The sequence below is a fragment of the Flavobacterium ginsengiterrae genome (assembly GCF_039539785.1).
Taxonomy (GTDB): Bacteria; Bacteroidota; Bacteroidia; order Flavobacteriales; family Flavobacteriaceae; genus Flavobacterium; species Flavobacterium ginsengiterrae.
The window spans coordinates 367208-424255 of sequence record NZ_BAABDU010000007.1; the positions used below are offsets into that span (position 1 = coordinate 367208).

At 33.8% G+C, this 57048-nt stretch carries 58 protein-coding genes and 1 riboswitch (1 of these 59 running past the window's edge); of the genes, 18 read left to right on the top strand and 40 right to left on the bottom strand.

The window, feature by feature from the left end:
* Both ABD859_RS21030 and ABD859_RS21035 read left to right on the top strand, forming a co-directional pair.
* Positions 1-400: the end of a porin gene (locus ABD859_RS21030; protein ID WP_345146664.1), read on the top strand. The gene continues 758 nt to the left of window position 1, outside the view; only the last 400 of its 1158 coding nucleotides appear in the window; the start codon falls outside the window, past its left edge; it ends in the stop codon at positions 398-400.
* Positions 401-421: 21 nt separating this feature from the next.
* Entirely contained in the window at positions 422-1852 is a 1431-nt protein-coding gene (locus ABD859_RS21035; protein WP_345146665.1) for an anion permease, read from the top strand.
* On the opposite strand, the gene ABD859_RS21040 is transcribed toward ABD859_RS21035, so the two are convergent.
* The gene (locus tag ABD859_RS21040; protein ID WP_345146666.1) at positions 1849-2160 is read right to left on the bottom strand and encodes a GNAT family N-acetyltransferase; all 312 of its coding nucleotides are present in this window, start codon (positions 2158-2160) and stop codon (positions 1849-1851) included. The genes ABD859_RS21035 and ABD859_RS21040 overlap by 4 nt on opposite strands.
* A 292-nt stretch (positions 2161-2452) precedes the next feature.
* Between ABD859_RS21040 and ABD859_RS21045 the strand changes: the two genes are divergently transcribed.
* Positions 2453-3109, top strand: a complete 657-nt coding sequence (locus ABD859_RS21045) for an alpha/beta hydrolase (RefSeq protein WP_345146667.1) — start codon at positions 2453-2455, stop codon at positions 3107-3109.
* A 281-nt stretch (positions 3110-3390) separates the two neighbouring features.
* Here the strand turns inward: ABD859_RS21045 and ABD859_RS21050 are convergent, their stop codons facing one another.
* Positions 3391-3906, bottom strand: a complete 516-nt coding sequence (locus tag ABD859_RS21050) for a hypothetical protein (protein ID WP_057117767.1) — start codon at positions 3904-3906, stop codon at positions 3391-3393.
* A 167-nt stretch (positions 3907-4073) separates the two neighbouring features.
* Here ABD859_RS21050 and rpmH point away from each other — a divergent pair, with 167 nt between their 5' ends.
* The gene (rpmH, locus tag ABD859_RS21055) at positions 4074-4235 is read left to right on the top strand and encodes a 50S ribosomal protein L34 (RefSeq protein WP_008464848.1); all 162 of its coding nucleotides are present in this window, start codon (positions 4074-4076) and stop codon (positions 4233-4235) included.
* Between the two features lie 145 nt (positions 4236-4380).
* Positions 4381-7236, top strand: a complete 2856-nt coding sequence (carB, locus tag ABD859_RS21060; RefSeq protein WP_345146668.1) for a carbamoyl-phosphate synthase large subunit — start codon at positions 4381-4383, stop codon at positions 7234-7236.
* 71 nt (positions 7237-7307) lie between these two features.
* Here the strand turns inward: carB and yiaA are convergent, their stop codons facing one another.
* From yiaA to ABD859_RS21085, 5 genes are all read right to left on the bottom strand, one after another.
* Complete coding sequence (gene yiaA, locus ABD859_RS21065) at positions 7308-7706, bottom strand: inner membrane protein YiaA (RefSeq protein WP_294960663.1); 399 nt, start codon at positions 7704-7706, stop codon at positions 7308-7310.
* 411 nt (positions 7707-8117) lie between these two features.
* Positions 8118-8654, bottom strand: coding sequence for a DUF4252 domain-containing protein (locus ABD859_RS21070; RefSeq protein WP_345146670.1), 537 nt, complete (start codon positions 8652-8654; stop codon positions 8118-8120).
* A gap of 2 nt (positions 8655-8656) precedes the next feature.
* Positions 8657-9184 carry a DUF4252 domain-containing protein gene (locus tag ABD859_RS21075; RefSeq protein WP_345146671.1) on the bottom strand — a complete coding sequence of 176 codons (528 nt, stop codon included), beginning with the start codon at positions 9182-9184 and terminating at the stop codon, positions 8657-8659.
* Positions 9185-9199: 15 nt separating this feature from the next.
* On the bottom strand, positions 9200-9658 hold the full coding sequence (locus tag ABD859_RS21080; RefSeq protein ID WP_345146672.1) for a hypothetical protein: 459 nt from the start codon (positions 9656-9658) through the stop codon (positions 9200-9202).
* On the bottom strand, positions 9645-10154 hold the full coding sequence (locus ABD859_RS21085; protein ID WP_011921612.1) for an RNA polymerase sigma factor: 510 nt from the start codon (positions 10152-10154) through the stop codon (positions 9645-9647). The genes ABD859_RS21080 and ABD859_RS21085 overlap by 14 nt, the downstream gene beginning before the upstream one ends.
* Positions 10155-10304: 150 nt before the next feature.
* On the opposite strand from ABD859_RS21085, the gene ABD859_RS21090 reads away from it, so the two are divergent.
* Positions 10305-11762 (top strand): S41 family peptidase, encoded by a 1458-nt coding sequence (locus ABD859_RS21090; RefSeq protein WP_345146674.1) that lies wholly within the window; start codon positions 10305-10307, stop codon positions 11760-11762.
* Positions 11763-11837: 75 nt separating this feature from the next.
* Here ABD859_RS21090 and ABD859_RS21095 read toward each other — a convergent pair whose 3' ends face one another.
* The 7 genes from ABD859_RS21095 to ABD859_RS21125 form a co-directional block, all read right to left on the bottom strand.
* Entirely contained in the window at positions 11838-12905 is a 1068-nt protein-coding gene (locus tag ABD859_RS21095; RefSeq protein WP_345146675.1) for a DUF5074 domain-containing protein, read from the bottom strand.
* 5 nt (positions 12906-12910) lie between these two features.
* Entirely contained in the window at positions 12911-14770 is a 1860-nt protein-coding gene (locus ABD859_RS21100) for a TonB-dependent receptor plug domain-containing protein (RefSeq protein WP_345146676.1), read from the bottom strand.
* Positions 14771-14797: 27 nt separating this feature from the next.
* Positions 14798-14998, bottom strand: a riboswitch (cobalamin riboswitch).
* A gap of 69 nt (positions 14999-15067) precedes the next feature.
* Positions 15068-15601 carry an alpha-ribazole phosphatase gene (gene cobC, locus ABD859_RS21105; RefSeq protein WP_345146677.1) on the bottom strand — a complete coding sequence of 178 codons (534 nt, stop codon included), beginning with the start codon at positions 15599-15601 and terminating at the stop codon, positions 15068-15070.
* Entirely contained in the window at positions 15586-16374 is a 789-nt protein-coding gene (locus tag ABD859_RS21110; RefSeq protein ID WP_345146678.1) for an adenosylcobinamide-GDP ribazoletransferase, read from the bottom strand. The genes cobC and ABD859_RS21110 overlap by 16 nt, the downstream gene beginning before the upstream one ends.
* 62 nt (positions 16375-16436) lie before the next feature.
* The gene (gene cobT, locus ABD859_RS21115; RefSeq protein WP_345146679.1) at positions 16437-18113 is read right to left on the bottom strand and encodes a nicotinate-nucleotide--dimethylbenzimidazole phosphoribosyltransferase; all 1677 of its coding nucleotides are present in this window, start codon (positions 18111-18113) and stop codon (positions 16437-16439) included.
* Between the two features lie 111 nt (positions 18114-18224).
* On the bottom strand, positions 18225-18749 hold the full coding sequence (gene cobU, locus ABD859_RS21120) for a bifunctional adenosylcobinamide kinase/adenosylcobinamide-phosphate guanylyltransferase (RefSeq protein WP_345146681.1): 525 nt from the start codon (positions 18747-18749) through the stop codon (positions 18225-18227).
* Positions 18750-18910: 161 nt separating this feature from the next.
* Positions 18911-19276 (bottom strand): C1orf53 family protein, encoded by a 366-nt coding sequence (locus tag ABD859_RS21125; RefSeq protein ID WP_345146682.1) that lies wholly within the window; start codon positions 19274-19276, stop codon positions 18911-18913.
* 96 nt (positions 19277-19372) lie between these two features.
* Between ABD859_RS21125 and ABD859_RS21130 the strand changes: the two genes are divergently transcribed.
* From ABD859_RS21130 to ABD859_RS21140, 3 genes are all read left to right on the top strand, one after another.
* Entirely contained in the window at positions 19373-20515 is a 1143-nt protein-coding gene (locus ABD859_RS21130; protein WP_345146683.1) for an ABC transporter substrate-binding protein, read from the top strand.
* Between the two features lies 1 nt (position 20516).
* Entirely contained in the window at positions 20517-21545 is a 1029-nt protein-coding gene (locus ABD859_RS21135) for a FecCD family ABC transporter permease (RefSeq protein ID WP_425554262.1), read from the top strand.
* A gap of 100 nt (positions 21546-21645) precedes the next feature.
* Positions 21646-22422, top strand: a complete 777-nt coding sequence (locus ABD859_RS21140) for an ABC transporter ATP-binding protein (protein ID WP_345146684.1) — start codon at positions 21646-21648, stop codon at positions 22420-22422.
* 46 nt (positions 22423-22468) lie between these two features.
* Here ABD859_RS21140 and ABD859_RS21145 read toward each other — a convergent pair whose 3' ends face one another.
* The 3 genes from ABD859_RS21145 to ABD859_RS21155 are packed head-to-tail and all read right to left on the bottom strand — an operon-like array spanning position 22469 to position 23795.
* Complete coding sequence (locus tag ABD859_RS21145) at positions 22469-22927, bottom strand: tRNA (cytidine(34)-2'-O)-methyltransferase (RefSeq protein WP_345146685.1); 459 nt, start codon at positions 22925-22927, stop codon at positions 22469-22471.
* Positions 22928-22968: 41 nt separating this feature from the next.
* On the bottom strand, positions 22969-23541 hold the full coding sequence (locus ABD859_RS21150) for a pseudouridine synthase (protein WP_345146687.1): 573 nt from the start codon (positions 23539-23541) through the stop codon (positions 22969-22971).
* Positions 23542-23588: 47 nt separating this feature from the next.
* Complete coding sequence (locus tag ABD859_RS21155; protein WP_345146689.1) at positions 23589-23795, bottom strand: hypothetical protein; 207 nt, start codon at positions 23793-23795, stop codon at positions 23589-23591.
* 153 nt (positions 23796-23948) lie between these two features.
* Here ABD859_RS21155 and ABD859_RS21160 point away from each other — a divergent pair, with 153 nt between their 5' ends.
* From ABD859_RS21160 to ABD859_RS21170, 3 genes are all read left to right on the top strand, one after another.
* Positions 23949-24323 (top strand): hypothetical protein, encoded by a 375-nt coding sequence (locus tag ABD859_RS21160; RefSeq protein WP_345146691.1) that lies wholly within the window; start codon positions 23949-23951, stop codon positions 24321-24323.
* Positions 24324-24474: 151 nt separating this feature from the next.
* Entirely contained in the window at positions 24475-25227 is a 753-nt protein-coding gene (locus ABD859_RS21165) for an SDR family NAD(P)-dependent oxidoreductase (RefSeq protein ID WP_345146692.1), read from the top strand.
* Between the two features lie 297 nt (positions 25228-25524).
* On the top strand, positions 25525-28929 hold the full coding sequence (locus tag ABD859_RS21170; RefSeq protein ID WP_345146693.1) for a T9SS-dependent choice-of-anchor J family protein: 3405 nt from the start codon (positions 25525-25527) through the stop codon (positions 28927-28929).
* 46 nt (positions 28930-28975) lie between these two features.
* Here the strand turns inward: ABD859_RS21170 and ABD859_RS21175 are convergent, their stop codons facing one another.
* Genes ABD859_RS21175 through ABD859_RS21195 form a run of 5 tightly spaced genes read right to left on the bottom strand, consistent with a single transcriptional unit; the run spans position 28976 to position 33384 of the window.
* Positions 28976-29503 carry a MepB family protein gene (locus tag ABD859_RS21175; protein WP_345146694.1) on the bottom strand — a complete coding sequence of 176 codons (528 nt, stop codon included), beginning with the start codon at positions 29501-29503 and terminating at the stop codon, positions 28976-28978.
* 43 nt (positions 29504-29546) lie between these two features.
* Positions 29547-31523 carry a hypothetical protein gene (locus tag ABD859_RS21180; protein ID WP_345146695.1) on the bottom strand — a complete coding sequence of 659 codons (1977 nt, stop codon included), beginning with the start codon at positions 31521-31523 and terminating at the stop codon, positions 29547-29549.
* Positions 31520-32071: an RNA polymerase sigma factor gene (locus ABD859_RS21185; protein WP_345146696.1), complete on the bottom strand. Its 552-nt coding sequence runs from the start codon at positions 32069-32071 to the stop codon at positions 31520-31522. Before ABD859_RS21185 ends, ABD859_RS21180 begins: the two co-directional genes overlap by 4 nt.
* 51 nt (positions 32072-32122) lie before the next feature.
* Entirely contained in the window at positions 32123-32527 is a 405-nt protein-coding gene (locus ABD859_RS21190; protein WP_345146697.1) for a hypothetical protein, read from the bottom strand.
* Between the two features lie 8 nt (positions 32528-32535).
* On the bottom strand, positions 32536-33384 hold the full coding sequence (locus tag ABD859_RS21195; RefSeq protein WP_345146698.1) for a protease complex subunit PrcB family protein: 849 nt from the start codon (positions 33382-33384) through the stop codon (positions 32536-32538).
* Positions 33385-33583: 199 nt separating this feature from the next.
* On the opposite strand from ABD859_RS21195, the gene ABD859_RS21200 reads away from it, so the two are divergent.
* From ABD859_RS21200 to ABD859_RS21215, 4 genes are all read left to right on the top strand, one after another.
* Positions 33584-34957, top strand: a complete 1374-nt coding sequence (locus tag ABD859_RS21200) for a DNA recombination protein RmuC (RefSeq protein WP_345146699.1) — start codon at positions 33584-33586, stop codon at positions 34955-34957.
* A gap of 36 nt (positions 34958-34993) precedes the next feature.
* Entirely contained in the window at positions 34994-35542 is a 549-nt protein-coding gene (locus tag ABD859_RS21205; protein WP_345146700.1) for an acyl-CoA thioesterase, read from the top strand.
* 42 nt (positions 35543-35584) lie between these two features.
* Positions 35585-35980 carry a VOC family protein gene (locus ABD859_RS21210; RefSeq protein WP_345146701.1) on the top strand — a complete coding sequence of 132 codons (396 nt, stop codon included), beginning with the start codon at positions 35585-35587 and terminating at the stop codon, positions 35978-35980.
* Positions 35981-36242: 262 nt separating this feature from the next.
* On the top strand, positions 36243-36812 hold the full coding sequence (locus ABD859_RS21215) for a YceI family protein (protein ID WP_345146702.1): 570 nt from the start codon (positions 36243-36245) through the stop codon (positions 36810-36812).
* 2 nt (positions 36813-36814) lie between these two features.
* Here ABD859_RS21215 and ABD859_RS21220 read toward each other — a convergent pair whose 3' ends face one another.
* Positions 36815-37726 carry a TIGR01777 family oxidoreductase gene (locus ABD859_RS21220; protein ID WP_345146703.1) on the bottom strand — a complete coding sequence of 304 codons (912 nt, stop codon included), beginning with the start codon at positions 37724-37726 and terminating at the stop codon, positions 36815-36817.
* 98 nt (positions 37727-37824) lie between these two features.
* Between ABD859_RS21220 and ABD859_RS21225 the strand changes: the two genes are divergently transcribed.
* Positions 37825-38487 carry a TetR family transcriptional regulator C-terminal domain-containing protein gene (locus ABD859_RS21225; RefSeq protein ID WP_345146704.1) on the top strand — a complete coding sequence of 221 codons (663 nt, stop codon included), beginning with the start codon at positions 37825-37827 and terminating at the stop codon, positions 38485-38487.
* The gene (locus tag ABD859_RS21230) at positions 38484-39788 is read left to right on the top strand and encodes an ABC1 kinase family protein (protein ID WP_345146705.1); all 1305 of its coding nucleotides are present in this window, start codon (positions 38484-38486) and stop codon (positions 39786-39788) included. The genes ABD859_RS21225 and ABD859_RS21230 overlap by 4 nt, the downstream gene beginning before the upstream one ends.
* A gap of 78 nt (positions 39789-39866) precedes the next feature.
* Here the strand turns inward: ABD859_RS21230 and ABD859_RS21235 are convergent, their stop codons facing one another.
* From ABD859_RS21235 to ureE, 17 genes are all read right to left on the bottom strand, one after another.
* Positions 39867-41162 (bottom strand): cryptochrome/photolyase family protein, encoded by a 1296-nt coding sequence (locus ABD859_RS21235; RefSeq protein ID WP_345146706.1) that lies wholly within the window; start codon positions 41160-41162, stop codon positions 39867-39869.
* 44 nt (positions 41163-41206) lie between these two features.
* Positions 41207-41716, bottom strand: a complete 510-nt coding sequence (locus tag ABD859_RS21240; protein WP_345146708.1) for an SRPBCC family protein — start codon at positions 41714-41716, stop codon at positions 41207-41209.
* A 51-nt stretch (positions 41717-41767) separates the two neighbouring features.
* Entirely contained in the window at positions 41768-42208 is a 441-nt protein-coding gene (locus ABD859_RS21245; protein WP_345146709.1) for a sterol desaturase family protein, read from the bottom strand.
* 98 nt (positions 42209-42306) lie between these two features.
* Positions 42307-43146: a phytoene/squalene synthase family protein gene (locus ABD859_RS21250; protein WP_345146710.1), complete on the bottom strand. Its 840-nt coding sequence runs from the start codon at positions 43144-43146 to the stop codon at positions 42307-42309.
* Positions 43147-43149: 3 nt separating this feature from the next.
* Positions 43150-44616 (bottom strand): phytoene desaturase family protein, encoded by a 1467-nt coding sequence (locus tag ABD859_RS21255; protein WP_345146712.1) that lies wholly within the window; start codon positions 44614-44616, stop codon positions 43150-43152.
* Between the two features lie 37 nt (positions 44617-44653).
* Positions 44654-45553 carry a MerR family transcriptional regulator gene (locus tag ABD859_RS21260; protein ID WP_345146713.1) on the bottom strand — a complete coding sequence of 300 codons (900 nt, stop codon included), beginning with the start codon at positions 45551-45553 and terminating at the stop codon, positions 44654-44656.
* A gap of 215 nt (positions 45554-45768) precedes the next feature.
* Positions 45769-46269, bottom strand: coding sequence for a tetratricopeptide repeat protein (locus tag ABD859_RS21265; protein WP_345146715.1), 501 nt, complete (start codon positions 46267-46269; stop codon positions 45769-45771).
* Positions 46270-46373: 104 nt separating this feature from the next.
* A complete protein-coding gene (locus tag ABD859_RS21270; protein ID WP_345146717.1) occupies positions 46374-47255 on the bottom strand; it encodes a helix-turn-helix domain-containing protein in 882 nt (293 codons plus the stop codon).
* A gap of 320 nt (positions 47256-47575) precedes the next feature.
* Positions 47576-48853, bottom strand: coding sequence for a RidA family protein (locus ABD859_RS21275; RefSeq protein ID WP_345146719.1), 1278 nt, complete (start codon positions 48851-48853; stop codon positions 47576-47578).
* 42 nt (positions 48854-48895) lie between these two features.
* Entirely contained in the window at positions 48896-51049 is a 2154-nt protein-coding gene (locus ABD859_RS21280; RefSeq protein ID WP_345146721.1) for a TonB-dependent receptor, read from the bottom strand.
* Positions 51050-51136: 87 nt separating this feature from the next.
* Positions 51137-52402, bottom strand: a complete 1266-nt coding sequence (locus tag ABD859_RS21285; RefSeq protein WP_345146722.1) for a hypothetical protein — start codon at positions 52400-52402, stop codon at positions 51137-51139.
* A gap of 58 nt (positions 52403-52460) precedes the next feature.
* On the bottom strand, positions 52461-53330 hold the full coding sequence (locus ABD859_RS21290) for an urea transporter (RefSeq protein ID WP_345146723.1): 870 nt from the start codon (positions 53328-53330) through the stop codon (positions 52461-52463).
* Positions 53331-53464: 134 nt separating this feature from the next.
* The gene (locus ABD859_RS21295) at positions 53465-54166 is read right to left on the bottom strand and encodes a hypothetical protein (RefSeq protein ID WP_345146724.1); all 702 of its coding nucleotides are present in this window, start codon (positions 54164-54166) and stop codon (positions 53465-53467) included.
* A 15-nt stretch (positions 54167-54181) separates the two neighbouring features.
* Entirely contained in the window at positions 54182-55012 is an 831-nt protein-coding gene (locus ABD859_RS21300; RefSeq protein ID WP_345146725.1) for an urease accessory protein UreD, read from the bottom strand.
* Between the two features lie 45 nt (positions 55013-55057).
* Complete coding sequence (gene ureG, locus ABD859_RS21305) at positions 55058-55696, bottom strand: urease accessory protein UreG (protein WP_345146726.1); 639 nt, start codon at positions 55694-55696, stop codon at positions 55058-55060.
* Positions 55697-55769: 73 nt separating this feature from the next.
* Complete coding sequence (locus ABD859_RS21310) at positions 55770-56456, bottom strand: urease accessory protein UreF (protein WP_345146727.1); 687 nt, start codon at positions 56454-56456, stop codon at positions 55770-55772.
* 38 nt (positions 56457-56494) lie between these two features.
* Positions 56495-56995 (bottom strand): urease accessory protein UreE, encoded by a 501-nt coding sequence (gene ureE, locus ABD859_RS21315; protein ID WP_345146728.1) that lies wholly within the window; start codon positions 56993-56995, stop codon positions 56495-56497.
* Between the last annotated feature and the right edge of the window lie 53 nt (positions 56996-57048).

Sequence of the window (57048 nt, forward strand, 5' to 3'; positions counted from 1 at the left end):
TAAACTGACCGATAAATTTACTTTTGATTTACAGATTGAGTATAAGCAGGGAACTAATCACAATTTATACTTCTCGCTTCCGGCAGATCAAAGAGTTGGGGAGGTTTCAAATTATCAAATGCGCGGGATTTATTTTCTTCCAAATCTGCGTTACGTAGTAAATTATAAAAAACTAACAGCATTGGAACTTTCCTGTCGTTATGAAACTTTTAATCCGAGTTATAAAGTTAATTCAAACGTAAGACAGACTTATACGCCAATGATTAGTCTTGAATTTGGGAAAAACTATACAGGAAGAATCGAAATGGGATTTGAAATTGATCGTTTCGATAGAAATATTCCCGACACATCAACTTATAATGATGAATTGTTTCTTATTCAGTTACAGCTCCGACTTTAGTTTAATATAAATCCATTTATTATGAAAGAAGTACAAATTCCTCAAACCATTATTACGCTTGTTGTTGGAATTGCTATTTGGCTTATTCCTGCACCAAACGGTGTTGTTGTTGAAGCCTGGCATTTGTTTGCCATTTTTGTTGCTACTATTTTAGGAATTATTCTAAAAGCGGCGCCAATGGGTACAATGTGTATGATTGCAATTGCATTAACAGCTTTTACGCAGGTTTTGGCGCCGGGCGATCCTGGAAAATCAATTACACTTGCCTTAAAAGGTTTTGGAGATAAAGTAATCTGGCTTATCGGGATTTCATTTTTTATAGCGCGAGGATTTATAAAAACAGGTTTAGGAAATAGAATTGCTTTTTTGTTTATAAGGATATTTGGAAAAAGTTCACTTGGATTAGCTTATGGTTTAGGATTGGCAGATTTGGTTCTCGCTCCGGCAGTGCCAAGCAATACTGCTAGAGGAGGAGGGATTATTTATCCTATAATGAAATCAATGTCAATGAGTTTTGGTTCTGTGCCGGATCAGCCGGAAACACATCGAAAATTAGGTTCTTATTTAACGCTGAATTGTTATAATATGAATTTAATAGCTTCATCAATGTTTCTTACCGGAACAGCTAGTAATCCAATGTGTCAAAAATTTGCATTAAATCTTGGGATAAAAATAACCTGGATGTCATGGGCTGCTGCTGCAATTGTTCCGGGATTGTGTGCTTTTTTTGTAATTCCGTTTGTGTTGTACAAAATATATCCGCCGGAACTTAAAAAGACAGGTGATGCGCCGCAAATTGCTATTCAGAAACTAAAAGAAATGGGGGCAATTACCCGTAACGAATGGATGATGCTTTTAACTTTCTTTATTCTTTTATTTCTTTGGATGACGGGTGATTTGTTTTCTATTGATGCTACAACAACTGCATTTATTGGTTTGGTTATTTTGCTGCTGACTTCAGTTTTAACCTGGGATGATGTAAAAGCCGAAAAAGGAGCGTGGGATACTATTGTGTGGTTTTCTGTTTTGGTAATGATGGCCAGTTCGCTTAACGAATTGGGATTTATTGGCTGGTTTAGTAATGTAGTAAAAGCTGAAATTGGCGGATTAAGCTGGCAGATGGCTTTTCCTATTATTATACTAGTTTACTTTTTTAGCCATTATCTTTTTGCGAGTGCTACGGCACACGTGGCAGCTATGTATGCTGCACTTTTGGGGGTTGGAATATCACTTGGAATTCCGGGATTGCTGTTGGCTTTTATGCTCGGTTTTATGGGATCAATTTACGGAACATTAACGCATTACGGACATGGTCCGGCTCCCGTTTTTTTCGGAAGCGGATATGTCGATTTAAAAAGCTGGTGGGTCAAAGGTTTAATAACCGGACTTGTAATGCTTTTTATTTATATGGTAATTGGCGGATTGTGGCTTTGGGTAATAGGAGATTTTTAAATCCTGATTCCCGGCGGCAATAATTCTTTGTACTTTGGATTTTTTTTGAAAAACGTTGCAATCTTAGGGTGAATTGGTACAACTCTAAATTTTTTCTCAGTGCTTAATTCCATAATGTTTTTAAGCAGAGTGTCAATTACAGGCTGGTTTTCAAAGTTTTCCGGCGTATTAATTTTGGTTAAAAAGATTTTCTTTTCCTGAAAAGAGTATTCTACGCTTAATAATCCCTCAGGGACTACGGTTTCAAATTGTCTTGCAAAAGTGTTGTCTTTGATTTCCATAGTTTCGGCAGGTTCCATATTTGTCATGTTTTTGGGGGTGGATAAAAAATATTAGAAAAAAGAACGATAAAAAATAAACAAATAAAATCTTTTGGAAAAGATATTTAAATGCAGTAATTTGGAATGCAAAGTTAATTAATTGATTTTCAATATTAAATTATTTTAGGTAAGAATTGGATTAGTTTTTATTCTTACGCTTTTTTGTAGTTTAATTTGTTTTAATATGTAATTATTCTGTAAGATTTACTGTGCATATTATTGAAAAAAAATACATTTATCTTGAAATTAAAATTCGCAATTATAATATCTTTTCCAGCAAATGAGTAAAATTCCTGTATATTTTATGCCTGGTTTGGCGGCAAGCCCGACGATTTTTGAAAGAATCAAATTAGATGAATCTGTTTTTGAAATGTGCTTATTAGAATGGGAAATTCCGCATCCTAAAGAAGTATTGTCTGATTATGCGCTTCGAATTGCAAAAAACATCAAACATGAAAATCCTGTTTTGATTGGAGTTTCGTTTGGAGGGATTTTGGTTCAGGAAATTGCAAAACATATTCAGGCACGAAAAGTTATTATTATTTCCAGCGTGAGAAGTAATCTTGAGTTTCCAAAAAGAATGAAAATTGGTAAAAGAACAAAAGCTTACAAGCTGATTCCGATGAAACTGATTTTAAATATCGAAAGTCTGGCAAAATATTCTTTTGGAGAAAAAGTAAATAAACGCATTAAATTATATGAGAAGTTTTTAGCCGTTCGCGATCTTAATTATTTGCAATGGGCTGTAGAATCGGTTATTTTGTGGGATCGAAATATAGTTGACCAAAACGTAATTCATATTCACGGCGACAAAGACGAAGTTTTTCCTATAAAATATATTAACAGTTGTATTGTGGTAAAAGGAGGAACACATATTATGATCCTCAATAAATACAAATGGCTGAATGAGAATCTGCCATCGATAATTTTGGAGTAAAATTTCAAGTTTTTTTTAATTCCAAATTCCAAAATTACCACAATGTTGTCATTTCGACGAAGGAGACCCGAGCGATAGCGAATAGGCGAAGCAAATCTCCGCAAGCAGCTCTGTAAAGTAAATCGTCAATCTTTGTCGAGTTTCTCGCGGAGATTTGCTTCGCCTATTCGCTATCGTTCCTCGAAATGACAAGCTACTGATGATACTCTGAGACGATATAAAAAAATCCCAAATTTCAAAATTGGAATTTGGGATTTTAAAAATTGAAAATTTAAAAATCGTTAGATTTTCTTCATTTGTTCTTTCATCATTGAGATTTGCTCTTTCAGCATTCCTTGTTTGTCTAATTTTTTAGCTTCGTTAAGCAAATTTGTTGCTTCAAGCTTTCTTCTGCGTGACATTGCAACTCCTGCAAGGTTTAATTTAGCTACAGCCAAATCCATATCCATAGATAATCCAAGTTCGATTGCTTTTTTGAAATGTTTCTCAGCCTGATTAATATTTGTTTGAGATAACATGATGCCTTGTAAGTAATTTAAATATCCTTGTTGTTTTCTTACTAATGCACCTTCTGGATTTTTAATATATGATAACCATTTTTTTGCACCTTCAAAATCTTGTTTTCTTAATTTAAGGAAGGCTAAAAGGATAAATTCGTTTTTGAAATAAAGAAAAATTGGAATAGCAGTCAATAATATAAGGAATATACCATTTCCGATATTGCTTTCTGTAAATTGCCAGATGCCAGCAACTACAAGAAGTCCGGCCAAAATAAGCTTAATATTTTTATGAAACATAATTATTGTAAATTTGTGATTGCAAATATAGTAAAATGAATTAAAAATATTTTTATTAAAGTGCTTGCCAGAAAAAAAAGTCTTTGTATATTTGCACTCGGTTTTTGAACAACGATATCCAAAACCAAAAAAGAGTTAATAGATACCATTTTTAAAGATACAAAGCAATGAGCAAAAGAACGTTTCAACCATCGAAAAGAAAAAGAAGAAATAAGCACGGATTTATGGACAGAATGGCTTCTGCGAATGGAAGAAAAGTTCTAGCGCGTAGAAGAGCAAAAGGAAGACATAAATTAACTGTTTCTAGCGAGCCTAGACACAAAAAATAATGTTTGTATAAACATACATAAGGCGATTACTTTTTTAGTATCGCCTTTTTTTATACCTTGTCGGTAAAAAATCCCTCAACTTTCTAGTTTATAACGCACTAGAAATGTTTTTTTAAATCGTAAACAACTACACAATACATACAAAATGCCTAAAGACACATCAATAAAATCCGTTTTAATTATAGGTTCAGGACCTATCGTTATTGGCCAAGCTTGCGAATTCGACTATGCAGGATCTCAATCTGCACGTTCTATTCGTGAAGAAGGAATTGAAGTTATCTTGATTAACTCGAATCCAGCGACTATTATGACCGACCCATCTATGGCGGATCATATTTATTTGAAACCTTTAACTACAAAATCGATTATTGAAATTCTTAAGGAACATCCGCAAATTGACGCTGTTTTACCAACAATGGGAGGACAAACAGCACTAAACTTGTGTTTGGAAGCTGAAGAAAAAGGAATCTGGCAGGATTTCGGAGTAAGATTGATTGGGGTTGACGTTAATGCAATCAATATTACAGAAGACAGAGAGCAGTTTAAACAGCTTTTAGAAAAAATTAAAGTACCAACTGCACCTGCAAAAACAGCTACTTCTTACTTAGAAGGAAAAGAAATCGCTCAGGAATTTGGTTTCCCGCTTGTAATTCGTCCTTCGTTTACCCTTGGAGGAACCGGAGCAGCGGTAGTTTACAAAAAAGAAGATTTTGATGAGCTTTTAACTCGTGGTTTAGAAGCTTCTCCAATTCATGAAGTTTTGATTGACAAAGCTTTGATGGGATGGAAAGAATACGAATTAGAGCTTTTAAGAGATAAAAATGACAACGTTGTCATTATCTGTTCGATCGAAAATATGGACCCAATGGGAATCCATACTGGAGATTCGATAACAGTTGCACCGGCGATGACATTATCAGATACGACTTTCCAAAAATTACGTGACTACGCAATTTTAATGATGAGAAGTATTGGAAACTTTGCGGGAGGTTGTAACGTACAATTCGCAGTTTCGCCAGACGAAAAAGAAGATATAGTTGCAATCGAGATTAACCCTCGTGTATCTCGTTCTTCTGCTTTGGCATCAAAAGCTACAGGTTACCCAATTGCTAAAATCGCTTCGAAATTAGCTTTAGGATATAACTTAGATGAATTACAAAACCAAATTACAAAATCTACTTCGGCTCTTTTCGAACCAACTTTGGATTATGTAATCGTAAAAATACCACGTTGGAACTTCGATAAATTTGAAGGTTCAGACAGAACTTTAGGTCTTCAGATGAAATCTGTAGGTGAGGTTATGGGAATTGGACGTTCTTTCCAGGAAGCACTTCACAAAGCAACTCAATCTTTAGAAATTAAGAGAAATGGTTTAGGAGCTGACGGAAAAGGATATAAAGATTACGAGCAGATTATCGAGAAATTGACTTATGCAAGCTGGGATCGTGTTTTCGTAATCTACGACGCAATCGCAATGGGAATTCCGTTGAGCACAATTCATGAAATTACAAGAATCGATATGTGGTTCTTGAAACAGTACGAAGAGCTTTATACTTTAGAAAAAGAAATTTCAAACTATAAAGTGGGAGATCTTCCAAAGGAATTATTGTTAGAAGCGAAACAAAAAGGTTTTGCTGACAGACAATTGGCGCACATGATGAATTGCTTAGAAAGTGAGGTTCACACTTTACGTATGGAGCAAAAAATCAACCGTGTATTTAAATTGGTAGATACTTGTGCGGCTGAGTTTAAAGCACAGACTCCTTATTACTACTCAACTTTTGAAGCAGAAATCGAAAAAGAAAACGGAGAACGTTTTGTTGATAACGAAAGTATTGTAACAGATAAAAAGAAAGTAATCGTATTAGGTTCTGGACCAAACAGAATCGGACAGGGAATCGAGTTTGATTACTCTTGTGTACACGGAGTTTTGGCGGCAAAAGAATGTGGTTACGAAACAATCATGATTAACTGTAACCCTGAAACGGTTTCTACAGATTTTGATACAGCTGATAAATTATACTTCGAACCAGTTTTCTGGGAACATATTTATGACATTATCCAACACGAAAAACCAGAAGGTGTAATCGTTCAGTTGGGAGGTCAAACTGCTTTGAAATTGGCTGATAAACTTTCTAAATACGGAATTAAAATTATCGGAACTAGTTTTGACGCACTAGATTTAGCAGAAGACAGAGGACGTTTCTCTGACTTGTTGACTGAATTGCATATTCCTTTCCCAAGATTCGGAATCGCTGAAACGGCTGACGAAGCTTCTAAATTAGCAGATACATTAGATTTTCCACTTTTAATTCGTCCTTCTTATGTATTAGGAGGTCAGGGAATGAAGATTGTAATCAACAAAAAAGAATTAGAAGAGCACGTAATCGATTTGTTGAAAACAATTCCAGGAAACAAATTACTTTTAGATCACTATTTAGCTGGAGCAATCGAAGCAGAAGCTGATGCAATTTGTGACGCTGATGGAAATGTTTACATCATCGGAATTATGGAGCACATTGAGCCTTGCGGAGTTCACTCTGGAGATAGTAACGCAACATTGCCTCCTTTCAACTTAGGGGAATTTGTAATGCAGCAAATTAAAGATCACACGCATAAAATTGCAAGAGCTTTAAAAACGGTAGGTTTGATCAATATTCAGTTTGCGATTAAAGACGATACAGTTTATATTATCGAGGCAAACCCAAGAGCTTCAAGAACGGTTCCGTTTATTGCAAAAGCTTACGGAGAACCTTATGTAAACTACGCTACAAAAGTAATGTTGGGTCACAATAAAGTAACTGACTTTGATTTCAATCCACAATTAAAAGGATATGCAATTAAACAACCAGTTTTCTCTTTCAGCAAATTCCCGAACGTAAACAAAGCGTTAGGACCAGAAATGAAATCGACAGGAGAAAGTATCTTGTTTATTGATGACTTAAAAGACGATCAATTCTACGAATTGTACTCTAGAAGAAAAATGTATTTGAGTAAATAATCTCAGATTCTATTATAAAAGAAAAGCTCCAATGAAAATTGGAGCTTTCTTATTTTTAAATCAATTTTGAATTATTCGCCTTGATTAAAATTCATATTATCTCTGGTGTTTTTCTGAACGGAAATAGCACCAAATAAAGCCAATAAAAATGCAAACGCATAAAAGCCTTTTTCACTTGGTAAAATAGTAGCATTCCAAAGTCCAACAACTAAAAGTACGATTGATAATAAAGTTCCAAACCAGCAGATTCCGTAGTAAATATCGGTTACTGGAAGTTTTTCTAGTCTATCTCGAACACTTTTTTGTAATGAAACTACAGCAAAAAGTCCAAACATTAGAACTGTAAAATAATATCCTTTTTCGTTTAATAGCATTTCGGCTCTGGCAAGTCCAACTATAAATCCAACTGTTCCTGCTCCAAGGGCAACCCACGATGCGGCAATAAAGGCATTTGATGTTTTTTGTATCATGTTTAATAAGGTTTATTAGTTTTTGATATTTAAAATTTTGGCAGTTTTAAATCTCATTTTGTAAATGTAATTAAATTCAATTAACATCAAAATAAAAATTACAAAGTATAATCTTCTTAATTGTTAGATTATTCAATTGAAAAATAGTCGAATTTAATTTATACGTTTCAATTTTCCATAGAGAGGCACCACAGTGCGTCTACGCTTAGTATTTACGATTCCTAATCTGAAATAATTCGTTGCACATAAGACGCACTGCAGTGCGTCTCTACGATATGTTTTGTGGTGAAAATGATATGATTAATTCCAATTTTCCGTAGAGAACTGCAGTGCGTTCAGGTTCGGTATCAACAATAGTAAATAAAAAAAGCCCCAATAAAGGAGCTTTTTTGTTTAAAAGTAAAATTCTAATTATTTAACCAGTTGCTGCAATGGCTTCAATTGTTCCATATCAATTTTTGACTCTTTTAAAACTGACATTAGTGCAATTATGTTATTAGGATTCATATCGTTTCCTAAAACGCGGACAACTGCAAAACCATTTTCTTTTCTATTGGCAAAAACAACAAATTCTTTAATGTTTTCATCAGAACCTACATAGCTTATTGAAGCACCATCTTTACCGGAACCAATTTTCATAAGTTCCTGGTATTTTGGATTTTTTAATATCGCAGTAACTTTTTTACGTTCTGTTTCAAACTCAGTCTGGTTTTTGTCAGTTGCTTTAAAAGCCAGTATGTTCATTTTATCGAATGAGTTTACAGCTTCTTTTTGCTCTGCCGAAAGTTTTGTTTTTTCTAAGTTTAAAATATCAGAAGAAACATCAAGGGAAATAAAATCCTTTTTATCTGTATTTTCAACAAAATACTTTTGCAGTGAAGGTTCAGAATTACAGCTCACAAGAGTCAGTAATACTATAACAGCGGTGGTGAAAACATTAACTTTCATGATTATTTTTTGCTTTTAGAAGCTTTTTTTAAGTCAGAACCACCAGGAAGCTGCATCTTGTCTGTTAATACAGAGATTTCGTTTAAATCAAAATTACCAGTAAGAGACAATAAAACAGTTTCGTCATTTTTTGCACCATCAACAAACATTAGCAACTCTTTGATTTGTGTGTCGCTGGCTCCTGATTTTACCATTATTTTTACATTTTTACCGCTGTCGTTTACTCGCATTAATTCTTCTAAACCGGCAGTTTTTATGTATTTATCTGCAGAAGCTTTCATGTCGGCTTCAATTTTTGGGTTTTTAGTTGTAAAGACTTTTAAGTAATCTAATTTTTTGATCAGGTTGATATACTGTTGTGTTTCCTTGTCAGAAGCATCAACTTTAACCTTGCTCATTAAGTCGAACATTTTTTTGTTTACAATTACTGATGTTACGTCGTCCTGACCATCAAATTTGTCAAAAGCGCCTTGTGCATAAAATGCTTGTGTAACGAATGCGAAAACTAGTGTTATGATGAAATTTTTCATTTGATTGGATTTTAATTACTGTTTAAAAATTCTGTTTTTTGATTGTTCATATTCGTTAATGTATCGTACACTTTCAATACCTACATTAACATTGTTTGACAATAAGGCCAAAGCTTTCTGCGTCGCTTTTAAAGCTTCTTCCGGATCGTCGTAGGTTCCTAATTCTGTCTGTGCCACAGCCGGTGCTGTATTGTTTTTGCTTACCAGAAAATAAGATCCCGCTCCTAGTAAAACAACAACCGAAGCTGCAATCGATAACCACGCAACATTTCGTTTTTTAGTTTTTAGTGGAATTTCCTGCGTTGATTTTTGTTGTTTTACCTGAGAGAAATAACCAAAAATTGGTTTGTACTGCTCTAAATGCTGCGCAACATTTGATGAAGAAAAATATTCTTTTAATTGATTTTCTTCTGCAATAGTCGTTTCTCCCTGAAAGTATTTTTCTAATATATTTTCTATTTTATCTAATTCCATAACTGTGTGCATTTACCATTGATTCTCTTATTTTTTTTCTCGCTCTCGAAAGCGCTACCCTGATTGCTGTTTCGTTCATGTTTACAATTTTAGCAATCTCTTCAAATTCATATTGTTCTACATCTCGAAGCTGAATTAATATTTGAAGCTGTTCCGGCAGCTGGCTTATAATTTTTCCAACCCATTCTAAACTGTCAGCATCTTCAAGTTTCCGGTCTAATTGCGGCTCACGATCTGTAAAGTTATTGTGTACAATCTGCAGATTTCCGGCTCTTTTAGATTTTAACTGATCTAAACAATAGTTTTTTGTCATTGTCATCGCCAGTGCTTCAACATTATTATAGGCGTCCAGATTCTCTTTTTTATTCCATAATTTTACCATTACTTCCTGAGTTGCATCTTCAGCTTCTTCGGTACTGGTAAGCAATCGTTTTGCCAGACGAAACACTTTGTCTTTGAAAGGATTAACTAATTCTATAAACACATTCTGGTTCATAAATTAAAAGGTTATTCGTTAGCTTATATAGTCAAGACGAGGCACAATTATTTTTGTTACAACACTATTGTAATTTTTTTTTCAAAAAAGCACATTACTTAAAACTAAAGGTAGTATTTTTACGTTAATACAATACCGAAACCTACTCTTATGAAACCAATTTTAAAATCGATACTGTTTTTGTGTCTGTTAACATTCTTCCTGCAGTCTTGTGAAGATGAGGATGATGTGAGAACTCCTGCGCAATTGCAAGTGAATGATTTTGTCTGGAAAGGTCTAAATGAGCTTTATTTGTGGCAGGGTGATGTAGCAAATCTGGCAGATGATCGTTTTAGTTCTCAGGCAGAATTAAACTCTTATTTAGAAGGATATTCAGATCCTGAAGATTTATTTCAGGATTTATTAAATAAACCTGTGAGTAAATATCCTAGCAATGCTATAGATCGTTTCAGCTGGATTGTAAAAGATTATACAGTTTTAGAGCAGGAACTAGGTGGAATTACAAAAAATAACGGTGTTGATTTTAGGCTGACGAGAGTTGCAGAAGGTTCAAACGATCTTGTGGGATATGTTCGTTATATTATTCCTAATTCAGATGCATCTACAAAAGCTGTAAAAAGAGGCGATTTGTTTACCAGCGTAAACGGAACAAAACTTACAGTTTCAAATTATCAGTCTTTATTATTAGGAAATGATAGTTATACGTTGAATTTTGCCGATTATGACGGATCTAATTTTATTTTAAATGGAAAATCTGTCGCTTTGACTAAAACAGTTTTAGAAGAAAATCCAATTTTAATAAACAAAGTAATTAATAGTGGAGGTCATAAAATTGCTTATTTAATGTACAATGGATTTTATTCTGAATATGATTCCAAGTTAAATGAAGCTTTTCAGGGATTTAAAAATGAAGGAGCAACAGATTTGGTTTTAGATTTAAGATATAATGGAGGAGGATCTGTGCGTACTTCAACACGTTTAGCAAGTATGATTACAGGTCAGTTTGAAGGTAAAATATTTTCGAAAAGACAATATAATTTCAAGCAGATGGGAGGCATGACTACTGAAGATCTTGAAGTTTTAAATGAACGATTTGTAAAAGATATTGACGGAACTCCGGTAAACAGTTTAAATTTATCTACCGTATATATATTAACAACTTCCGGCACAGCATCTGCAAGTGAATTAATTATAAACGGATTAAAACCATATATTAATGTGGTTCAGATAGGAGAAACGACAACGGGTAAAAATGTGGGTTCGGTTACACTTTATGATTCACCTACGTTTACAAAAAGAAATGTGAATCCAAATCATAAATATGCAATGCAGCCTTTGGTATTTAAGATCTCTAACGCTTCAGATTTTGGAGATTATACACAAGGACTAGTTCCTACTTTTGTTCAGTTAGAATATATTAGCAGTTATGGTGTTTTAGGTGATCCATCGGAGCCTTTATTAAATATGGCAATTTCTAAAATTACAGGAACTACAGCTAAGAAAGTTCAAAATGACCATGGTTTGGTTTTACCTTATATAAGCGATTCTAAAAAAATCAACGGATTACGAAACGAAATGTATTTCGAGGAAACTCCAAAAGGGTTTTAATAACAATAAAAAAGGCTTTCAGAAATGAAAGCCTTTTTTGTTTAAAAACAATTAAATAACTAATTCGAAAATGAATTAATCGTTAAAGTAAAATCCGTTTGGAGATATTCCTGCTGTAAATGTTTTAGTAACTGCACCAGCTAAAGAATAGATGTATATTTCACCAGAATCTTGATTATTTATGGCATCAGCAATATAAATTTTGTTGTTTTCTACAGCAAAACCATAAAGAATTTTTACATCAGATGCTTTAAACAACGGAGCTGTTGGTAATGCTGTAGCATTCGCTGCAAATGAGTAAATACTGTTTCCAACAGTATAGTAAATTTTGTTGTCTTCTGTATCTATAAATCCAGGATGTGTTAAACCTGTAAAACTCATTGTAGCTGAAATAGTATTAGTACTTAAATTTACTTTAACTATTTTTCCTGCAGTTTCAACATCTGCATAAAATGGTTTTCCGTCACATAATACATATAAAGTACCATTTTCTTCTGCTAAACCACTAGGAACATCTCCAACTACAAAATTTGTAACAACTGCATTAGTTGCAGAGTTTATAACAGTCAGCGAATTTCCCTGGCTCCAGCCGCCTTTGTGTGCAACATAAAGTTTACCGTCATTTTCGATAATTTTTTCGGGACCTTCAACTACAGAAATTGAAGAAGTTATAGTATTTGTAGTAAGGTCTAAAACCGCTACATAATCGTCATCTGGATTACCGCCTTCTCCCCAGTTAGTAACATATCCTTTTCCGTTTGCAAATGCAATATATCGTGGATTGTTTAAATTAGCCGTAATGGTAGTAATGCTTTTAAAAGTGTATCTGTTAACTACTTCAATTTTATTTGAACCATTTACAACAATGTAAGCAGCATCGCCTTTAAAACCAATGCACATAGGAGTGTCTCCGGTAGTTTTGCCAGGATTAACTAAAGAAAAAACATTGTTTTCAATGCTTGCATCACCTGATAAATAAGAAATAGCTCCATTACTTTTTTCAAAATTACCTTCGTTAGCAACGAATATTCCATTTTCATAATCTCCGCGCGGTTCTTCATTATTGTCGTCATCGTTGCTGCAGGACACAAAAAATGCCGAACTTACAATGACTGCTAAAAATAGTCTATTAAATCTTTTCATGATATTTAAAAATTAAGGTTTATGTATATAGTATAATTTCTTCCGGGCATTTGTCTGCTAATCACGGGCTGATAATTTTCATTAAACAGATTCAAAACCTGAAATCCAATCTTGTAACTGTTTTTTGTTCCAAAATCATAATCAGCCCCCATATTTGCAACATTATAATCTTTAACTCTTGCAGAAGGTGTGTTAAAAGGAGTACTGTAAACTTCTCCAGTATATAAGTATTGAAAATAAGAAGACAATTTTTTCCAGTTGTAAGCAGCAGAACCTGTTAATTTATGATACGGAACATAAATTAATTGTTTGTAGATTAATTGGTTTTTAATCAACTGTTTGCTTTCTGAAATCGTGTAAGCGTAAGTTCCGTTAAAGGTTAAATGGTTTTCGCCGATTTTTGGTTTCCATTCTACAAGAACTTCAGCGCCGTAAGCTCTAACGTTGTCTGTGTTTTCAGGAAGCCATAAATCTCCGCCGCCTTCTTGCGGTACCCAGCGTAATAAATCTTTAATAGAATTATAATAACCAGTAACAGATAAAGAGAAGTTTTTTCTAAAAAATTCATTGCCAATTTCAGCCTGATAAGATGTTTCTGGTTTTAGATTTGGATTACCGCTTCCTTCCCAGAACAAATCATTATAAGTTGGCATCCTGAAATTCTTCGATGCATTTAACTTTATGCGATAAAAGTCTGTAAATTGATATCTTGTTCCAAATGAGAAAAGAAAAGGATTACCATAATTGTCTGTTATTTCCTGACGAATGCTGGCGTTATAATCCCATTTTTCACTTAATAAATGGCGTAATAGTAAACTGGCAGAACCAACTTCTCTTTTAACGTTATCAATACTAGAGCCATATCCTTTGTTTCGGCTGTAATCTACAATCGAGTTTAGCTTTATTTTGTCATTTACATCAAAAGCCAGATCATATTTGATGATCGAAGTTTCGACTTTTCCGTAAGTAAAGTTTTTTGAATTAATATTAGAGAAATATTTATAAGATTCGCCAATATGAGCTGCTCGAAGTTTAGAAGTAAAACGTCCTAAAAAGCTTTCCCATTCTAATAAATTTCGGGTGTTAAAATCCTGATATTTAGTTTTTGATGCATTGGGTGAAGTTAGAGAAAAGTGACGTTCTGAATCGTAAAACTGACTATAAGCTTTTATCGTGTTATTAGAATTTATTTTATAACCAAAAGTAGTATTCATACTCGTGTTATAATATTCTCCATTACTATTTCTTTCGTTTGAATTGCCCGGATATTTAAAATCATTATCAGAACTATTTCTTGAAATACTAACCTGTAAACTGTATTTGTCTGATGAAACTACAGTACGATAGTTTGCACTGTACGTATTGTAACTCCCTGCGCTAAAAAAGACATGATTTGAGAATTCATTTTTAAAACTTAAATCATTATTAAGGTGAATACTGCCGCCTATGGCACTGCTTCCGTATAAAACACTTCCTCCTCCGGCTTTTACAGTTATTGAATTAAAGTCACGGGTGCCAATGGTATTAAAATCTGCCTGACCTAAAAATTGCGAATTTATATTTATTCCATTCCAAATAACAGCAGTTTGTGCGCCGGTTGTTCCTCTAAACGATGGAGCAGAAGTCATTCCAAGTCCATTTTCTTTGAAATAAATAACAGTATTAAAATTTAAAAGAGAAGTTAAAGAAGGCTGGTTTTTTTCAAGAATTGAATCATTTAAAACCTGAACCGATTGTGAAGACGAATATTTCTTAAGATTGGAATCAGAAACTACAACTTCTTTGAGCTTAATAGAATCACTCTGCGCCGAAATAAATTGGCACAACATCAAAAGAAAAAAAACAAAACGCAATCTTAAAGTCATAATTTCTAAACTCTTTTTCCCGAGAGCTCGATATTTGTTACAAAGGCAGGTCTCCTGGCTTGCGTTTTGTTGTTTACCTTCCCATTCGCCGCGGCGAGCAGTGGTTTTGCAGTTACAACAAACATTCTTTTCTAGAACAAAGCTTACAGTTGCGGGTACAGCTCAAGATTTTTACTTGATTCTCTTTTAATGTGTTACAATAACACAACCTTAATTTGCTGCAAATATAAAGTTAAATATGTTGATAATTCAAATATGTTTCGTTTTTAGAATCAATTACTTAACTAAAGTTACAAATTATAGTTCAATTCTTATGATTTCTCCAAAATCGATTTTGTTTTTAAATGCCTCTTTTAAAGGCAGTGAAGTTTGATGACATATAATACTTCTAATGATGCCGGCATGAGCAACAATAATGACAGGCTGCTGTATTTTTGAAATTTCATCAGATAAAAATTGTCTTGTTCTTTCATGTAATTCTGTAAAAGATTCTCCGTTTGAAGCTCTAATATTTACAAAATCTTCCATCCATGGATTTAATTCTTCCGGCGAAATATCATCCCAGTTTTTTAATTCCCAATCGCCAAAATTCATTTCTTTTAAACGATCGTCTTCCTGGTAAGAAATGGCATTATTATTTTTTTGAATGTGTTTTGCTAAAATTGCACAGCGTTTTAACGGACTCGTAAAAATAACAGCGTTGCGTGGCAGTTCTGAAATAATTCTTTTGAAAATTTCCTCAAAAGGCTCAGCAATGTCTACGTCAGATTGTCCGTAACAAACGCCTTTTTCGCAAATTGTTTCAGTATGGCGGACTAGATAAATTTCCATATAAAAAGTATACTTAAATAATAAATCACCTCACAAATCTGTTGTGTCGCTCCCAGACAATCGCCTGTGTAACCATCAATCCATTTTTGAAAGTAACGTGCTAAAAAATATCGGGTAATAAAAACCGGAATCAAAACAAGAAGAGCTTTTAGATAAAAAAAAGAAAATATACCCAAAGGAATTATTCCGAAGAAAAAAGAACCAAGAACTTCTTTCCAACTATGATTTTTAGCAATCGGTTTGCTTTTACTCGAAGCATCATCACGCGAATATTCATGTGTAAAAATAATGCTGATCGCAGCTAAACGACTTACAGAATGAGCGGAAATAAATAAGAGATAAATTAAAATATAATTATCGGTTGTAAAAAGCGATATAGATTCTGAAAGCAGTTTGAATTTTACCAGAAAAAGTAAAACTAAACCAATTGCGCCATAAGCACCAATGGCGCTGTCTTTCATAATTATGAGAATTTTTTCCTTAGTCCATCCGCCGCCAAATCCGTCGCAGACATCTGCAAATCCATCTTCATGAAAAGCTCCGGTTGTTAAAACAGATGTTATAATAGCAAAAATTACAGCCGTTTCTATAGAAAGAAAAAGTGAAAAAATATAGAAAGATAAAAATGAAATGGTTCCCACAATCCAGCCAATAAATGGAAAATATCTTGTTGCTTTGTTTAAATATTCAGGATCATGATTAATATTTTCCGGACAGGGAATCCGAGTGTAAAACATTAAACAGGTAAAGAAAATATGAAGTTCTTTTTTCATTTAAAGAGACCGATTTGAAAAAATATATTGATTACTAGAAATACTGAGACTGAATACTAAATCTATTTCCTGCTGACTCCGGCACTTTCAAAACTCGCCATTTCATTTAAAAATGCCTCTGCTGATTTTAAAACCGGAAAAGCAACGGCACAGCCTGTACCTTCTCCAAGACGCAAATCTAAATTTAAAACAGGTTTTGCTTTTAAATAATCCAATAATTTAAAATGTGCTTTTTCGGCAGAACAATGACAGAAAACAGCATTTTTTTGAATATCAGGATTTATTTTAAAAGCGATTAAATAAGCCACAGTACAAATAAAACCATCAACAAGAATCAGCATTTTGTTTTCAAAGGCAGCGAGCATTCCGCTGGCCATTTGTATAATTTCGAAACCTCCAAAATAGGAGAGATGATTTTCTAATTTGTTCTGACCAGAATAATTTTCAATTGCTTTTTTTAGAATGTTTTGTTTTTCCAGAAGTTTCTGCTCATTAATTCCTGTGCCTTTTCCAACACAGTCTTCAAGAGAAAAACCAGTAATAAGACTCATTAAAACCGATGCTGTAGAGGTATTTCCAATTCCCATTTCACCAAAACCAATGCAGTTAGAACCTGTCTTAGCAATATCTTTAACAATTGATTTTCCTTTTTCAAAACACAATTTCAATTCTGTTTCGCTCATTGCGGCCGTATGCAGAAAAGACTGCGTTCCTTTTGCAATTTTAGCATTAATTAATTTCGCATTTGTTGGAAAATCATAATTTACTCCAGAATCGACAATTGATAATTGAATATCATTTTGTCTGCAAAAAACATTTATTGCCGCGCCGCCTTCCAGAAAATTATTCACCATTTGACGTGTTACATCTTGTGGATAATCACTTACGCCATGATTAGCAATTCCGTGATCTGCAGCAAAAACCACAATATTTGGATTTATTATTTTAGGATTCAGAGTTTCAAAAACCGTTGCCATTTGAAAAGCAAGCGATTCCAGAGTTCCCAATGAACCAACAGGTTTTGTTTTAGAATCTATTTTTTCTTGTAAAGCCTGACTGAAATCATTTTGAATTTCAGTTTTGTTTTGAGATTTTAAATCAAAATCAGAAACATTTATTTTATGAATCGAATTGATTTCGGTGCAATGCGCTTTTTCAGATTTTTGCTTCCAGTGCAATTGCTGCAGCATAGGCTGATTACCGTAATTTGTAGCAGGTTTTCCAATGCAGAAATAGCCCAGCGGTTCTATATTTTCTGGTAAATCAAGTAATTTTTTAAATTGAAAATAATTAAGAATTGAAACCCAGCCCATTCCGTAACCCTGTTCAGTCAGTGAAAGCCAGATATTCTGAGCGGCACAAACGGTACTGAATTTAACAGCTTCATTACTGCCAATTGTGCCAATAGTAAATTGATTGAGAACAGAGCGGTCGTAAGCAATTATAAGTCCAACAGGCGCTTCCTCAATTGCTTCGAGTTTCAGCGATTTATAAAGTTCTTTCTGTTCCGGATTATCGGTAAGTTCTTCAGCCTTTTTATTATAATCTAAAAATAGATTTTTAACAGCACTTTTAATCTCATCCGATTTTATGATATAATATCGTGTTGCATCAGTTAGGCCCACAGACGGCGCCCAATGTCCGGCCTGCAAAGCTTTCTGAATTACTTCATCAGGAACCTCATCGGCAGTAAAATGACGAGTGTCACGACGTGATTTTAATATATCATCTAAATTCATTTAAATTCCAATTTTTTTAAATTCCAAATTCCAAAATCAATTTCAATAGCAAAATTCAAAATCAATTTTAGAGTTTACGTAAAGATACTCCACGATATTGGAATTTGGAATTTAAATTTTGGAATTTTCTCCTTTTATTTTAACCGGAATTCCAGAAACCATCAAAATAACTTCATCTGCTTTTGATGCCAGAAACTGATTCATCCAGCCTTGCAGTTCTGTAAATTTTCTGCCAATTTCTGTTGCGGCATGTACGCCCATACCAATTTCATTGGTCACTATAATCAGCGTTGCACTTTCCTGATTTGCGATTAAAAGAAATTCTTTTTTGGCTTCTTCCAGACTTAAGTTTACATCATTATTATTGTCAACAAAAAAGTTAGTAAGCCAAAGAGTAACACAGTCAATGAGAGCAATTTTTCCGGAGAAATCAATTTCACTTAAAAATTTTTCTTTTTCAGTATTCGTCCAGCGTTCATCCCTTTCCTGTTGATGACGGTCAATTCGGTTTTGAAAATCTGAATCCCATTTTCTGGCCGTTGCCACATATATTGGAGAATCAGAAAGCTGTAATGCCAAATGCTGTGCATAACTGCTTTTTCCAGATCTTTCGCCTCCCGTAATTAGGTAAATCATTTTGTAATGGTTAGTCGTATTTGGTAAATAATAATGGCGTTCCCTTCGGTCGGGCCATCCGCTGTATCTTTTATTTTTTAAAGAAAAAAATAAAAGGATGCCGCTTCTGTCCCTAACGCACACAGCAGACTAAAAATAGTAAGAAAATACCAGAGCAAATATTATTTATAAGGACAATGTCGGCAGCTGTTTTCACAGCAAGTGCCTCGTTTTAAATGAAACCACGTTTTAAAAACCATATTGCCATTTTCAATATAATAGTCAATTCCTTCTATTAAAGTTTCTGTTTTGGGTAAAGATATGGCTTTATTTTTATAAGCATTTTTAGGAGTAACAGTTTCTACATAAGCATCTATTTTGTCTTCGCAGGCTTCTTTAAAACAAACAGGACACAGACAGTCGCCTCCATCAGAAAGATTGAAAATTGGAGGGTAATTATTACACCAGCATTTATTTTCAACCGAAATATCTCCGCAGCTGAATTCAGATTCGCAGCCAGAGCAAATTTTTGTTTTTTGGCTATTCATAAATGTTATGATACAGTTTTCTTGTTTTTGTAAGAATAAAGGTAAGTAAAAAAAATATAAAATGCTTTACCTTTGTTCCTATTGAAAACGTAAAATATGAGACATTTATTCCCTAAACTGATTTTTATTTCTTCTTTTTTTATTCTCTTCGGATGTAAGAAGAACGAAACGAGCGAAGTAACAAAATCAGAAGCAGTAAAAAACAGCATCGAATATGCATCTGGACTTTCTATTGTTAAGTACGACGATTATTCAATAGTAACGGTTTCAAATCCGTGGCCAAACTCTAATAAAGATTTCAAATACGTTTTAAAAGAAAAAGAGGCCAAAGTTCCGGATAGTCTTTCATCATATACCACAATTCAGGTTCCTTTAGAATCAGTTGTTGTTACCTCAACAACCAATATTCCGTTTTTAGAAATGCTGGAAGTTGAAAACAAACTGACAGGTTTTCCGCATACGGATTATATTTCATCAGAAAAAACAAGAGCGTTAATCGATAAAGGTGCAGTAAAAAACGTTGGGCAAAACGAAAAATTAAACATAGAACAATTAATAGAATTATCGCCGGACTTGATTGTAACTTTTGGAGTTGACAATAACAATCCAATGCTGGACAATTTAAAGAAAAGCGGTTTAAATGTTTTAATTCAGGGAGACTGGATGGAACAATCTCCGCTTGGAAAAGCAGAATGGATAAAACTTTACGGCGCTTTATTTGGTAAAGAAGAAAAAGCAAAAGAACTGTTTGATAAAATTGCCGACAGTTACAAACAAGCGCAGAAATTAGTTCTTGATAAACCTTCTGCATCAAAAGTTTTATACGGTTCTATGTACGAAGATGTTTGGTATGTAGCAAAAGGAAACAGCTGGGTTGCTGAGTTTATGAAAGATGCTCATGCCAGCTATTTATGGGCAGATTTAAAAGGAACAGGGAGCGAAGGTTTGTCTTTTGAAAAAGTGCTGGATAAAGCAAAAACGGCAGATGTATGGATTGCTTCGGGATCGTTTAAAAATCTGGAAGAACTTCAAAAAGCAAATCCGCATTATGGAGAATTTGATGCTTTTAAAAATAAAAATGTATATAGTTTTGAAGGTAAATTAGGAGCAACAGGAGGAACGGTTTATTACGAATTGGCGCCAAGCCGTCCGGATTTAGTTTTAAAAGATTATATCAAAATTTTTCATCCGGATCTGCTTACAGGTTATGAGTTTACTTTTGCATCAAAACTGAATTAAATTGGCAGACAAAAAACGAAATACCATTTTATTTGCTGTTTTGACTTTGGGTCTTTTACTGATGTTTTTTGCAAGCATTAGTTTAGGATCAGTTACAATTCCGCTTAAAGATGTTTTTTCCAGTTTAACGGGAGGACACGCAGCAAAATCAACCTGGGAATATATTATTATAAATTATCGTCTGCCAAAAGCTATTACGGCAGTTTTGGTGGGAACAGGACTTTCAATAAGCGGCCTTTTAATGCAGACATTATTTAGAAATCCACTTGCTGGTCCGTATGTTTTAGGATTAAGTTCCGGTGCCAGTCTTGGAGTTGCTTTTGTAATTTTAGGAGCTGGATTTCTTCCTTCTTTTTTAAGTGTAATTGCACTTTCATCATACGGAATTGTAATTGCATCTACTTTAGGAAGCACATTAGTTTTATTGCTTGTTTTGGTGGTTTCTCAAAGATTGCGAGATACAATGGCCATTTTAATTGTAGGGTTAATGTTTGGAAGTTTTACAACGGCAATTGTCAGCGTGCTGACTTATTTTAGTACAGCAGAACAGCTTCAGAAATTTACCTTTTGGTCTATGGGAAGTCTTGGGAATCTTTCCTGGCCTACCATCATAATTTTGGCTTTTTGTGTTATAATTGGATTGCTTTTAAGTGCTAAAAGTATTAAGCCTTTAAACGCATTGCTGTTAGGAGAAAACTACGCCAAAAGCATGGGTTTGAATTTTAACAGAGCCAGACTGATTATCATATTTGCAACCAGCATTTTGTCTGGAGCTATTACAGCATTTGCCGGTCCAATCGCTTTTATAGGTTTAGCCGTGCCGCATATTGCAAAGCTTACTTTTCAAACCAGCAATCATACGATTTTGTTTTGGAGTACTTTGTTTTTTGGATCTATTATAATGTTGTTTTGTGATATTGTTTCTCAAATGCCGGGATTAGATGTTACACTTCCTATAAATGCTATAACTTCTATAATTGGTGCTCCGGTTGTAATTTGGCTTTTAGTAAGGAAACGAAATTTTCAATAATTTTTCTGTCACAGATTAAAGGATGAAAATGATTAAAAAATCTGTGGAAGAAAATAAAACTTAGCAGCTTAGAATCTCAGTAACTTAGAACCTTTAAAAAATGACAACCATTTTAAAAACCTCAAATTTAAATATTGGATATAAATCCAAGAAAGGCGTTGTGACTATTGCTGAGAATTTGAATTTAGATTTAAAATCAGGAAAACTTATTTCTTTAATTGGAGCAAACGGAATTGGAAAATCGACTTTACTGAGAACTATTACCGGAATTCAGCATCCAATATCAGGCAGTGTTTATTTAAATGATAAAAATATTTCGGCTTACAAACCTTTAGATTTAGCACAGAATCTGAGTTTGGTTTTAACAGAGAAATTACCTCCAAGTAATCTTTCGGTTTTCGAATTAGTGGCGCTAGGGCGTCAGCCGTATACAAACTGGGTGGGTACTTTAACAAATACTGATATAGAAAAAGTGCAGGAAGCGATGCAGTTAACACAAATCGAACATCTTTCTCAAAAAAAACACTTTGAAATAAGCGACGGACAATTGCAAAAAGTTTTAATTGCCCGAGCTTTGGCACAAGACACACCGCTGATTATTTTAGACGAACCTACCACACATTTAGATTTACTGCACAAAGTTTCACTTTTCAAATTGCTAAAAAAGCTGACTCAGGAAACGCAGAAATGTATTTTGTTTTCAACACACGATATTGACTTAGCGATTCAGCTTAGCGATGAAATGATTGTTATGACTCCGGAAAATATAGTTCAGGATGAACCTTGTAATTTAATTTCAAACGGGAGTTTCTCTGCATTATTTAAAGACGAACATATTATTTTTGACGCCGAAAAAGGAAAATTTATTGTAACTTAATTTTTGTAACAAACAATAAACAATAAACAATAAACAATAAACCAGATTAACCTCTTTTAAGCGCTATTTGTCTTTTAGCTTCACCAACAACAAAAGCAACAGAATTGGCAATATTAAATGAGCGAATAAGCGGTGACATAGGAATCGTTAAATGATTTTCGAACCTTGCCATAAATTCTTTGCTTAAACCAACGCTTTCTTTTCCAAAAACCAGCCAGTCGCCATCCTGAAATTCATTTTCTAAATACGACTTTTCAGAATGAGAACTCATTAAAAATACTCTTGAGTGATCAGGAATCTGTGCAACCCATTCATCAACATTTTGATATTCTGTTACATCAAGATGCACCCAGTAATCCAGTCCTGAGCGTTTTAGGTTTTTGTCGTTAATTACAAATCCAAACGGATGAATTAAATGAAGTCTGCTTTCTGTACCTACGCACAATCTGCCTATGTTTCCGGTATTATTTGGTATTTCTGGTTCTACAAGAACTACGTTTAGCATTTTTTTAGAATTATGAATTATAAGTTAAAAGTTTCTTTAAATTAATTATCTAATTCAAAGTCATTCACTTCGCGGACTTCTCCGGCTTTTAAGTTTTGCAAATATACATTTCCTATTCGAACCCGAACTAAACGCAGTGTAGGAAAACCAACTGCAGCAGTCATTTTTCGAACCTGACGAAACTTTCCTTCATTTACAGTAATAGATGCCCATGAAGTAGGGCCATGGCGTTCATCTCTTATTTTTTTGGCTCTTAAACCAAAATCAGGAATCTGGGCAACAAGAGATGCTTTACAGCGTTTGGTTTTATATTTACCTCCGTCAAGACCAATTTCAACTCCATTTTGAAGTTTTTCAATAGCTTCAGGAGTAATAACACCATCAACCTGAACATAATATTCTTTCTCTACTTTTTTGCTGCGAACCAATTCGCTCATATTTCCGTCAGTAGTTAGTAAAAGTAAACCTTCAGAATCTTCATCAAGTCTTCCAATAGCCATTGTGCCTTCGGGAAAATCATATAGTTCGCCCAGAAGCTTTTTCTTTCTCTTCAATTCATAAATAAATTGGCTTAAATAGCCGTATGGTTTAAAGAGAATGAAGTGTCTGTGCATTTTTAATTTTTTGCAAAGATAGTTTCTTTCTTAAAAACTAAAACGAATTAGTGCTTTTGAGCTTTCATTTTTTTCAGCCATTGGTAAACAAACCAAATTGCAGTAACAGCAAATATGACAATTAAAACAGCATAATAGTTTTCGAAAAATTCATGAAAATAACTTCCTGCTAAAATATAAACAGAAGCCATGCAAAGTTTAATCAAAATAAATTCGGCATTCGACCAGCTGGTTTTCATTTTAAAGAAATTCATAATATCAGATTTAAGTTAAAATCGTAAAATATTGTAAATAAAGATAATAAATTATGAAAGATTGATGGCTTTTAACCAAAAGCAATGTTAAACCATTTCTTTCTAAAATTTAAAATTTGTAATATTAAGATAGAAACTCAAAATAATAAAATTATGGAAACTAATAATTTAGGCTCTAAAAAGATAAATGGAGTACAAAAGGATATTGATGAAACGAAAGGAAAAAATATTTCTCACGATGGAAAAGCAGATGATGCTAACTTAAAAAAAGAGGTTGTAACAGACGAAGAAGGAAACAAAAAAGTTGTTGAAAGAGCTCGAAATGAAAACGAGGATATTAAAAAAACTAAAGATGATGTAAATCCGAATAATCCAAATGCAAACCGAGGGGTTTCATCTGAAGAAGAAGCCAAAAAAACGGTAGAGAACAAAGACCGAAATTCTGATATTACGTCCAATCGTTATCCAAATTCGCATCCGGATAACCATAAAGACCGTGGGAATATGAAACTAGATGAAGATAATTAAATAAGAAAAAATAAACGGATTTGCGTGATTTTAATGTAAAATAACATTTGATTGTGATAAAATCTTAATCTTATTTTAAACTCGGTTTTTCTCATGGCTGGCGCCCGATATCTTCGTAAATTTAAAGTACAAATTTTAAATACTTAATAAAATGGCACTTTTAGAAAACAAAGTAGCTTTTGTATCTGGCGGCGGATCAGGAATTGGACGCGCAGTGGCAGAAGCTTACGCTCGAGAAGGAGCAAAAGTTGTAATTTCGGATATTAATGTGGAACACGGTGAAGAAACTGTAAAAGTTATAAAGGATAGTGGCGGAGAAGCCTTTTTTGTAAAAGGAGATTCGTCGAGCGCAAGCGATAATAAGCACATGGTTGAGGTTGTAGTTTCAAAATACGGCCGACTTGATATTGCCTGCAATAACGCTGGAATGGGCGGACCAGCGAAACCAACCGGAGAATATGAGCCGGAAGCGTGGGATCGTGTTATTGCACTTAATTTAAGCGGTGTGTTTTATGCCTGCCGTTATCAATTAGAACAAATGGAAAAAAATGGCGGGGGAAGTATCGTAAACATTGCTTCTATTCACGGTCAGGTTGCTGCACCGTTAAGTCCTGCTTATACGGCTTCTAAACATGGAGTTGTAGGTTTAACCAAAAATATTGCTGCCGAATATGCTTTAAAAAATATTCGTTGTAATGCTGTTGGTCCGGGTTATATCGAAACGGCACTTCTAAAGGATAATATGAATAATGATGCCATGAATGCTGTTGCAGCAAAAGCACCCATGAACCGTTTAGGAACCGCAGAAGAAATTGCCGAACTGGTAACTTTTTTAAGTTCTGAAAAATCTTCTTTCACAACAGGAAGTTATATTATTGCCGATGGAGGTTACACGGCAATTTAATTTCTGTACTAAATAATTTACGAAAAGCTGTCTCATTGAAGACGGCTTTTTTTATTTTCACAAAACTTATTTTAATAAAATTCTTACTAAATATAATGAATCAAATAGAAAAATTTATTTAATAGAAAAATCGTTGAAAACGCATTATACTTAAGAATAATGAAAATTAAACGCTAAAATTCTGATTTTTTCTGACGTATGTTTATAAAATACCTTACAATAAATTTATGTTTTTACAATATTCTCTTAACTTTAAACAAGATAAATTTGAATTCTAAAAACTCTATTTCAAAACGTATGAAAAACAATTACTCTTTTCGTCATTTAATGACTTTTTTAGTTTTTTTTTATTACTCGGCGCTAAGTGCACAGACAATGCCTGCAGCTCAATCTTTACCTTATTCTCAGAATTTTGATGGATTAGCGGCAAATGCAACTGCTTATCCGGCTGGTTTTCAGGGCTGGCTAGTAAGTTCAAGTCAGAACACAGCAACTTACAGCACGGCTTTAGCTGGCGACAGAGCTTTAATAGCTAACAGTACTGCAAATACTAATAGTGGAAATATTCATAACTATAATGGTAAAATAGGTTTTTTAAATACCACTAGTGCAGATTTTTCAATTGGTTTTGCATTTTCAAGTATCAATACTACTACTATTAGGGTTCAATACGATATTATGGTAATACGTAATGTTTTTGATGGATCAACAAATAATCGTTTGCAAGAAGTTGCCTTACAATATCGTGTTGGGACAACTGGACCTTTCATAACTTTGCCTTCTACTGCATATTCTAATAACAGTACAACACAGCAGACTACAACAGTTACTACGCCATTAGATAATATTACTACAAAAAAAAGTGTTACACTACCATCTGACTGCGATAATCAACCTGTAGTTCAAATAAGATGGATTGCAAGGCTAGTCTCTGGTAGTTCAGGTTCTCGTCAATCTTTCGCAATTGATAATATAGATGTTAGAAGTGACAATACACCACCTGTTACAGATGCCGATTATCCAAAAACGGCTCATGTTTTAACTACAGGTTTTGATTTTATCAATAAAATAAATGAAGCAGGTAAAACCTATTTCGTATTGCTTCCAGGCGGAAGTGCACAACCAACAGTTGCCCAAATAAAATTAGGTCAGGATGCTTCTGGAAATGCGGCTTTACAATCAGGTTTCTTAAATGTAACTGATCCATCTTTGGAATATTCAAAAAGTTTCACATCATTAACTTTAAATACAGCCTATTCAGTTTTTTCTGTTTCAGAAGATCTTTTTGATAATACACAAGCAACAGTAAATAAAGTAGATGTTACTACATTAAGTGTTAATCCTCCTGCTATTACTACTACGACGACTTCGTTAGATTTGGGTAATTCTCAGGCAAATTATGAGGATGCTCCAAATAAAAGCTACCAAATTGGCGCTGAAAATCTTACAAACGATGTAGTTTTAACTGCTTCTGCAAATTTTACAATTTCTAAAGACAACATTACATTTACATCGTCATTAACATTTGTTCCTGCTGATTTTGCCTCAAACGCAATACAAACAGTTTATGTGAAATTTTCGCCAAATGCGGCTACTAGTTTCTCAGGTCAAATAACACATGAATCGACGAATACAGTAACAAAAACGGTTACACTTACAGGAATAGGAACCAATCCTTATGTACAAGGTTTTAACGATGCTAATGTTTTAACAAACAGTGGATGGACACAATATAATGTTGCGGGAGCGACAAACCAATGGATATATACATCTACAGCTAGAAACGTAAATTCTGGAACCGGTGCAGTTTTAATGAATGGATATTCAGAAAGTGGCGCAAGTCAAGACTGGTTGATTTCACCAAAATTGCGTTTAAATAATTTTGGAGAATTTCCATTATTATCTTTTTACTCTCGTAAGTTTTATGCAGGACCTTCTTTAAAATTGATGGTTTCTACTGACTATGATGGTGTAAGTAATCCAAATACTGCTACATGGACAGAGATCGATGGTAAATTTCCAACAACTACAGGAGCTTATTTCCAATCACAATATATTAAGTTAAACGCTTATAAAACTGATCATACTTATTTGGCTTGGGTTTATGAAACCACACAAGGAGGAACAAACTTTGCTTCTGAATGGTCATTTGATGATTATGCTGTAACAGATGCGCAAGGTTATGTAGATTCAAATCCTGTTTTAGATTTTGGAGTTGTAAGTCAAAATACTGTTTCTGATTCGCAGCCTTTTAATTTTAAAGCAGAAGGACATGGAGATATTACTATTACAGCTCCGGCTTCATTCAAAATATCTGCAGATAATATTTCGTTTGTATCAAGCTTTGTAATCTCTGCAGCAGATGCTTTAGCAGGAAAAACGCTTTATGCAAAATTTGCTCCAACAACTAAAGAATTAAAAATCTCTGGAGTTTTGACAGTTACAGGAACTTCATTAAATAAACAAATTGGTTCTTTAACAGGTTCTTCACTTCCAAAAGCTGATACTTTTGATGTAGTTACATACAACATGGAGTTTTTTGGCGCTCCTACTACTGCTTACGGTCCATCTGATAAAGCTTTACAAATGCAAAATGCAGTTAAAGTGATCAATAAATTAGATGCTGATGTTTATGTGGTTCAGGAAATTTCGAGTGACGCCGCTATCGATGATTTAATTACACAAATGAATGTAAATGGTAAATCATTTAATAAAGTAGTTTCTACATCTTGGTCATATTCTTGGGATTCAACTTCAGATCCTAACTATCCGCCTCAAAAACTAGTTGTTATTTACGACACAAAAACAACTACTCTTAAAGATACCCGTGTAATGTTTAAAGATTTCTATGATGAATTACGCAATGGAACTAAATCTTTAGCGAATTATCCGGGAACTAACAGTAATTTCTTTTCTTCGGGACGTTTGCCATATATGGTAACTTTAGAAACGAACCTTAATGGAGTAAAAAATGAAATTAAATTTGTAGATCTTCATGCACGTGCTAACAGCGGAACTGATATCTCTAAATACAATATGCGTAAATATGATGTAGAGGTTTTAAAAGACAGTTTAGATACTTATTATGCAGATTCTAACATTATCCTTTTAGGAGACTATAACGACGATGTAAAAGTATCAGTTATTGCAGGACAGCCATCTTCATATCAGTCATTTGTTACAGATACAAATAATTATAAAGCACTTACTTTAGGAATCAGCCAGGCTGGCGCTTTCAGTTTCTTAAGTTCAGGCGGATTCTTAGACCATATTACAATTTCTAACGAATTGTTTGATCAATATATTAATGAGTCAATTGCAGTTTACGATCCTCGTAATGATATTGCAAACTATACGACCACAACTTCAGATCACGGACCGGTAATTGCTCGTTTCAACCTGAAACAAGATGTACTTTCTACACCGGATTTTGGAACTAAAAACGGATTTTACGTAAAAGCATATCCAAATCCAACATCTGATGTTGTTAATTTTGCTGTAAAAACAAACGCAAGTAAGAATCTTAAATTAAGACTTTACGATTTAAACGGACGTGCTTTAGGAAATTCTATTGACATTCAAAGCAATGAAGATGTTAGTACAACCGTAATGTCATTGCGTAATTTAAATTCGGGACTTTACATTTACACTGTATCCGAAAACAATAAAGTAGTTTACAAAAACAAAATCCTGAAAAATTAATTAAGATTATATCAATTTAAAAAGGCAGTTCAAATCGAACTGCCTTTTATATTGGTAACAGAAACTTAGCTCTGTTTATATCTATATTATCAGAAATAGATAAGAAATATTCTAACTGCCATTGCTGCGTTTTTTGAGCTTGTTTGCTTGTTGTTTCGTCCCACGGCGGATAAACTCTTGTTGCTCGTATTCCTTCTTTAGTTTCGGTAGTAAAAATGCCTTTTTTAAGTAAAATAGCTTTCGGGAAAATAAACTGCCCCAATAAATCTTCTTTCTGCACACTTACAATTACAAAATCTATTTTATCTGTGTAATCAAAAGGTTCAATAATGCCATTTGTATTGCGTTTCCATAAAGTTACAAACTGACCTGTTTTTGTGGGTGTAATTTTAGCCGATCTAAATTTAATCTGGCTTTCGCCGATGCTGAAATCGAAAGCATCATATTCCTGACTTTCTTTTTCAGGCTGAGGTTCAGAACATTCAAAACCGCAAATATCATAAACAAATTCTTTAGCAGTAATTAAGTTTTGAGGAAGTGATTCTAAGTTATTCCAATTCTTTTTAAAAGTCATTTTTAGCGAAGTATTTTTTCGAAATTACAAAAAATACACCACACTAAAAGTTAACATTTAACCCAAAATTTAATCCCCATTGAAACTGATTGAAAGACTGGCTGTTCAATGGATTTGCATAATAATTTACAGCCGGCTCTACAAAAACATTAGTTTTTTTGTAAACACGGTATTGAATCGTACTGCTCAAAGTAGAACCGTATACATAATCATTTGCATTTATATTTTCTCCTAAAGAATTACCATCTAAAGCAACATGGTTTGAAATTAATTTACCAACAAATGCTCCGGTATTTAAATTAATGCTTGTTTTATTTTTGCAAAAAACTGAATACGAAACCTCTAATGGCATTTCAAGATATCTTAAATTTTGATCCAGATTTCCTGTTTGAATATTGTTGCTGTTTATAGATTCTTTTGCATTATTTGAAACCAAAACATAATTAGCATCGCTGGCAATCTGCGGCATAGTTGAGTTTTGGGCAAAATAGTCAACCGGAGTAAAAAGAGCACTGTTTCTGGCACTGTAGTACGAAACATTTTCTACACTCTGCCCAAGTTCATTAATCTTAATACCAGAGGCAACAGCCCATTTTTTGTTTATTTTATACTGTGTTTTTACACCATACGAATTACTTTGTTTAGAATCATTTACGTTTCCTAAAGTTTTATTTTTACTATAATTTTCAGAATTAGCAACACCCGCAAAAAGCTGTAAAGCCCATTTTTCAGACTTAGAAAGCAATTTGTCTTCTTTTTTCTTTTTCTCTTCGGCAGTTGGCGTTACAATTCCTTTTTCAAGATTTTGAAGTTCTGCCAGCTGAGCTGAATCTTTTTTAGTCAAAACATTCGTGTTTGTAAAAGCGGTATGGTTTGTCAAGTTATTTTTTTGAACACTCGCAATACTTTTTTCTGCTGAGTTTTGAATGCTTTGTTTTTCTTTATTTGAATTTACAGTGTTTTGATTTCCGTTTACATTAGAGTTTGGTATTGCAAATGCAATTGGATTATTGTTTTTTGATGCTGAACCATTCTCAAAAATCGAATTAGAAATTTGATTTTTAGAAGCCGCGTTAAATTTATTTTGTTTGCCCGAAGTAAATGTTTTCTCGGCCAGAACTTTGTCTGCGTTTCTTTTTTCAATGTCAGATAACGAACTTTTTGATCCCGTATTAAAACGATTCGTTTGATTAGGACTATACGTTTTTTCGGAAGCAATTTGATTTGCTTTTCCGTTTTTAGGACTCAAAAATTGGTTTTTCGAATCAGAATTAAAACTGTTTTCTTTAGCCGGAACCAATGATTTATCAGCAACAGCCTGATTTGCTTTTCCGTTTTTGGTATTTAAAAATTGATTTTTTGAATCAGAATTAAATTTGTTTTCTTTAACCGGAGCCAATGACTTTTCGGCAACAGCCTGATTAGATTTGGCACTTTTGCTAACAGAATATTGATTTTTAGATGCCGAATTAAACTGATTTTCTTTTTCAATAATTTCCGTTTTTTCAGCAAGAGCTGCATTGTTATTTATTTTGTTTTGTAAATCTTTTGATTTTGAATTCAAAGAATTACTGTTTGTTTTATTTTGAGAATCAGCATTTACAATTGCAGTTTCTGTGTTTGTATTTAATGTTTTGTCTGAATGATCAGCCGGTTTTTGTGATGATGAATTTTGATTGTTGTTTATTGATTGATTGTCATTTTCAATAGCATTTTCATTGATATTAATTTTTTCACTGCCATTGGTTTTATTTGATTTTTCATCCAGAACAATGCTGTTGTTTTCTATGGTATTATTTTGAATTTTGTTTATCTGTTTATCATTAGAAGAAAAATGTAATACAGATGGAAGCATTAAGCCTAATAATAAGCATGCAGCAGCCGACCACCAAAGAATCACTCTCTTCTTCTTTTTAGGTTTGTCTAATTTTTCTTCAATCTGACTCCATAATTCTGGAGGCGGAACACTCGAAAAGTCTTCCATTGATGAAAAAATATCTTCTATTTTGTGCTTCTTCATGCTGTCTTAAAATTTTTTATGCTCAGTATTTTTTTTTGCAAAATGTGCTTGGCCCGATTTAAATTTGATTTTGATGTTCCTTCTGAAATTTTTAATAAATCGGCGATTTCTTTGTGCTTCATTTTTTCAAAAACATAGAGGTTAAAAACCGTTCGGTATTGATCTGGTAAATCCCGTATATATTCTAACAGTTTTTCTTGTTCTATGGGCAGTACTTCCAGTTCTTCTTCTTCAACAAAATCAGTGTCGGGATCAAAAACATCCAAAAAGAAACTTTCTTTTTTCTTTTTATTTAAAGTCTCAATGAGTTTATTAATAAAAATTCGTTTAAGCCATCCTTCAAAACTTCCCTCAAATTTGTATTGGTTTATTTTTTGAAAAACGATTACAAAAGCTTCCTGAAAAACATCTTTTGCATCATCTTCATTTTTCATATATTTAAGACAGATACCATACAAAACAGGAGAGAACAACTGATAAATTTTCAGTTGTCCCTCTCTGTCATTTTTCATGCACAGCTTAATATATTTTTCTAAATCGTCTTTCAAGAAAATGGTTGCTTTTGGTTTTGCAAAAATAGTTTTTATAAGCTTACAAAACTACCTTTTGTAAATAGTTCGAACGGCATTAGCGTTGTTGCTTACAATTGTTAGGTTTTGATTATCAAGGTTTTCTATGATATATGTTTTCCCTTCAAAAGTAATCAGGTCATGCTCTGCCTGATCTAAAAAACCAAGACCTTTTTCTATTTGATAATTGCTTACTCGAATCTCAACATTGTTTTTATAAGTAACAATTTTTCCTTCTGGAGTAAAAACTACTTTTTTTGTAAAACCAATAGTTTTTGGAGTTACGGTATAAGGATTATCTCCGCCGCCAATTGATTTTTCCCAAATCCAGGTATTGATTATCGAACCGGAACCTATAGTTGTAGATTCTGTTGAATATGAATATACCCAGGAAAAAAGACTTATCGCGATTAAAAAAATAAAGTGTTTTTTCATACTGCTGCTTATTTTAAACTTGCAATTTTATCCTGAATAGCTTTTTTAAATGCTTTTACCTCAGTGCTTTGGTCTTCGGTGTCGTTATTGTCGATATAAATTTTAGTTACGTCAATTCCCTGGTGTAATTCAAAGTAAATACCTGCAGTATCTGGAGTTCCGTAAGTTTTTGTTTTTCCTTTTAAAGCTAAAATCTCAGCAGGAACGCTTTTTACAAATGAAGAATAATCGCTTCTTTTTGCTTTTGCAGTATATCTGTATTGGCTGAAATCGTATTTTCCTGTTGCTACGTTAAGAAAATTCAAAATGTTGAAATCATTTATTTGAAAGAAAGAATTTGTTGTGCCAAAACTTCCAATTACGATGTGATCTGGGCTTTCGTTAGTTTTGTTAAAATAGATAGGTTTGTTGGTTCTTGGAATCAAAATAAAATCTGAAGGATATGTTGGAGCCTGAGTAATGTTTTCTCCCGCCAAAGGCGCTTTTTCATAAAAGTTAATAGTAATCTGGCAGGCATTTTCCATAATACTTGTAATTTTTATTGCATAACCGCTTGTAGGTTTTGCTCCGGCAAAAATTCCAACCAATAAATTTTTACTAAAATCAACGTTAGGATCACTAGCCACAGCACATGTATTTTCATGTTTTGTGAAGTAAGTATCCATTTTTTCTTGTGATTCCAACACATAAGCAGTTGGATTATTTGGCAGTGTTTTTACACCGTAATTGCATAATAGAGGAAAACCTGTAAAAGATACATCTACGTCGTTTCCACAGCTTACATTATAATCGTCGTTATTAAGCGAGCATCCATTCAATCCAAAAGCTATAAATAAGCTCAACATTAATTTTTTCATGATAAAATTTTAATAGGTTATATCAAGTAGATGAAACTCTTATGAAAAGGTTGCGTTAAAAAATATTTTTTTAAAGGATTTCCGTAAATCTTATTTAGATTGTTTGTTTAATTTAGAACCCATACTAATTCGTGATATTTTAATTTAAAAACCAAAAACTACGTATTATTGCGTATTTTTACTTAATAAAAACTTAGATATGTTTGATTTTCTTCCTTATTTATTAGCTTTTGTAGTGGCTTTGTTCTTAGGTATATACTTAGGTAAAATATTGTTTTCGGCTAAATTTCAGTCCGAAAAAGTTTCTTTGGAAGAAAGATTAAATGCAAATACGCAACAAATACAACTTCAAAGAGAACAATTTGAGATAGAAAGAAATAATTTTCAAAAACAGCTTCAGTTATCTGCCTCAGAAAAAGAAAATATCAGGACTGAAAAAGACAGCCTTGCCATACAGCTTTCAAAAAAAGAAGTCGATTTTGAAAACTTATGGGAACGTCATAAAGAACAAAAAAGTGAAATTAACGAACTTCAGGAAAAATTTACCAAAGAGTTTGAAAACCTGGCCAATAAAATCCTTGAAGAAAAATCGGCAAAATTTACAGAGCAAAACAGCGAAAACATGAAAAATATTCTGTTACCGCTTCAGGACAAAATTCATGTATTTGAGCAAAAAGTCGATCAGACTCATAAAGAAAGCATTGATTATCATGCAGCGCTTCGTCAGCAGATTATTGGCTTAAGCGAAATGAACGCGCAAATGAGCAAAGAAACCTTAAACTTAACCAAAGCATTAAAAGGCGACAGCAAAATGCAGGGAAATTGGGGCGAATTAGTTTTAGAACGCGTACTTGAAAAATCAGGTTTAGAAAAAGGCCGCGAATATGAAGTTCAGCAGAGTTTTGTAAATGCCGAAGGAAATCGCGTTATGCCGGATGTTATTATTAATTTACCCGATGGCAAAAAAATGATTGTTGACTCTAAAGTTTCTCTTGTAGCTTATGAAAAATGGGTTAACGAAGAATCTGATTTATTGAAAATCGAATTGCTTAAAGAACATGTTTTATCTATAAAGAGACATGTAGAACAGCTTGGAAATAAAAATTATCATGATTTGTACCGAATGGAGAGTCCGGATTTTGTTTTGCTTTTTATTCCTATAGAACCTGCTTTTGCCATTGCTTTAAACGAAGACCCGGCTTTATATACAAAAGCTTTTGACCGAAATATTGTAATCGTTACGCCAAGTACTTTATTGGCCACTTTAAGAACAATAGACAGTATGTGGGCCAATCAAAAACAACAGGAAAATGCTTTTGAGATTGCCAGACAAGCCGGAGCTTTGTATGATAAGTTTGAAGGTTTTGTAACTGATTTAGTTCGAATAGGAAATAAAATTAAAGACACTAAAACAGAATACGAAAACGCCATGAACAAACTCGTAGAAGGAAAAGGAAACCTGATAACAAGTGTAGAAAAACTTAAAAAAATGGGAGCGAAGGCAAAAAAATCACTTCCGGAAAATATTATCAACAGGGCTTTAAATACTGATGAAAACGAATTATTGAATTAAAATAATACCAAATATTCCAAAAAAAACAAAACAAACATGACTGCAGATTTTAAACCCGTTTCATCATCAAAAATTAGTATTTCAGAATTAATGCTTCCGTCGCACACCAATTTCAGCGGTAAAATACATGGAGGATATATTTTACAGCTGCTGGATCAGATTGCATTTGCTTCGGCATCAAAATTCAGCGGAAATTACTGCGTAACAGCTTCTGTAGACACTGTAAACTTTCTAAAACCTATTGAGGTTGGCGAATTGGTTACTATGAAAGCTTCTGTAAATTATGTGGGAAGAAGTTCTATGATCGTTGGAATTCGAGTTGAAGCAGAAAACATTCAAACCGGAGTTGTTAAACATTGTAATTCATCTTACTTTACAATGGTGGCTAAAGATAAAGACGGAAAAAGTGTTCAGGTTCCGGGACTTATTTTGTCGAATCTTGAAGAAGTAAGACGTTTTAGAAAAGCGGTTAAACATATCGAAGTTCGAAAAGAAATTGAAGAACACGAAAAACTTACGACAGTAAATTCAATTGAAGATCTGGCAAGCTTAGATAAATATAATGTGCTTTTAGAAATCAGCTAAATTTTCCTATCTTTATTCAATACTCATACAAATAAAGAAATCATGGTAAAATTTGGATATACAATCTTGTACGTTGAAGACGTGCAAAAAGCAATAGAGTTTTATGAAAACGCATTTGGTTTTGAAAGGAAATTTATAAGTCCGGACAATGATTACGGAGAATTAAATACGGGAGAAACGACCATTTCATTTGCATCAAAAAAGTTAGCCTCGCAAAATTTAGAAGATGGTTTTCTGGAAAGCAGTTTAGAAGATAAACCCTTTGCAATAGAACTAGGTTTTATAACAGAAGATGTTGGCGAAGTTGTTCAAAAAGCTACTTCTTTTGGAGCTATTTTAGTTACAGAACCAAAGAAAAAACCTTGGGGACAAGTAGTTGCGTATGTAAGAGATCCAGAAGGATTTTTATTAGAAATATGCACACCAATTCAGGGATAAAATGATGTTCCGATAATTGTGATCATAAAATCCCTGCGAGACATCTGATTTTACATTTATCGCCATTATTTACACTGTAAAATATTCACAAATATTTAGCATTAGTTCAGCAACTCTGCACATAGAAATTTCGTAACTTTAATTGTAATCATTAAGGTTACGGAATTTTTCACTGAGTACGCCGTTCTGTTTTTTTAGAGTTCAGTTTTTTCTTTTCTTAAAAAATAAACAGAATGACATAATTGTTTAATTGCTGACGATTATGAAAAGAACTACATTACTTATTTTACTATTTACCACGTTTTCATTACTTGCCCAGGATAAATTTAAAACTGCCGCAGCAATTGTGAATTTTGAAGCTTCTGTACCTTTTTTTGAAGAGGTAAAAGCGGTAAATCAACTCGGGACTATTGTTCTCGAACCCGCCACAAGTACTTTAATATGTACTGTTACCATAAAAGATTTTCGTTTTAAAATGGATTTAATGCAGGAGCATTTTAATCAAAACTATGTTGAAAGTCATCGCTATCCAAAATCTGTTTTTAAAGGCAAAATCGAAAAATTTGATTTAAAAGACATCGACGGAAACGAAAAGGAATACGATGTAAAGGGAAAACTTTATCTTCACGGAAAATCGAAAATAATCGAAATGAAAGCTTTAATAAAGAGAGTACCCGAAGGAATACAAATTTCATGTAATTATCCTATTTCGGTTTCTGATTTTAATATTGCAATACCAAGTGTGGTAGCCAATAAAATTTCAAAAACAGCCAACACGCATTTGCTGGGCGTTGTGCAAAGTGATGATATAAAATATCTGACTTTGAAATAATTTTAGTGAATACAGCTTATTAACGCTTTTTCTAAATCAGTAAACTGAAACTCAAAACCAGTTCGCTGGATTTTTTCAGAAGAAACCCTTTGTCCTTTTAAAACCGCTTCGCTCATTTCACCTAAAACAAGTCTTAAAATAAAAGGAGGAATTTTAGGCAGCCATATTGCATATCCGTACAATGAAGCCAGTATTCTGGAGAATCTTTCATTTGTAGTATTATCTGTCACAGCGGCATTGTACGGGCCGTGCATTTGGTCATCAGTAACAGATTTGCAGTATATCTGGCATAAATCTTCAATATGAATCCACGGCAGATATTGTTTTCCGGTTCCCAGCGCGACACCAAAACCAGATTTAAAACTCGGAGATACTTTTTTTAAAAAACCTTCATCTTTACCAAATACAATTCCGGTTCTGATTTTTACAGTCCTGATTCCCAATGCTTCAATTTTATCAGATGCATGTTCCCATATCTGGCAAGTTTTACCTAAAAAATCATTTGCCGCAGGTGTATCCTCCGTGCAGATTTTATGACTCGTTACCGCGCCGTAAATTCCAACTGCCGAGGCTGAGATAAAAGCATTTAGTTTCTTGTTGTTTTTTTCTAATACCGAAAAAATTAAATCAATCGGTTTTACACGGCTTTTTATAATGGCTTTTTTACGTTTTTCTGTCCATCTTTTTTCTACAATTCCTTCGCCTGCAAGATGAATAATGTAATCAGCATTCAGGACCGCATTTTCGTCAATATAATTTTTATTTAAGTCCCATTTGTAATATGTAATTGTATCTGTGTTTTCTTTATTGTTCCGACTCAAAACTGATACGGTGTAGCCTGCTCCAATAAGAAGATTTGTTAAATAACTTCCAATGAATCCGCTGCCACCAGTTAATAGAACATTTTGAGCCATAATAGTTTATAATATATTTAACAGTGTATATTGTTTAAGGATTAGTAAAGGTACTTAAACAATGTTTACCTTTATGGCAAATTCTAAATTTTAATAAAATGGCGGCTAAAAAAAATACAATCACCAAAGATGATATCGTTTCAAAATACATGGATGAGGTTTTAGAAAAAGGTCAAAAACCAAAATCAGTTTATCATTTTGCCAAAGAAAATGATTTTACAGAGGCTGAATTTTATGCCTTTTTTGGAACATTGGAAGGTTTAGAAAAAGAAATTTTCCGACTGTTTTTTGAAAACACGGTTAACTTGCTTCACAAAAACGAAGAATATCAGCAATATGATATGAAAAATAAAATGCTGAGTTTTTATTTTACTTTCTTCGAAATTTTAACTGCAAACAGAAGTTACGTTTTACAGACTCTTAAAATTGATAGAAATCCGCTTAAGAATTTAGTGCAGCTTACAACTCTTCGCGAAAGTTTTAAAAATTATGTATCAGAAATTTTAACTGATGATTACAGACTTGAGCAGGAAAAATTTCAAAAATTTCAGGAAAAAGCCATTCAGGAATCTTCATGGCTGCAATTAATGCTTACCATTAAATTCTGGATGGAAGACGAATCTGCAGCATTTGAGAAAACAGATATTTTTATCGAAAAATCGGTTAACGCTTCATTTGAATTAATGAATGTGGCGCCAATGAATCATTTAATAGATTTTGGAAAATTTCTATTTAAAGAAAAAGTATACAGCAGACAATGAAAACAATCGATTATATTCCAACCTCAAAAATTGAAAGAGCCGGAAAACTGGTACAGACCGGTGCTAAAATTGGTGTAAATTACATAAAGCATTATGCCGAAAAAGTAGTTAACCCTGATTTAACCCGAGATAAATTAAACGAAAATAACGCCGAAGATATTTACGACGGATTAAAAAGCCTAAAAGGAAGTGCATTGAAAGTTGCACAAATGCTGAGTATGGACAAGAATTTTCTGCCTCAGGCTTATGTAGAAAAATTTTCTTTGTCGCAGTTTTCGGTACCGCCGCTTTCTGCGCCTTTGGTTTTAAAAACATTCAAAAGCAATTTTGGCAAGACGCCTTATGAAATTTTTGATGAGTTTAATCCAAATTCTGTCAACGCAGCAAGTATTGGTCAAGTACATCTGGCAAAGAAAAATAATAAAAAGTTAGCCGTTAAAATACAATATCCAGGTGTTGCAAACAGTATTTCTTCAGATTTGGCGTTGGTAAAGCCTATTGCTATTAGAATGTTTAACCTGCAGGGAAAAGATTCTGATAAATATTTTAAGGAAGTTGAAGACAAACTAATTGAAGAAACCAATTATTTGCTGGAGCTTAAACAAAGTCAGGAAGTAGTTGATGCGTGCAGTAAAATCGAAAACATCACTTTTCCAAACTATTATCCGGAGTTTTCGTCAGAGAAAATCATTACAATGGATTGGATGACGGGAATTCACCTTTCTGAATTTACAGCTCAAAATACCAATCAGGAAGCTGGTGATAAAATAGGACAGGCTCTTTGGGATTTTTATATGTACCAAATTCATGTTCTTCGCAAAGTTCATGCAGATCCGCATCCGGGGAATTTTTTGGTTAATGATCAGAACCAATTAATCGCTTTAGATTTTGGATGTATGAAACAAATTCCGGAAGATTTTTATACGCCGTATTTTGAGTTAATCAACAAAAATGTGATTACAGATGAGAAACTTTTTAATGATAAATTATTCGAATTAGAAATACTTCGTCCAGACGATACTCCCGCTGAGGTAGAATATTTTACTGAAATGTTTCATGAACTTTTATCGCTTTTTACAAAGCCTTTTCAAAACGAAACTTTCGATTTTGCCGATGAAACGTTCTTTAATGCTATTGGAGAATTAGGTAAACGTTTTTCTGAAGATACAAATCTTAAAAAAATGAACGGAAACCGCGGTTCTAAGCATTTTATTTACATGAACAGAACTTTCTTTGGTTTATATAATTTAATGTTCGATTTAAAAGCGAAGATTGTTGTAGATAATTATTTGAAATACTAGAAGATTTTAAATTTCAATAAAAAAAATTCCAAATTCCAATTTGTAAAGTTGGAATTTGGAATTTAAAAAATTGAAGTTTTATTTTAAAATGCCAGCCTTGTAAGTTGAGATAGCACGATCTCTGGCAAAAGCATGATCGACCATAGGTTCAGAATAACCAAAATCAAATTCAGGAATCCATTTACGAATGTATTCGCCTTTTTCGTCAAATTTCTTCTGTTGGATTTCCGGATTAAAAACCCTGAAATAAGGCGCAGCATCACATCCGGTTCCTGCTGCCCACTGCCAGTTTCCTACGTTTGAAGCGAGTTCGAAATCTAATAATTTTTCGGCAAAATAAGCTTCGCCCCACTGCCAGTTAATTAATAAATGCTTGCATAAAAAACTTGCCGTAACCATACGCACACGATTGTGCATATATCCGGTTTCGTTTAATTGACGCATTCCTGCATCGACCATTGGGTAACCAGTTTTTCCTTCGCACCAGCGTTTAAAATCATCTTCATTATTACGCCATTTAATTCCGTCGTAAGCAGGTTTAAAATTGTGGTTAACGCAGTTTGGAAAATTAAACAGAATTTGAATAAAAAATTCCCTCCAGATTAATTCACTTAAAAATGTTTGATTTTTTTTGTTCGCCCAGTTTACCAATTTGCGAATGCTTACGGTTCCAAAACGCAAATGAGGCGAAAGATACGATGTGCTGTCTAGGGCAGGAAAATCTCTGGTTTCTTTATAATTTACAATTTGAGATAAATTATGAGGCTGTACTTTTATAGTGCTTTTTTCAAATCCTATTTCTGATAATTGAGGAAATGAAAACTGTTTTTTTGCAAAATTAGCTTGTAGTGAGAGCGGATCACATTCTGGTAATGGTCCAAGAAAATGATATTTTTCGAGCCACTTGTTCTTATAAGGCGTGTAAACAGTATACGGACTTCCGTCGGCTTTTGTGATTTCTTTTTCTTCAAAAACAACATGATCTTTAAAAGAAATACAATCAATGTTATTTTCTTTTAATAGAGAACAAATCGCTGTATCGCGTTTTATGGCAAAAGGTTCATAATCTTTATTAAAAAATACACTTTGAATATCAAATTCGTTTAAAAGCGATTTCCAGACTTCTTTTGTTTTTCCTTTTTTAATTAAGATTGAAGATTCAAAATTTTTTAAATCAGTATTTATTTTTTGAAGTGAATCATAAATAAAACTAACTCTGGCATCATTTTTTGGCAGATGTTCCAGAATATCATCATCAAAAATAAATAAAGGAATAACTGGAAAATCTGATTGCAGAGCATGAAATAATCCGGTGTTGTCTTCTAAACGTAAATCACGTCTAAACCAGAAAAAGGAAACTTTTTGTTTTGTCATTTTAGAATTTTTGCCTGACGATTTTTTTATTCTAATGTGTTAGACTAAATGCTTTTTTGCTCAGCATTTATTTGAATAATCTTTGGCTGTGATTTTGAATTGAATAATTCTTCGATTTTGTTGTGTCTGAAATCAAAAATAGTTTTCAGTTTATTTTTTACAATAAGGGTATTCATGATTCTGCCAAAAATTCCAAGCGGAAGAGCGTAATGAACAATGTCTGTCATTTTTGTACCGCCGTCCGGAGTACGTTCAAAAAAGTGCTTGTGATGCCATAATTTGTATGGACCAAAACGCTGAACGTCTATAAAATATTGATTTTCTTTGCAGGCTGTGATTTCGGTTACCCAGGAAATTTTAATTCCGAAAAGCGGCCGTAATGTATAAGTAATAATTTGGCCGTGATACATTCGCTTTTCGTCAAAATCCTGAATTTCAAAATTCATATTGTCCAGTGTAATGGTTTGAAGATTTTTTGGACTGGAGAAAAAATCCCAGCATTCTTCTACGCTGGCATTTACATATTGTACGGTTGCTATTTTGTATAATTTCATCTTCTTGCTAAATCAATTGTTACAATGTTTTTATGTATAAAAAACCGCCGTTTACATTTTATAATATTTAAACGGTACGAACAACATTCCAAAACATTCTCCTTTTTCCTTATTAAGATGTTTATGATGAATTTTATGTGCTTTTCTGAGTCCTATGAGGTATTTGTTTTTAGTGTTTTTAAACCATTTAAAACGCTGATGAATTAAAACATCGTGAATTAGAAAATAGCAGGCGCCATAAAGTGTAACACCGCAGGCAATAAAAAACAAATAATTAAATCCGCCCTGAACTCCAAAATAAAACAAGAGAATGCTTGGAATCGCAAAAATGACAAAGAAAATATCATTGCGCTCAAAAGTATGCTCGTATTTGGGCTGATGATGGTCGGCGTGAAAATACCACATAAAACCGTGCATGACATATTTATGAGTAAGCCAGGTAACACATTCCATAAACAAAAAAACGCCTAAAAAGATTAAAAAAGAAATCATTTTTATAAATGTTGTAATTAAAATTATGATTTAAAATGTTTTGAGTTTAGCTTTAGATTATAAAAAATTAACTCTAAAGAATATTTCTTATCAATGGTCTAAACCAGTTTTAACTTGTAAGTTACAAAAGACTGAGCTAAAAGTCCGGCTTTAGTATAATTTGAAACTCTTATTCTTGAATTTCCAATTTTATGAGACGGCGTATTTTTTAGTTTTTTGAGCAGTTTTCTATAATAAACATAAGCGGTATAAACACCAAATTTGGCTTCAATAGGCAATTTTACAATTCCCTGATATGCAATTCTAAAATCTTCTTCGATCTCTTTAATGATTTGTGTTTTAGAATCTTCATTAAAATTTTCAAGATTAATTCCCGGAAAATAAGTTCTGTTTAAAATCGTGTTATCGTCTTTTAAATCTCTCAGGAAATTTACCTTTTGAAAAGCCGATCCTAAACGCATTGCTTCTTCTTTTAACTCATCGTATTTGTGTTTTTTTCCAGCCACAAAAACTTTCAAACACATTAAACCTACAACATCGGCAGAACCGTAAATATAATCGGCATATTCTGCCTGAGTATTATAAGTCGATTTTATAAGATCGAGTTTCATGCTTTTTAAAAATGCCTGAACAAGATCATCAGTAATATTATATTGTTTTACAGTATGCTGAAAAGAGTTAAGAATAGGATTTAAGCTGATCCCTAATTCCATCGCCTTGTAATATTCTTTTTCAAAATCGTCGATAAGGTATTCTTTTTCATAATCATGAAATGAATCTACAATTTCATCGGCAAAACGAACAAACCCGTAAATGCTGTAAATAGCATCGCGAATGCTTGGTGAAAGCATTTTTACGGCAATCGAAAAAGAAGAGCTGTAGTTTTTGGTAACCAGCTTACTGCATTTAAAAGATACGGCGTCGAATAGTGATTTCATTTTTTAAGATCTAAAAGATTTTTGAATTAATTCAGCGGCAAGTTTTCCTGAAATTAAAGCAGGCGGAACACCTGGACCAGGAACAGTTAATTGTCCTGTAAAATATAAATTCCTGACTTTTTTGCTTTTTAATTTGGGCCTTAAAAATGCAGTTTGCAATAATGTATTCGCCATTCCGTAAGCATTTCCTTTGTAAGCATTATAGTCTGCTACAAAGTCATTTTTACAGAATGATTCCTTAAAGATAATGTTATTTCTAATTTTTTGCTGTGTAAGCTGTTCAAAACGAGTGATTATTTTTTCAAAATAATTTTCTCTAAGCGTATTGTTGTCTTCAATTCCGGGAGCAAGCGGAATTAAAAAAAAACCTGATTCCATACCTTCAGGTGCGGCGGTTTTATCTGTTTTGGATGGAAAATTAGCATAAAATAAAGGTTCATCCGGCCATTTTGGATTATCGTAAATATCTATGGCATGCTGGTTGAAATCAGTATCAAAAAATAAGGCGTGATGCGATATGTTTTCGATTTTTTTATTGAAGCCAACAAAAAACAGAAGGGAAGAAGGAGCAAATGTCCTGCTTTCCCAATATTTTTCAGAATAAACGCGATGTTCATTGTTTAGTAATGATTCAGTATGATGATAATCGGCTCCGCTTAAAACAATATCGGCTTTTATAATTTCATTGTTAATTACAATTCCGGCGGCGGTTTTGTCTTCAACGTGTATTTTTTGAATTGGCGAATTGGTTTTAATCGCAACACCAAGTTCGAGTGCTAGTTTTTCGAGTCCGCGTATGACATCAAACATTCCTGTTTTTGGATGCCACGTTCCTAAACCGAAATCGGCATAATTCATGAAATTATAAAAAGAAGGTGTTTTTGAAGGTTTTGCACCCAGAAACAAAACCGGAAATTCCAGAATTTGAATCAGTTTTTCGTTTTTAAATTTCTTGCGAATGTCTGCGCTGACATTACCAAAAAACTGATTAAGTTTTAAAGCGGTTTCTTTTGTAATTAATTCAAGCGGAGAAACTCCGGGACGGTATACTAGATCTTTTATCGCGATATCGTAATTGCTTTTGGCCTGATTGATGAAAGTTTCCAGTTTTTTACCGCTTCCTTTCTCAATTTCTTCAAATGCTGTTTTAATATCTTCGAGATTGTCATAAATGGAAATAAAATCATTTATTCCAAAATAAACCCTGTAAGCCGGATTTAGTTTTATGAGCTCGTAATAATCAGCTGATTTTTTACCAAAATCCTGAAAAAAACGTTCAAATACATCGGGCATCCAATACCAGCTTGGTCCCATGTCGAATGTAAAACCGTCTTTTTTAAATTGTCTGGCGCGACCGCCAATCGTTGAATTTTTTTCATAAATAGTGACCTTGTTTCCTTGCTTTGCCAAGTAACATGAAGCGGCTAACGAAGAAAAGCCTGATCCTATTATTGCGATTGTTTTTGTCATTTGTTTAACAAATATACAAAAACTTTAAACAAAATAATTAAATAGTTTCCATTGTTTCTTCCATCGAATCGAAAATGCGGATTCTTTCCGGTAGATTTTTTCTGTCGATATGTTCAACCATTTTACCCATAAGCCATACTTCGTTGTTTTTTTGAAGCAATTTCTGTCCCATCGATTTAACATATTGATTTATAACACTTCTGTCCGGTTGTATAGTCATAAACGAAACAAAAGTGATGTTTTCAAAATGTTTGGTAAGATCCTGAAGGTTTTCTATAGGCATGCTTTCTCCTAAATAAATGGTTTTGTACCCTTTAGATAAAATTTCATATTGAAGATATAATAATCCAATTTGATGAATTTCATTTAATGGAAGAGAAAGTACAAAGATTCTGTCGGTTTTTGTGGGTTTCTGGATTTGTAAACTTTCGGTATAAATTAAGATTTTCTGCTTAATTAAATGACTCATAAAATGTTCATTTGCAGGCGTAATGGTTTCAGACTGCCATAAAAGTCCCAGTTCTTTTAATAAAGGCAGAAAATGTTCTTTAAAAACTTCTTTAAAAGTTTTTTCTGAAATAAGCCAGTCGAAAGTATTGAAAAACAATTCCTGATCAAAATTCATCATCGCCATTTTAAAAGAGGTAATGGCGTAATTCTGAGAGTTTTTCTTTGATATAATTTCGCGAACTAACTGTGGAATGCGTTCTTCAGGATAGGTCGCGATTTTAGAAATTTTATAACCGTACTCGTGTAATAAAGTAATATTTAAAAGTTTCTGTAAATTTTGCAGATTATAAAGCCTGATATTCGTATCAGTTCGCATTGGTTCAAGAATGTTGTATCTTTTTTCCCAAATACGAATGGTGTGGGCTTTAATACCAGATAAATTCTCAAGGTCTTTTATACTGAAAACAGTTTTTATATTGTTTATCATTTTGTTTGGTTAAGTGAACAAAAGTAAAATAAAATCTTAAATTCGGCTTAAAACTACATCAAAAAGATAGAGAATTAGAGGTTTAAGTATTCATAATATATTTTTTACCTAAAATCAGGTAATTATTTTTTAAGAAATATATTACTTTGATAAAAACGAAGAAAAGTCTGCTGATTAAAAAATTGCAGCAGACTATTCTTCGTTTTTTAGGCTTATTATTTACAGAAAGAAGCTCTGTTTTTTAAAGCGCTCTGACTTCCTAATTCGATTGCTTTTGTAAAATCTTTGCAAGAATTTGCTTTGTCTCCAATATTGCTGTAAGCCAAACCTCTTAAATTATAGGCAACGTAATCTCTTGGATTTAATCCAAGAGAAGAGGTACAGTCGTTAATTGCTTCTTTGAAGTTTGATAGTTTAAAGTTTACATTGGCACGGCCGGTAAAAGCATCTGCATTCATTTTGTCTAATTCGATTGTTTTGTTAAAATCAGACATGGCTCCTTTTAAGTCGTTGAGTTTGTATTTGGCTACGCCTCGGTTTTGATACGCTTCAACGAATTTAGAATCTTTGCCAATGGCTTTTGTGTAATCTGCAATTGCGCTTTTGTAATTTCCGGCTGCAGCCTTGTTAAAAGCTTTGTTAAAATAAATTGCTGCGGTTTGTGACCACGACGAAAAGCTTATCATAATAAATGATACAAGTAGTAGGTTTTTCATAAAACTAATTTGGGATTAGTGATTAATTATTTGCCTACGAATTTATGAAAGTTTTGTTTTGTAAGAAGGTTTCTTTTGTAAAAGAATTGTGTGATATTTTTACTTTATTTTTTTATCTCTGTACAAAATGCCGACGGTGATTGTCCGGTTATTTTTTTAAATATTCTTGAAAAATGCGACAGAGACTGAAAGTCTAATATATTGGCTACATCTGAAATATCATGCCCCAGATCTTTTAGGAGTATTTTACTTTGCAGAATACAAACTTCATGAATCCATTGTTTTGGCGGTTTTCCGGTTGCTTTTTTTACGCATTTATTTAAATAGGAACCGGATATATTTAACTGCCATGCATAAAAAAATACATCTTTGTGTTCTTTGTATTGTTTTTGCAATAGTTCTCTAAAACGATGTGTAATTTCCATTTCTCTGGCGAGGGTAAGCGGAGAATGTGTTGTTAATGCTATTATTTTTGATAAAATAGCAGTGAAAACAGCGTTGCATGTTTCTTGCAGAGGCGATTCGGTATGTAATTCTTCTTCCAGCAATTCGAATATTTTGATCATCCAGGAATGTGAAGATTGTGGAATTTTTATAAATGGATCTGAAGAAAAAAACATTAAATCCTGTGTGCTTAAAGATATTGAGGTTATAATTTCATTTTCATAAATTAAATAAAAACCTTCTGCATCTTGAGACAATTCGTGTGTTCTGGTTATACTGCCTTGTTTTACGTTAATAATCTCGCCGCATTCTATTTTATAGTTTTCATCTTCAATTTGCTGAATAACGTATCCTTTTGTAATGAAGATTAAAAAATTAAAAGTGGTTCTGTATGGCGGAACGGGAATTTTAATTCTTTTTAAATAATTTTCAATTCTATACAACTGTAATTTAGAATTGTCATATAGTACTGTTTTATTTACATCAGGAAGAAATTGATTTTTGTATTCGTATGAATTTAAAATCTGAAATGATTTTTTCATTTAACCCAATATTGTTTTTTGCTTTCATTTTGGATAAAAAATCCAAGCTGTAGTTTAATTTTAATACTTTTTTAGATAACAGAGTTTCTAATATCGATTGGTTTTTCTTTGGAAGATGATTATTTTTTTGTAGTATTTATTTTGCAAATTTAAAATTAGAACATCAATAAAACAAGCGTAAATTTATAATTGGGTATTAAATTTTAGATAATTATTTCATAAATAAAATCAAAATTTAACCCCCATTATTATAACTAAATCTGGTTTTTGCTTTAAAACAGATTATTATAATATATTGGGGGCAGTTATCTAAATAAATCTTACTTTTTTGGAGGTGTTCCTTCTGCATTAGATACTACAACGTCTATTTGTATTAATGCATTTTGTGGTAAGGATGTTACTCCAATAATTCTTTTTGCCGGAATGCCTTCTGGGAAAAATGTTTTGTAGACTTCTTCTGCCGTTTGAAGATCTTCTATATTTTTAAGGAAGATATTTGTTTTCACAACATCAGCCATTACGTGATCAATGCTTTCTACGATAGCTTGAATGTTTTTCAGGCATTGTGCTGTCTGTTCTTTTATACCGCCAGCTGTAATTTTACCTGTTTTAGGATCGATAGGCAATTGTGCCGAAAGGTGATTGTAATGAGAAAAAGCGACAGTTTGTGTTGAGAATGCATCGATTGGAGCATTTTCTGTATTGTTTGCTTCTATAATAATTCCGTGTCTGTCTTCAACCGCTTGTGGAGGTGTTCCGTCTCCGTGCGATACAACGGCTTCAATCTGCACTAAAGCATTCATAGATAAGTTTGAAACATTGATTACTGTTCGTGCCGGAAGGTAAGCCACTGCTCTTGCAATAGACGAATCTGGAAAAAATGTGGTATAGACTTCATTTACAGCATCCAGATCGGATAGGTTTTTAAGGAAAATGTTTATTTTGACAATGTCGTCAAAAGGGACATCTATGCTTTCTAAAATTGCTTTAATGTTTTTTAAACATTGTGCTGTCTGCTGTTTGATTCCGCCTTCGACTACTTTACCCGATTTTGGATCAACAGGCAATTGTGCCGAAAGATTATTGTAATGAGAAAAAGCAACAGTTTGTGATGATAAAGAACTTACAGGCGCATTTGCCGTATTGTTTGTCAGTTTTATAAGATCGCCTGCTTGTGGTGCTTCTGGAATTGTGCCTTCGCAGTTAGAAACAAGTGCTTCAATCTGCACCAGAGCATTCATTGGCAAAGCAGTAACTACAGCGTCTGTTCTTGTAGGAACATAAGTTGGGAAATAAGTTTTATAAACTTCGTTTACAATGTCAAGATCTTTGATGTTGGTAACAAAAACAGTAACTTTTACAATATCGGTCATGACATGGTCAATGCTGTCTACAATTGCTTTAATGTTTTTAAAGCATTGCTCTGCCTGTTCTTTTATTTCGCCACTTACTAATTTACCCGATTGTGGATCAATTGGCAATTGAGCTGATAAATTATTGTAATGAGAAAATGCTACGGTTTGTGAACTTGAGCCGATATTTGCTGGTGCTTTTTCTGTATTTCTTGCTGCTATTGAATTTACTTTTTTTAAACTCATTTTGTTTATTTATTATTTAATTATTATTGAATGCTCTAATGTTTAGATTTTATAGGTAATTCCGGCTTTAATGTACATGGGTGTGCCTGGTGTAAAAGTAAGTTCTTCGATACCTGCGCTTGGTTCGCCCTGAAGTCTGGTGGTTTGTGCAAACATGGCTTCGTTCCATTTTACATTAAATAGATTCTGAATCTGCATATTGACACTCCATTTTTTTATTTGATATCCCATTACCAAATCATTTACAAAATAGCCTTGAGCAACAATACTGTTGTCTTGATTTGCAGGACGATCGTGCATGTAGCGATAGCGTAAATTGCATGAAAAACCGTTGGTAGTTTGTATGCCTATACCACCAGTACTTGTAAATGTGGGTGCAAGCTCTACGTAATTGTTTCCTTTTGGTTCGCCAATTAAACGAGGATTGGCCCAGTTGAATTCTGTATCTAAATATAAATAGGGAAGAGGCTGGTAACGAAGCGTTAAATCGGCACCAATTCTTTTGGTTTTGCCTACATCGCTTATTCCGTATTCGTCTCCGTTCCAAACGTATTCGTTGCTCAAATATGTGTACCATAAAATCGGATTAACGATTAATCCTTTTATGGGTTTAAGAATGGTTCCTAAATCTGTTCCTGCAGAAAGAGGAAGTATGTTTTCTCCGTGTTGTAAAACCACATCGCGAACATCATTAGAATGAAATCCTAAACCTGATTTTACATAAATGCTGACTTTGTCTGTTGGATTATAAAAGGCACTAAACTTTGGACTTATGCGTGCTTTTGTATAAGAAGGGTTTCCGTTTTCAGGCAGGAGTTTGTCAAAATAACTAAAGTAGAACCAATCGGCACGAAGTCCTCCGTTCAATCGCCATTTCCCAAAGCTAAAATCAGCCGATGTATAAGCATTTGCATTAGCCTCTTTGGCAGAACCCCAAGCCAATCTTTCGTTAAGTTCGGTACGTGCTGTTACATAACTTAATTCGAGATCATGAATATTATCAAAACGGGCGCCAATTCCCGAAACCCAGTCGAGCTTAGATTCTCCTAAATCAAAATGATAAGAATAGCTATTGTTTGTTCCGTAAGTATCTCGATTGTCATATTGGTTTATCTCATCCATTTTATCAGGATGAACAAGATAAAAAGTAAAATCAGAGTATAAATTGAATACATTGTGGGTGTAGTAAAAACTGGTTTGAAGTTTTTGATTGTCATTTGGCGTATAATTATAATTGGCTAAAATATTTACACGCGATGTATTACCGCCTTCGGTAGTGTCGAGAGAACCAAATCTGCTTACTAAACCTTCGGTAACGGCTCTTTCGGGTATTTGTCCAGAAGCATTCCATGATGAATTAAAAACGGAAGCTTGTGCGCTAATGTATCCGAAACGACCAATTGCCTGATTGTATTTGCCCAGCAGATTTAACCTTTTAAAATCTTGTTTGACATCAAATGGTCCATCGGTATAATTGTATTCGCCAGCCAGATAAGCGTGACGGTCTTTTACGGCATCATTAACAATATTTACTATTGAAGCAAGACGATATGTATTGAAACTGCCTCCTTCAATTTTAAACATGCTTTCGTCTACCGAATCATAGGTATGAAAATCTACATAGCCAGAAGTGTTAAAATCTCCTTTGTCTGCATAATAAGAACCTTTTCCAAAATCAATGTTTTTTACCGTTTCGGGTATCAAGAAATGGAGGTCAGAATATCCTTGTCCGTGTGCATGCGATACGATGTTTACAGGAACTCTATCGGCAGTTATGGCAATATCGGTTCCGTGATCATTATCAAAACCGCGAAGAAAAATCTGTTCGGCTTTTCCGCCTCCGGCATGCTGCGCAATAAAAAGTCCAGGGACTTTTCGCAATAAATCCTGTGACGAATTAACGGGCACTTTTTTTAAATCGATTCCAATAATTTCGCCTTCCACTTTTTTAGATGATATCACGACCTGATCGAGCATTAAGCCTTTGATCGTATCTGCTAATTCTATTTTAGTGTCTTTCAGGTTTTTGTTTTTTAGTTTTGGAATAGTATCTCCAGGTTTCTGAAATGGAGATTCTATTACATTTGCTTTGCATTCTTTTTGGTTAATGATAAATGGTTTTGGTTCTCCATTTGCTAAAGCAGTCATGGAGTAGATTAGAAAAAAAAATGCTGTAAATGGGAAATGTTTTTTCATCTGTCATTAACTTTAAACGTGTTTTGCTTTAGAAAAAAGCAATAGAAAGCAGGTTATTTTATGTTTTGAAAATAACCTGCTGTAGAATTAAAATCCTGCCATTACACCAACTCCAATGCGATTTACGTCTGAAGTTTGTGTGGTAGAATTTATGATTTGTTTTGCTCCGTGATTATATTCTACGCCAATCAGGAAATTCTTGGTTACGTTATACATCATATTTACTGTTGCATAAGGCAATGCCACGCGCGTTGACGATTCAGAATTATTAGATACAAACTGACCTGCTGCATTATCGTTAATAACTCCTGTGTTTACCAGACTTGAAGCGGTATCATTGTAGGTCATTGATGTGTATCCTAAAACCAAATTGGAGTGTAGTTTGTTTTTTTCTCCAAAAAAGTATTCTATTCCGGCAGATCCTCCATAAACGGGTACAGTTTTGAAAGTACCATTTTGATTGTAAATTCCGTCATACATCGTTGCTTGACCGCCGCCGCTAAACAATTGTCCTGAAAGCGTGTAAGATCCTGCAATTCCTGATCCTGCCAAACCTTGTGCCATAAAATAACTTTTTGAGTTTAGCATTGTTTTGTAATTGGCATTTACTCCCCAGCCGGCTGTCATGGCGTTTGTATTGTCTTCTTTAGCATATCGTATGGTACGTCCCATTACTGCAAGTCTAAGAAAACCTCCGTCTTTTTGATATTTTGTAAAAGCCAGAATTGGATCTACAGAAAATTGCCCCGGAGTTATACCTCCAGCAATTTTTAGTGAAGATGCAGAACTTTCGATACCGCCTTCAAATTTCCAAGATTTATCTTCGCCAAAATTGTTGTAATATTTTAACTGTAAATGACGAGCCCAAGTGCCGCTGTTTGGCCCTTCCCAGTCTAAGGTGTTGTACCAAGTTGAAGATCCTCCTCCAAAAAAGCTCCAGTCCTGACCTACGTGCCAGTGGTTGTAATCTACATAAGCCACTCTTAACTGCAAATTACCTCCTGCACCAGGCGCGCCCCACCATTGTCCTTCAACATACATTACTAAAGGACCTTTTTCGAAACCGTTATAAGTCGTTTTCCAAGCCAATTGTGTTTGGTACATATTAAAATCAGCGCCTTTTGCAGTAAGCGGATTGTACGGATCTGCTGAGTTTAAATTTAAGGATTGTGAGTTTAAAGCATTGCCTCCTAAATTGGCGAATCCGTTTAATTTTAATCGCGGCGAAAATTCCATTTCATACAATGGTTTTCCGTCTTCTGTTTTTCCTTCAAATGGGAATTTTATTTGAGAGTGTCCTGTATAAACACCAATTGCGATTAATAGTGCACATAATAATCCTGTCTTTTTCATTTTCTTTACTGTTTATTTGAATTATTAAAATTTTAAAAAGTTTTTTTAGCCTAAATGCTTATCGGTAAGCTTCTGGAAGTATTTTTTTGATTGCTAAAACAATCCATGAAGCTCCAACAAATGGAAATGTGAGATAGGGTGTAAGGGAAAATTTAATCATTAGAACTTCGATTGCTATTGCAAGCAAAACAGAGAGGAGTACAAATATTCCGTTCTTTTGGCTTACACCCGAAAAGGTAATTGCGCACAATACGGCATTAAAACTGAACATTCCCTGCTGAATATCGGTTATAGGTTCGTGCAGAAAGTAGGCAACAATTGAACTGATAACACAAGCTGCTAAACCGTAAAGCGCCGCAACAGGATTGGCTATAAAAACACCTATAAAGAATAAGATTCCGGCAATAATGCTCGCCTGAAATATTATCTCGCCAAAACCACGACTGGCTAATACTATGTCATCCAGGTTATAATCTACGGTATTGGCTGCAATTGCTGCAGGAGCTCCAACTACATATAGATGTGTAAAAATATAATACAGCCCCCATGTCACAACAATAAAAGGAAATGTAAAACCAGGTAATTTTTTACTGATTAGGAAATTTTGAAATATAGCAGCCAGCGCTGAGCCTGCTATAATGGCGATCCAAATTATGGGCTGAGGACTAAAAAACGTAGTGAGGGCTACACCAACTAATGTAGCACTGAATCCGTAAAGTCCAGAGTTGATATTCTCTTCCGGGAACTTTAATATTTTCGCAGTAAGTGTTCCTGTTACGACAGAGAGAACAGCTGCAATTCCGATAATGAAAGAATCGAAAAAAATACCTGCTAAAAAGAATAATCCTGTCCATAGATTATCCTGAAGCATGATCTGTCCGACGCCTTTTAAATACGGAGCGACAAAATTTTGCTTATTATCATTCATAATTCTGTTTTTTAAACGTGTTGTATTTTGTTTTTAATTTTCATTTAAGGCAAAGAGGAACTCATTACAGAAATCACAGAATTGAAATTTTGTGATCTCTGTATTTATTTTTTTATTATCTGATGGTTGAATTTTTACCAGCCCCAAAAGACCATTCCCATGCCGCAGACTGTAATAACTGCGCCTCCTATGGCGTGAACGTACCGTTCGAGTTTATCGGTTTTAAAAAAAGAATAACCATAACAGCCAATTAAAACCATTGTAATCATGGTAAGTACCGTAAAGACTGCAAATACAGAAATAAGCACAATTACTTCTACTGCAGAACGTCTTACTCCAGAATAAAAAAGAAGCGGTACAAGTGGCTCGCTGGGACCCATTACGAAAATGGCAAATAGTACCCAAGGCGTAATTTTTATTCGGTTTTGAGGCATTACAGTTTCTCCGTGTTTATGCTCGTAAACATAAATTTCATCATCACCGTAAGCATCGAAATGTTTGTGAGGTTTGTTGAGGTACGCTTTTCGCAAGCCTATCAATAAAAAAACAATTCCGAGTAAAAGCAAACACCATCCTGATATATTGCCTCGTACGTTCTGGAACATAGATAACTTAGACAATTGCCAGCCTACAAGAACACCTATTAATCCAAGAACAACAGAACTTAAGATATGACCGACACCACAAATGGTTGTCCACAAGATTGTTTTAGATAATCCCCATTTTTTTGAGCGCGACAGGACTATAAATGGCAAATAGTGATCTGGACCTGTTGCGGTGTGCAAGGTGCTTATTGCAATGGCCGATAAAACGAGTGTTGTTAATGTTGTATCCATTTTTTGTCTTTTTATTTACACTGCGAAACTTTCTTCTGCTGTATTTAGAACAACTGAAGCTTGATTTTCTAATGCCCAGATTTCTTTTTGAATACGTCTAAATGCATTGAACATTTGCTCGCCTCCGTTACCCAAAACACGAACTATCATACAATCTGGAAATGGCTGCGATACTCCAAAAGCAATGTCTTCTTCTGATTTTAGATCTGCTAAGGCGTTCTCGATTACTGGTTCTATCTCTTGTAAACCTGTGTTAATGTATATCAAGGTGCCTTGATGCGTATATCCTTCCATTTGTCCTAATGTGTGCACATCGGTTAATTGAGGCTGCAGCAATACATTGTCTTTTAAGATAAGTTTGTTCTTAAGGTATATTTCGGTAAGATTCTGAAATGTGGAATATTTGAATTCTTCGCCAGAATGTTTTCTTCCGCAGGTAATAATTTCTCCTAAAGTCAGACTGCAATTGTCCTCCATTCTTATTACATTGTGCGCTCTGAATATAGAAAGTTCGTGCGGCACTATAGGATGCTGTACATAGCTAAAAGCGCTGTATTCTGAAAGCGAAACATTCATATCCTGCTTTGCACCTTCTTTCATGTTAAACAAGCGCTGATAGGACTGTGAATCGAGTAACAGCTTACTTTTAGACTCCATTTTGATATTGATGGCATAATGGTCTTTATCGAGTATTCCCGGAGAGGAATTTTGTACCATTAAATAAAGCGCAGGATCTGTTTTATCTTCACCTATATTGGCTAGTCGGAATGGGCGGGTAAAGAAGGCGTCTTTGAGATAAGAACGCCCGTCTTTGTAACCGCTTATTATGTTGAGTCTGTTGATCATGATTGCTTATTAAATGCTGTTTGTGTAATAGATTCTGGAAGATGTCTATCTAACCAATGCCGGTTCTGGGATATCTTCTAACAAAGCATATTTCTGGATCCAGCCTATAACATTGTCTAATCCTTCCAGCGACATAAGGTTTGTAAATACAAACGGACTTCCATTACGCATTTTTCTTGCGTCTCTTTCCATTACACCTAAATCGGCATTTACGTATGGAGCTAAGTCAATTTTGTTAATAACCAGTAAATCTGAGCGGGTAATTCCAGGGCCTCCTTTACGCGGAATTTTATCTCCTTCTGCAACATCAATAACAAAAATGCTTACATCTGCTAAGTCAGGGCTGAAAGTTGCCGATAGATTATCGCCGCCGCTTTCGATTAAAATAAATTCTACATCAGGAAAACGATTTGCCATTTCTTCTACTGCTTCTAGGTTCATACTCGCATCTTCACGAATTGCAGTGTGAGGGCATCCTCCAGTTTCTACACCAATAATACGTTCTTTCGGAAGCATACTGTTTTTGGTTAAAAACTCGGCATCTTCTTTTGTGTAAATATCATTTGTGATTACACCAATACTGTATTGATTTAATAATGTGCGTGTCAATCTTTCAATTAAAGCTGTTTTTCCTGAACCTACAGGTCCTGCAACACCTATTTTTACATATTTTCTATCTTGCATTTTATTTTGTTTTGTGATGAATGGCTTTTTATATCAAGTACTCATCTGATTATTTTTTTATTTAAAGCTGTGTTTAAGACATATACAATCTGGAGTACAAATGTTCGTGTTCCATACATCGTACATCAAGTCCTATATTGCAAAGTCCTACAAGGTTTCTGTCGAGTTCAAGCACATTATTTACGACCGTTGCAATTACTTCTTGCATATTGTATAATATATCCTGTCCGTCCAGTTGACCCAATGGCACTAATTTTACTGCATTTGTTACTGTACCAACTGTTGCATTATAGCAAAAAGCATATAGAGCCTCATAAAGAGGGACTTGCATTAATGCGGTATAAATGCCAAATGCGATACAGTAATGTCCTTCTAATTGTTTGTCTGTAATGGCCTGCTCGTATTGATTTACTATATCTGAAGTTTGGTGACGCTTAAATATTTTAATGAGACGCATTCCTAACTTTTGACTTGCTTGTCTTATTTCGCGGGCATTTTTAAGAGCGCTGCATTCATCATCCAATTGCATCAATACTTTTATATCGTTGTTTTGAGTTGCTTCATAAGCTAATTTTACAAAAGCAGCATCATTAAACTGAAGATTATTAGTCAGCATATTTTGTACAAACAACGCAGCCGTCGCAGAATCTTTTACCAAATTCTTCTGTACGTAAGTTTCGAGTCCGTTAGAATGGGTATAACCGCCAATTGGAAGCGTAGGATCGCTTATATGCAGCAAATTGCCTATGTAATTTCTCATTGTTTAGTGTTTTATTTGCTTATGATACTCAAACAGTATCACTTCCCAATGTTCATAATTTTAAAAAAGAGAGAACTGTTTTCAGAAGCGTGTCCGTGAGGCTGTACGGTTGAGTTTAGTAAATTGAGTAAACGCGTGTGTACTTTTTCTGCATTATAATTACTTGCCAAAAGCCATTTAAATATTGGATGTTCAAACGGCAGCAATACTTCATCATCCTGAATAAAAATAGGAAGGTGTTTGTTTCCTATTTCGTAGCATAAACTTCCCATTTCATAAAGTGTTGTAGGTTTTATTACAATAGCTTCGCAAGGAAGTATTTCTACAACAATAACTTTTTCTTCATCTGCATACAAAATATCTCCCTGTTTTAAACGCTGTCCTTCTTTCAGGAACTTGATCGCGATGTCTGTACCGCTTTGGGTTCTCTTTCTTTGTATTCGCTTTGTAGCCTCAAACCATTCCAGATGTAACAGGTCTATAATACGATCGCCTGTCTCTATTTGTTGAACATTGCCAACAATTTCATTTATAATCATTTTATAACAGGTTTTAGATTGTTTTCTCGTTTCTTATGTGTCGATTTTGTCTT

What these genes read in the sequence shown, in the direction of transcription:
- ABD859_RS21035 (WP_345146665.1), top strand. Translation starts at nt 422, where the DNA reads ATGAAAGAAGTACAAATTCCTCAAACCATTATTACGCTTGTTGTTGGA.
- ABD859_RS21040 (WP_345146666.1), bottom strand. Translation starts at nt 2,160, where the DNA reads ATGACAAATATGGAACCTGCCGAAACTATGGAAATCAAAGACAACACT.
- ABD859_RS21045 (WP_345146667.1), top strand. Translation starts at nt 2,453, where the DNA reads ATGAGTAAAATTCCTGTATATTTTATGCCTGGTTTGGCGGCAAGCCCG.
- ABD859_RS21050 (WP_057117767.1), bottom strand. Translation starts at nt 3,906, where the DNA reads ATGTTTCATAAAAATATTAAGCTTATTTTGGCCGGACTTCTTGTAGTT.
- rpmH (WP_008464848.1), top strand. Translation starts at nt 4,074, where the DNA reads ATGAGCAAAAGAACGTTTCAACCATCGAAAAGAAAAAGAAGAAATAAG.
- carB (WP_345146668.1), top strand. Translation starts at nt 4,381, where the DNA reads ATGCCTAAAGACACATCAATAAAATCCGTTTTAATTATAGGTTCAGGA.
- yiaA (WP_294960663.1), bottom strand. Translation starts at nt 7,706, where the DNA reads ATGATACAAAAAACATCAAATGCCTTTATTGCCGCATCGTGGGTTGCC.
- ABD859_RS21070 (WP_345146670.1), bottom strand. Translation starts at nt 8,654, where the DNA reads ATGAAAGTTAATGTTTTCACCACCGCTGTTATAGTATTACTGACTCTT.
- ABD859_RS21075 (WP_345146671.1), bottom strand. Translation starts at nt 9,184, where the DNA reads ATGAAAAATTTCATCATAACACTAGTTTTCGCATTCGTTACACAAGCA.
- ABD859_RS21080 (WP_345146672.1), bottom strand. Translation starts at nt 9,658, where the DNA reads ATGGAATTAGATAAAATAGAAAATATATTAGAAAAATACTTTCAGGGA.
- ABD859_RS21085 (WP_011921612.1), bottom strand. Translation starts at nt 10,154, where the DNA reads ATGAACCAGAATGTGTTTATAGAATTAGTTAATCCTTTCAAAGACAAA.
- ABD859_RS21090 (WP_345146674.1), top strand. Translation starts at nt 10,305, where the DNA reads ATGAAACCAATTTTAAAATCGATACTGTTTTTGTGTCTGTTAACATTC.
- ABD859_RS21095 (WP_345146675.1), bottom strand. Translation starts at nt 12,905, where the DNA reads ATGAAAAGATTTAATAGACTATTTTTAGCAGTCATTGTAAGTTCGGCA.
- ABD859_RS21100 (WP_345146676.1), bottom strand. Translation starts at nt 14,770, where the DNA reads ATGACTTTAAGATTGCGTTTTGTTTTTTTTCTTTTGATGTTGTGCCAA.
- cobC (WP_345146677.1), bottom strand. Translation starts at nt 15,601, where the DNA reads ATGGAAATTTATCTAGTCCGCCATACTGAAACAATTTGCGAAAAAGGC.
- ABD859_RS21110 (WP_345146678.1), bottom strand. Translation starts at nt 16,374, where the DNA reads ATGAAAAAAGAACTTCATATTTTCTTTACCTGTTTAATGTTTTACACT.
- cobT (WP_345146679.1), bottom strand. Translation starts at nt 18,113, where the DNA reads ATGAATTTAGATGATATATTAAAATCACGTCGTGACACTCGTCATTTT.
- cobU (WP_345146681.1), bottom strand. Translation starts at nt 18,749, where the DNA reads ATGATTTACCTAATTACGGGAGGCGAAAGATCTGGAAAAAGCAGTTAT.
- ABD859_RS21125 (WP_345146682.1), bottom strand. Translation starts at nt 19,276, where the DNA reads ATGAATAGCCAAAAAACAAAAATTTGCTCTGGCTGCGAATCTGAATTC.
- ABD859_RS21130 (WP_345146683.1), top strand. Translation starts at nt 19,373, where the DNA reads ATGAGACATTTATTCCCTAAACTGATTTTTATTTCTTCTTTTTTTATT.
- ABD859_RS21140 (WP_345146684.1), top strand. Translation starts at nt 21,646, where the DNA reads ATGACAACCATTTTAAAAACCTCAAATTTAAATATTGGATATAAATCC.
- ABD859_RS21145 (WP_345146685.1), bottom strand. Translation starts at nt 22,927, where the DNA reads ATGCTAAACGTAGTTCTTGTAGAACCAGAAATACCAAATAATACCGGA.
- ABD859_RS21150 (WP_345146687.1), bottom strand. Translation starts at nt 23,541, where the DNA reads ATGCACAGACACTTCATTCTCTTTAAACCATACGGCTATTTAAGCCAA.
- ABD859_RS21155 (WP_345146689.1), bottom strand. Translation starts at nt 23,795, where the DNA reads ATGAATTTCTTTAAAATGAAAACCAGCTGGTCGAATGCCGAATTTATT.
- ABD859_RS21160 (WP_345146691.1), top strand. Translation starts at nt 23,949, where the DNA reads ATGGAAACTAATAATTTAGGCTCTAAAAAGATAAATGGAGTACAAAAG.
- ABD859_RS21165 (WP_345146692.1), top strand. Translation starts at nt 24,475, where the DNA reads ATGGCACTTTTAGAAAACAAAGTAGCTTTTGTATCTGGCGGCGGATCA.
- ABD859_RS21170 (WP_345146693.1), top strand. Translation starts at nt 25,525, where the DNA reads ATGAAAAACAATTACTCTTTTCGTCATTTAATGACTTTTTTAGTTTTT.
- ABD859_RS21175 (WP_345146694.1), bottom strand. Translation starts at nt 29,503, where the DNA reads ATGACTTTTAAAAAGAATTGGAATAACTTAGAATCACTTCCTCAAAAC.
- ABD859_RS21180 (WP_345146695.1), bottom strand. Translation starts at nt 31,523, where the DNA reads ATGAAGAAGCACAAAATAGAAGATATTTTTTCATCAATGGAAGACTTT.
- ABD859_RS21190 (WP_345146697.1), bottom strand. Translation starts at nt 32,527, where the DNA reads ATGAAAAAACACTTTATTTTTTTAATCGCGATAAGTCTTTTTTCCTGG.
- ABD859_RS21195 (WP_345146698.1), bottom strand. Translation starts at nt 33,384, where the DNA reads ATGAAAAAATTAATGTTGAGCTTATTTATAGCTTTTGGATTGAATGGA.
- ABD859_RS21200 (WP_345146699.1), top strand. Translation starts at nt 33,584, where the DNA reads ATGTTTGATTTTCTTCCTTATTTATTAGCTTTTGTAGTGGCTTTGTTC.
- ABD859_RS21205 (WP_345146700.1), top strand. Translation starts at nt 34,994, where the DNA reads ATGACTGCAGATTTTAAACCCGTTTCATCATCAAAAATTAGTATTTCA.
- ABD859_RS21210 (WP_345146701.1), top strand. Translation starts at nt 35,585, where the DNA reads ATGGTAAAATTTGGATATACAATCTTGTACGTTGAAGACGTGCAAAAA.
- ABD859_RS21215 (WP_345146702.1), top strand. Translation starts at nt 36,243, where the DNA reads ATGAAAAGAACTACATTACTTATTTTACTATTTACCACGTTTTCATTA.
- ABD859_RS21220 (WP_345146703.1), bottom strand. Translation starts at nt 37,726, where the DNA reads ATGGCTCAAAATGTTCTATTAACTGGTGGCAGCGGATTCATTGGAAGT.
- ABD859_RS21225 (WP_345146704.1), top strand. Translation starts at nt 37,825, where the DNA reads ATGGCGGCTAAAAAAAATACAATCACCAAAGATGATATCGTTTCAAAA.
- ABD859_RS21230 (WP_345146705.1), top strand. Translation starts at nt 38,484, where the DNA reads ATGAAAACAATCGATTATATTCCAACCTCAAAAATTGAAAGAGCCGGA.
- ABD859_RS21235 (WP_345146706.1), bottom strand. Translation starts at nt 41,162, where the DNA reads ATGACAAAACAAAAAGTTTCCTTTTTCTGGTTTAGACGTGATTTACGT.
- ABD859_RS21240 (WP_345146708.1), bottom strand. Translation starts at nt 41,716, where the DNA reads ATGAAATTATACAAAATAGCAACCGTACAATATGTAAATGCCAGCGTA.
- ABD859_RS21245 (WP_345146709.1), bottom strand. Translation starts at nt 42,208, where the DNA reads ATGATTTCTTTTTTAATCTTTTTAGGCGTTTTTTTGTTTATGGAATGT.
- ABD859_RS21250 (WP_345146710.1), bottom strand. Translation starts at nt 43,146, where the DNA reads ATGAAATCACTATTCGACGCCGTATCTTTTAAATGCAGTAAGCTGGTT.
- ABD859_RS21255 (WP_345146712.1), bottom strand. Translation starts at nt 44,616, where the DNA reads ATGACAAAAACAATCGCAATAATAGGATCAGGCTTTTCTTCGTTAGCC.
- ABD859_RS21260 (WP_345146713.1), bottom strand. Translation starts at nt 45,553, where the DNA reads ATGATAAACAATATAAAAACTGTTTTCAGTATAAAAGACCTTGAGAAT.
- ABD859_RS21265 (WP_345146715.1), bottom strand. Translation starts at nt 46,269, where the DNA reads ATGAAAAACCTACTACTTGTATCATTTATTATGATAAGCTTTTCGTCG.
- ABD859_RS21270 (WP_345146717.1), bottom strand. Translation starts at nt 47,255, where the DNA reads ATGAAAAAATCATTTCAGATTTTAAATTCATACGAATACAAAAATCAA.
- ABD859_RS21275 (WP_345146719.1), bottom strand. Translation starts at nt 48,853, where the DNA reads ATGAGTTTAAAAAAAGTAAATTCAATAGCAGCAAGAAATACAGAAAAA.
- ABD859_RS21280 (WP_345146721.1), bottom strand. Translation starts at nt 51,049, where the DNA reads ATGAAAAAACATTTCCCATTTACAGCATTTTTTTTTCTAATCTACTCC.
- ABD859_RS21285 (WP_345146722.1), bottom strand. Translation starts at nt 52,402, where the DNA reads ATGAAAAAGACAGGATTATTATGTGCACTATTAATCGCAATTGGTGTT.
- ABD859_RS21290 (WP_345146723.1), bottom strand. Translation starts at nt 53,330, where the DNA reads ATGAATGATAATAAGCAAAATTTTGTCGCTCCGTATTTAAAAGGCGTC.
- ABD859_RS21295 (WP_345146724.1), bottom strand. Translation starts at nt 54,166, where the DNA reads ATGGATACAACATTAACAACACTCGTTTTATCGGCCATTGCAATAAGC.
- ABD859_RS21300 (WP_345146725.1), bottom strand. Translation starts at nt 55,012, where the DNA reads ATGATCAACAGACTCAACATAATAAGCGGTTACAAAGACGGGCGTTCT.
- ureG (WP_345146726.1), bottom strand. Translation starts at nt 55,696, where the DNA reads ATGCAAGATAGAAAATATGTAAAAATAGGTGTTGCAGGACCTGTAGGT.
- ABD859_RS21310 (WP_345146727.1), bottom strand. Translation starts at nt 56,456, where the DNA reads ATGAGAAATTACATAGGCAATTTGCTGCATATAAGCGATCCTACGCTT.
- ureE (WP_345146728.1), bottom strand. Translation starts at nt 56,995, where the DNA reads ATGATTATAAATGAAATTGTTGGCAATGTTCAACAAATAGAGACAGGC.